Source organism: Cryobacterium levicorallinum (assembly GCF_004402405.1).
GTDB lineage: Bacteria > Actinomycetota > Actinomycetes > Actinomycetales > Microbacteriaceae > Cryobacterium > Cryobacterium levicorallinum.
The window spans coordinates 1-57,671 of sequence record NZ_SOFE01000004.1; the positions used below are offsets into that span (position 1 = coordinate 1).

The 57,671-nt window shown below is 65.6% G+C and carries 51 protein-coding genes, 2 tRNA genes and 1 pseudogene (1 of these 54 running past the window's edge); 26 read left to right on the plus strand and 28 right to left on the minus strand.

Annotated elements, in window-relative coordinates; genetic code table 11:
• Window positions 1-825 precede the first annotated feature (825 nt).
• The gene (locus E3O11_RS02205; RefSeq protein ID WP_092449811.1) at window positions 826-1,416 is read left to right on the plus strand and encodes an RNA polymerase sigma factor; all 591 of its coding nucleotides are present in this window, start codon (window positions 826-828) and stop codon (window positions 1,414-1,416) included.
• Window positions 1,413-2,501: a CU044_5270 family protein gene (locus tag E3O11_RS02210; protein ID WP_092449775.1), complete on the plus strand. Its 1,089-nt coding sequence runs from the start codon at window positions 1,413-1,415 to the stop codon at window positions 2,499-2,501. The genes E3O11_RS02205 and E3O11_RS02210 overlap by 4 nt, the downstream gene beginning before the upstream one ends.
• Window positions 2,502-2,740: 239 nt before the next feature.
• On the opposite strand, the gene E3O11_RS02215 is transcribed toward E3O11_RS02210, so the two are convergent.
• The 3 genes from E3O11_RS02215 to E3O11_RS02225 all read right to left on the minus strand — a co-directional run bounded on the left by E3O11_RS02215 (window position 2,741) and on the right by E3O11_RS02225 (window position 3,906).
• Window positions 2,741-3,061, minus strand: a complete 321-nt coding sequence (locus E3O11_RS02215) for a hypothetical protein (RefSeq protein ID WP_092449773.1) — start codon at window positions 3,059-3,061, stop codon at window positions 2,741-2,743.
• Window positions 3,058-3,297 carry an addiction module protein gene (locus E3O11_RS02220; protein WP_166787462.1) on the minus strand — a complete coding sequence of 80 codons (240 nt, stop codon included), beginning with the start codon at window positions 3,295-3,297 and terminating at the stop codon, window positions 3,058-3,060. Before E3O11_RS02220 ends, E3O11_RS02215 begins: the two co-directional genes overlap by 4 nt.
• 249 nt (window positions 3,298-3,546) lie before the next feature.
• Window positions 3,547-3,906: an integrase core domain-containing protein gene (locus E3O11_RS02225; protein WP_422386447.1), complete on the minus strand. Its 360-nt coding sequence runs from the start codon at window positions 3,904-3,906 to the stop codon at window positions 3,547-3,549.
• Between E3O11_RS02225 and E3O11_RS02230 the strand changes: the two genes are divergently transcribed.
• Window positions 3,791-4,228, plus strand: coding sequence for an integrase core domain-containing protein (locus E3O11_RS02230; protein ID WP_134495375.1), 438 nt, complete (start codon window positions 3,791-3,793; stop codon window positions 4,226-4,228). The two genes, E3O11_RS02225 and E3O11_RS02230, sit on opposite strands and share 116 nt — an antisense overlap.
• Before the next feature lie 133 nt (window positions 4,229-4,361).
• On the opposite strand, the gene E3O11_RS02235 is transcribed toward E3O11_RS02230, so the two are convergent.
• The 4 genes from E3O11_RS02235 to E3O11_RS02255 form a co-directional block, all read right to left on the minus strand.
• Window positions 4,362-4,437 (minus strand) — tRNA-Thr (locus E3O11_RS02235).
• A gap of 46 nt (window positions 4,438-4,483) precedes the next feature.
• Window positions 4,484-5,122: a TetR/AcrR family transcriptional regulator gene (locus tag E3O11_RS02240; RefSeq protein WP_092449768.1), complete on the minus strand. Its 639-nt coding sequence runs from the start codon at window positions 5,120-5,122 to the stop codon at window positions 4,484-4,486.
• A gap of 39 nt (window positions 5,123-5,161) precedes the next feature.
• On the minus strand, window positions 5,162-6,697 hold the full coding sequence (locus E3O11_RS02245) for an alpha/beta hydrolase (RefSeq protein ID WP_092449766.1): 1,536 nt from the start codon (window positions 6,695-6,697) through the stop codon (window positions 5,162-5,164).
• 157 nt (window positions 6,698-6,854) lie between these two features.
• Complete coding sequence (locus E3O11_RS02255) at window positions 6,855-8,030, minus strand: DNA polymerase III subunit delta' (protein WP_092449764.1); 1,176 nt, start codon at window positions 8,028-8,030, stop codon at window positions 6,855-6,857.
• Window positions 8,031-8,222: 192 nt separating this feature from the next.
• Between E3O11_RS02255 and E3O11_RS02260 the strand changes: the two genes are divergently transcribed.
• The 3 genes from E3O11_RS02260 (at window position 8,223) to E3O11_RS02270 (ending at window position 10,493) form a co-directional block, all read left to right on the plus strand.
• Window positions 8,223-8,684 carry a hypothetical protein gene (locus E3O11_RS02260; RefSeq protein ID WP_092449762.1) on the plus strand — a complete coding sequence of 154 codons (462 nt, stop codon included), beginning with the start codon at window positions 8,223-8,225 and terminating at the stop codon, window positions 8,682-8,684.
• The gene (locus E3O11_RS02265) at window positions 8,671-9,885 is read left to right on the plus strand and encodes a phosphotransferase family protein (protein WP_158251708.1); all 1,215 of its coding nucleotides are present in this window, start codon (window positions 8,671-8,673) and stop codon (window positions 9,883-9,885) included. Before E3O11_RS02260 ends, E3O11_RS02265 begins: the two co-directional genes overlap by 14 nt.
• 131 nt (window positions 9,886-10,016) lie before the next feature.
• Complete coding sequence (locus tag E3O11_RS02270; protein WP_092449758.1) at window positions 10,017-10,493, plus strand: hypothetical protein; 477 nt, start codon at window positions 10,017-10,019, stop codon at window positions 10,491-10,493.
• A gap of 82 nt (window positions 10,494-10,575) precedes the next feature.
• Here the strand turns inward: E3O11_RS02270 and E3O11_RS02275 are convergent, their stop codons facing one another.
• The 4 genes from E3O11_RS02275 to topA all read right to left on the minus strand — a co-directional run bounded on the left by E3O11_RS02275 (window position 10,576) and on the right by topA (window position 16,428).
• Window positions 10,576-11,232, minus strand: coding sequence for a response regulator transcription factor (locus E3O11_RS02275; RefSeq protein WP_092449756.1), 657 nt, complete (start codon window positions 11,230-11,232; stop codon window positions 10,576-10,578).
• Window positions 11,229-12,704, minus strand: coding sequence for a sensor histidine kinase (locus E3O11_RS02280; protein ID WP_092449754.1), 1,476 nt, complete (start codon window positions 12,702-12,704; stop codon window positions 11,229-11,231). The genes E3O11_RS02275 and E3O11_RS02280 overlap by 4 nt, the downstream gene beginning before the upstream one ends.
• Before the next feature lie 104 nt (window positions 12,705-12,808).
• Window positions 12,809-13,426, minus strand: coding sequence for a dTMP kinase (gene tmk, locus E3O11_RS02285; protein ID WP_092449752.1), 618 nt, complete (start codon window positions 13,424-13,426; stop codon window positions 12,809-12,811).
• Window positions 13,423-16,428 carry a type I DNA topoisomerase gene (gene topA, locus E3O11_RS02290; protein ID WP_092449750.1) on the minus strand — a complete coding sequence of 1,002 codons (3,006 nt, stop codon included), beginning with the start codon at window positions 16,426-16,428 and terminating at the stop codon, window positions 13,423-13,425. The genes tmk and topA overlap by 4 nt, the downstream gene beginning before the upstream one ends.
• A 207-nt stretch (window positions 16,429-16,635) precedes the next feature.
• Between topA and E3O11_RS02295 the strand changes: the two genes are divergently transcribed.
• Complete coding sequence (locus E3O11_RS02295) at window positions 16,636-16,869, plus strand: hypothetical protein (protein ID WP_092449748.1); 234 nt, start codon at window positions 16,636-16,638, stop codon at window positions 16,867-16,869.
• On the opposite strand, the gene E3O11_RS02300 is transcribed toward E3O11_RS02295, so the two are convergent.
• From E3O11_RS02300 to E3O11_RS02320, 5 genes are all read right to left on the minus strand, one after another.
• Window positions 16,866-17,279: an Rv3654c family TadE-like protein gene (locus E3O11_RS02300; RefSeq protein ID WP_092449746.1), complete on the minus strand. Its 414-nt coding sequence runs from the start codon at window positions 17,277-17,279 to the stop codon at window positions 16,866-16,868. The genes E3O11_RS02295 and E3O11_RS02300 overlap by 4 nt on opposite strands.
• The gene (locus E3O11_RS02305; protein ID WP_092449744.1) at window positions 17,276-17,611 is read right to left on the minus strand and encodes a TadE family type IV pilus minor pilin; all 336 of its coding nucleotides are present in this window, start codon (window positions 17,609-17,611) and stop codon (window positions 17,276-17,278) included. Before E3O11_RS02305 ends, E3O11_RS02300 begins: the two co-directional genes overlap by 4 nt.
• Window positions 17,612-17,693: 82 nt before the next feature.
• A complete protein-coding gene (locus E3O11_RS02310) occupies window positions 17,694-17,876 on the minus strand; it encodes a DUF4244 domain-containing protein (protein WP_092449807.1) in 183 nt (60 codons plus the stop codon).
• Window positions 17,877-18,092: 216 nt separating this feature from the next.
• The gene (locus tag E3O11_RS02315) at window positions 18,093-19,091 is read right to left on the minus strand and encodes a type II secretion system F family protein (RefSeq protein WP_241994618.1); all 999 of its coding nucleotides are present in this window, start codon (window positions 19,089-19,091) and stop codon (window positions 18,093-18,095) included.
• Window positions 19,092-19,160: 69 nt separating this feature from the next.
• Window positions 19,161-20,075, minus strand: coding sequence for a TadA family conjugal transfer-associated ATPase (locus E3O11_RS02320; RefSeq protein WP_233195471.1), 915 nt, complete (start codon window positions 20,073-20,075; stop codon window positions 19,161-19,163).
• An 817-nt stretch (window positions 20,076-20,892) separates the two neighbouring features.
• Between E3O11_RS02320 and acs the strand changes: the two genes are divergently transcribed.
• Window positions 20,893-22,866 carry an acetate--CoA ligase gene (acs, locus tag E3O11_RS02325; protein ID WP_092449740.1) on the plus strand — a complete coding sequence of 658 codons (1,974 nt, stop codon included), beginning with the start codon at window positions 20,893-20,895 and terminating at the stop codon, window positions 22,864-22,866.
• Between the two features lie 214 nt (window positions 22,867-23,080).
• Here acs and E3O11_RS02330 read toward each other — a convergent pair whose 3' ends face one another.
• Both E3O11_RS02330 and E3O11_RS02335 read right to left on the minus strand, forming a co-directional pair.
• A complete protein-coding gene (locus tag E3O11_RS02330; protein ID WP_092449738.1) occupies window positions 23,081-23,551 on the minus strand; it encodes a RidA family protein in 471 nt (156 codons plus the stop codon).
• 2 nt (window positions 23,552-23,553) lie between these two features.
• Window positions 23,554-23,721, minus strand: a complete 168-nt coding sequence (locus E3O11_RS02335; protein ID WP_134441105.1) for a Sp36 family protein — start codon at window positions 23,719-23,721, stop codon at window positions 23,554-23,556.
• A gap of 50 nt (window positions 23,722-23,771) precedes the next feature.
• Here E3O11_RS02335 and E3O11_RS02340 point away from each other — a divergent pair, with 50 nt between their 5' ends.
• From E3O11_RS02340 to E3O11_RS02355, 4 genes are all read left to right on the plus strand, one after another.
• Window positions 23,772-26,369: a transglycosylase domain-containing protein gene (locus E3O11_RS02340; protein ID WP_092449737.1), complete on the plus strand. Its 2,598-nt coding sequence runs from the start codon at window positions 23,772-23,774 to the stop codon at window positions 26,367-26,369.
• The gene (locus E3O11_RS02345; RefSeq protein WP_092449735.1) at window positions 26,366-27,358 is read left to right on the plus strand and encodes a metallophosphoesterase; all 993 of its coding nucleotides are present in this window, start codon (window positions 26,366-26,368) and stop codon (window positions 27,356-27,358) included. Before E3O11_RS02340 ends, E3O11_RS02345 begins: the two co-directional genes overlap by 4 nt.
• A gap of 77 nt (window positions 27,359-27,435) precedes the next feature.
• A tRNA-Pro gene (locus E3O11_RS02350) sits at window positions 27,436-27,509 on the plus strand.
• Window positions 27,510-27,580: 71 nt separating this feature from the next.
• Window positions 27,581-29,065 carry an MFS transporter gene (locus E3O11_RS02355; RefSeq protein WP_233195461.1) on the plus strand — a complete coding sequence of 495 codons (1,485 nt, stop codon included), beginning with the start codon at window positions 27,581-27,583 and terminating at the stop codon, window positions 29,063-29,065.
• Here the strand turns inward: E3O11_RS02355 and E3O11_RS02360 are convergent.
• On the minus strand, window positions 29,062-29,445 hold the full coding sequence (locus E3O11_RS02360; RefSeq protein ID WP_092449733.1) for a hypothetical protein: 384 nt from the start codon (window positions 29,443-29,445) through the stop codon (window positions 29,062-29,064). The two genes, E3O11_RS02355 and E3O11_RS02360, sit on opposite strands and share 4 nt — an antisense overlap.
• Window positions 29,446-29,713: 268 nt before the next feature.
• Between E3O11_RS02360 and E3O11_RS02365 the strand changes: the two genes are divergently transcribed.
• The 5 genes and pseudogenes from E3O11_RS02365 to E3O11_RS02380 all read left to right on the plus strand — a co-directional run bounded on the left by E3O11_RS02365 (window position 29,714) and on the right by E3O11_RS02380 (window position 32,816).
• A complete protein-coding gene (locus E3O11_RS02365; RefSeq protein WP_092449731.1) occupies window positions 29,714-30,202 on the plus strand; it encodes a VanZ family protein in 489 nt (162 codons plus the stop codon).
• Window positions 30,203-30,253: 51 nt separating this feature from the next.
• Window positions 30,254-30,328, plus strand: a pseudogene (locus tag E3O11_RS18640) (twin-arginine translocation signal domain-containing protein); the annotation flags it as partial.
• Window positions 30,329-30,385: 57 nt separating this feature from the next.
• Window positions 30,386-31,132, plus strand: a complete 747-nt coding sequence (locus tag E3O11_RS02370) for a hypothetical protein (protein ID WP_092449729.1) — start codon at window positions 30,386-30,388, stop codon at window positions 31,130-31,132.
• A gap of 14 nt (window positions 31,133-31,146) precedes the next feature.
• Window positions 31,147-32,256 carry an acyltransferase family protein gene (locus E3O11_RS02375; RefSeq protein WP_092449727.1) on the plus strand — a complete coding sequence of 370 codons (1,110 nt, stop codon included), beginning with the start codon at window positions 31,147-31,149 and terminating at the stop codon, window positions 32,254-32,256.
• On the plus strand, window positions 32,253-32,816 hold the full coding sequence (locus E3O11_RS02380) for a YdcF family protein (protein WP_092449725.1): 564 nt from the start codon (window positions 32,253-32,255) through the stop codon (window positions 32,814-32,816). The genes E3O11_RS02375 and E3O11_RS02380 overlap by 4 nt, the downstream gene beginning before the upstream one ends.
• 31 nt (window positions 32,817-32,847) lie before the next feature.
• Here the strand turns inward: E3O11_RS02380 and E3O11_RS18390 are convergent, their stop codons facing one another.
• Window positions 32,848-33,366: an acyltransferase gene (locus E3O11_RS18390; RefSeq protein WP_277871249.1), complete on the minus strand. Its 519-nt coding sequence runs from the start codon at window positions 33,364-33,366 to the stop codon at window positions 32,848-32,850.
• Window positions 33,367-33,601: 235 nt separating this feature from the next.
• On the opposite strand from E3O11_RS18390, the gene E3O11_RS17460 reads away from it, so the two are divergent.
• The 8 genes from E3O11_RS17460 to E3O11_RS02425 all read left to right on the plus strand — a co-directional run bounded on the left by E3O11_RS17460 (window position 33,602) and on the right by E3O11_RS02425 (window position 46,763).
• Complete coding sequence (locus E3O11_RS17460; RefSeq protein ID WP_146812647.1) at window positions 33,602-35,032, plus strand: O-antigen ligase family protein; 1,431 nt, start codon at window positions 33,602-33,604, stop codon at window positions 35,030-35,032.
• Window positions 35,033-35,162: 130 nt separating this feature from the next.
• Window positions 35,163-36,161 carry a glycosyltransferase family protein gene (locus tag E3O11_RS02395; RefSeq protein WP_198415530.1) on the plus strand — a complete coding sequence of 333 codons (999 nt, stop codon included), beginning with the start codon at window positions 35,163-35,165 and terminating at the stop codon, window positions 36,159-36,161.
• An 8-nt stretch (window positions 36,162-36,169) separates the two neighbouring features.
• The gene (locus E3O11_RS17465) at window positions 36,170-39,103 is read left to right on the plus strand and encodes an oligosaccharide flippase family protein (protein ID WP_134479226.1); all 2,934 of its coding nucleotides are present in this window, start codon (window positions 36,170-36,172) and stop codon (window positions 39,101-39,103) included.
• Window positions 39,100-40,362: a glycosyltransferase gene (locus tag E3O11_RS02405; RefSeq protein ID WP_092449716.1), complete on the plus strand. Its 1,263-nt coding sequence runs from the start codon at window positions 39,100-39,102 to the stop codon at window positions 40,360-40,362. The genes E3O11_RS17465 and E3O11_RS02405 overlap by 4 nt, the downstream gene beginning before the upstream one ends.
• The gene (locus E3O11_RS02410) at window positions 40,359-41,408 is read left to right on the plus strand and encodes a polysaccharide pyruvyl transferase family protein (RefSeq protein WP_134495379.1); all 1,050 of its coding nucleotides are present in this window, start codon (window positions 40,359-40,361) and stop codon (window positions 41,406-41,408) included. The genes E3O11_RS02405 and E3O11_RS02410 overlap by 4 nt, the downstream gene beginning before the upstream one ends.
• Complete coding sequence (locus E3O11_RS02415; protein WP_166787465.1) at window positions 41,405-42,409, plus strand: glycosyltransferase family 2 protein; 1,005 nt, start codon at window positions 41,405-41,407, stop codon at window positions 42,407-42,409. Before E3O11_RS02410 ends, E3O11_RS02415 begins: the two co-directional genes overlap by 4 nt.
• 394 nt (window positions 42,410-42,803) lie before the next feature.
• The gene (locus E3O11_RS02420; protein WP_134495383.1) at window positions 42,804-44,339 is read left to right on the plus strand and encodes a right-handed parallel beta-helix repeat-containing protein; all 1,536 of its coding nucleotides are present in this window, start codon (window positions 42,804-42,806) and stop codon (window positions 44,337-44,339) included.
• Between the two features lie 507 nt (window positions 44,340-44,846).
• Window positions 44,847-46,763, plus strand: a complete 1,917-nt coding sequence (locus E3O11_RS02425) for a right-handed parallel beta-helix repeat-containing protein (protein WP_092449710.1) — start codon at window positions 44,847-44,849, stop codon at window positions 46,761-46,763.
• Here E3O11_RS02425 and E3O11_RS02430 read toward each other — a convergent pair.
• From E3O11_RS02430 to E3O11_RS02460, 7 genes are all read right to left on the minus strand, one after another.
• Window positions 46,717-47,913 carry a glycosyltransferase family 4 protein gene (locus tag E3O11_RS02430; protein WP_092449708.1) on the minus strand — a complete coding sequence of 399 codons (1,197 nt, stop codon included), beginning with the start codon at window positions 47,911-47,913 and terminating at the stop codon, window positions 46,717-46,719. The genes E3O11_RS02425 and E3O11_RS02430 overlap by 47 nt on opposite strands.
• Entirely contained in the window at window positions 47,910-49,028 is a 1,119-nt protein-coding gene (locus E3O11_RS02435; RefSeq protein WP_134495385.1) for a glycosyltransferase family protein, read from the minus strand. The genes E3O11_RS02430 and E3O11_RS02435 overlap by 4 nt, the downstream gene beginning before the upstream one ends.
• Window positions 49,025-50,011 (minus strand): glycosyltransferase, encoded by a 987-nt coding sequence (locus E3O11_RS02440; RefSeq protein WP_198415531.1) that lies wholly within the window; start codon window positions 50,009-50,011, stop codon window positions 49,025-49,027. The genes E3O11_RS02435 and E3O11_RS02440 overlap by 4 nt, the downstream gene beginning before the upstream one ends.
• A gap of 128 nt (window positions 50,012-50,139) precedes the next feature.
• On the minus strand, window positions 50,140-51,630 hold the full coding sequence (locus E3O11_RS02445) for a tyrosine-protein kinase domain-containing protein (protein WP_092449704.1): 1,491 nt from the start codon (window positions 51,628-51,630) through the stop codon (window positions 50,140-50,142).
• Between the two features lie 105 nt (window positions 51,631-51,735).
• Complete coding sequence (locus E3O11_RS02450) at window positions 51,736-52,647, minus strand: alpha/beta hydrolase (protein WP_092449702.1); 912 nt, start codon at window positions 52,645-52,647, stop codon at window positions 51,736-51,738.
• Complete coding sequence (locus tag E3O11_RS02455) at window positions 52,644-53,702, minus strand: acyltransferase family protein (protein WP_166787466.1); 1,059 nt, start codon at window positions 53,700-53,702, stop codon at window positions 52,644-52,646. The genes E3O11_RS02450 and E3O11_RS02455 overlap by 4 nt, the downstream gene beginning before the upstream one ends.
• 279 nt (window positions 53,703-53,981) lie before the next feature.
• Entirely contained in the window at window positions 53,982-54,749 is a 768-nt protein-coding gene (locus E3O11_RS02460) for an HAD-IIB family hydrolase (protein ID WP_092449698.1), read from the minus strand.
• A 78-nt stretch (window positions 54,750-54,827) separates the two neighbouring features.
• Between E3O11_RS02460 and E3O11_RS02465 the strand changes: the two genes are divergently transcribed.
• On the plus strand, window positions 54,828-55,451 hold the full coding sequence (locus E3O11_RS02465) for a flavin reductase family protein (protein WP_092449696.1): 624 nt from the start codon (window positions 54,828-54,830) through the stop codon (window positions 55,449-55,451).
• A gap of 161 nt (window positions 55,452-55,612) precedes the next feature.
• On the opposite strand, the gene E3O11_RS02470 is transcribed toward E3O11_RS02465, so the two are convergent.
• A protein-coding gene (locus tag E3O11_RS02470; RefSeq protein WP_092449694.1) for an acyltransferase family protein crosses the window boundary here: on the minus strand, window positions 55,613-57,671 show its 3' portion. It continues 158 nt past the right edge of the window; only the last 2,059 of its 2,217 coding nucleotides appear in the window; the start codon falls outside the window, past its right edge; its stop codon occupies window positions 55,613-55,615.

Here is a 57,671-nt window from a genome sequence, read left to right on the forward strand (position 1 = left end):
CTCGATCGGGCACGTCACGCCTGTGGACTTCGAGCTGCAATACTCGTCACAGGCCGCAGAGATTCAACTCGCCGCTTAACCCGTGTCCACTCTCCGGGGTCAAGGCCAGATCGCTTTCGAGGAGTCTGGATAGCGCCGCGAGAGTTCTGGTTGATGTCATGTCCACCCACCAACCAGGCGGATATTTCAGTCAATGAATCGGCCGGCCGTCGCGCCCCACCAGTTCGACGCCACGCCGAATCCAGAAAAACAGGAATGTGGGCAAAGTGTGGGCAAAATCGTCAAGTTCGGTGAGACGTTTCGCCGAGATCGGTCGAAGAATCGACAGGGACAAGCATTTTTAATGGAGCCGCCTGTCAGAATCGAACTGACGACCTTCTCATTACGAGTGACCGATGGGTGCCCGGAAACACGCCTCACGGTGTCAAAATCGTTGATTTTACGGGCTTTTTGGGCTTCACGTGATCACCGAAAACAGCATCATTTCAGTTCAAATGTGGGCAAATTGTGGGCAAGAAAATGATCCATTCACTCGAAAAATTGTGACGTATCAGGACGCCTCTGACAGTTCACTTATCGGGACCCAACACCACATAAGGGTCAGAGAGCTGTTGAGTCATACGGGTCAGTGATGTCCTGACAGATCTCCTTGCGACCATACGCTGGCAGAATCCGCGACAATGGGGGCGTTGTCGTTGTCGACAACGATCCCTCTGCCGCAGGTGTCGGCAGCTCGCCACCCAGAGCGAGGGCGAGACGATTTCACCGCTCAGGACACTCCTCAATATGACCTCGAAATCTGAACCAGCGGACCTGCTCATTTCGATGCCGTCCCCAGCCGATGTCAGTAGCTGCGCCGTTTCTGATCTGGCGCATCTCACCCAGGTTCAGGGCGGTGATCGCAAGGCGTTTGTCGTGCTGTACAACTGCCACGTCCGGGCGGTGTATTGGTTCGCGCTCAAAATGGTTCGGTCTATCGCGGACGCGGAAGACATCACCCAGGACACGTTTGTCATCGCCTGGAGCAAACGGCATGCGATCAGGCCCGTGGACCAGTCCGTTTTGCCGTGGCTTCTCGTGACCGCCCGCTACCTCGGAAACAATCGCATCCGCAGCCGCGCTCGCGACGACCATCACCGCACTGACAGTGATCTCTCGAATTTTCCCGACCCCCAGCACCGTTCGGTCCACGACGAAGTGCAGAGCCGGATGTTGTTGGACGCGATCGACCACGCCGTCGGCCAACTCTCCGAGACGGACCAAACCCTCTACTACCTCTGCATTGACGAAGGCCTGAGCTATGAGCAGGCGGCACGCGCGCTGGGGACGTCCCATGGCGCCGTTCGAAACAGGCTCGCTCGGGTCCGCATCACTCTCCGAGGCAAACTCTCCGCACAGAAAGAAGCGCTCTCATGATCACGACAATTGGTCCATCGGAAACTCAAATCAAGCGGATGCGGGACGACATCGTCAGCAGAATGAGTGAATCGGTGCCGACTCTCGAACACGCAACAGCCCTGCGCCAGTTCATCGGGGCACCAGCACCTGAGCAACTCGTGCGTGCACCTCGAGAATTTCCACACAACGTGCGGCAGCTGCCTAAACGATCCGCCCGAACGCGTCGCGTCTCCGCACTATCGCTCGCCGCGGCAGCCCTGGTCGCCATAGCCATTCTGGGAAATGCCTTCGGATGGGGACCAAACGGGGGTGCATCCGCCGAAGCCTCCAACTTGCTTGAGCAAACGGCCGTCGCAACGATTCAGACGTCGGACCCGGTGGTCGCGCCCGGGCAGTTCCTCCAGATCAGCACTCAGGCGGTCTTCGTTACCTACGCTGTCGGGCCCAACGATGATCCCAAGAATCTGGCCAGCCGATCGGTCTTCTTGACCCCCTCCGCGAGCACTCTGTACATACCGGCGGATAGATCCGGCCAGTGGGTCTGGGAGCGCACCGCCCTCAAGCCCGACATCTTCTTCAGCGAGAAGGCCAGGGAGTACGCGCTTAACAGCTGGGCGCAGCTCAGCCCCGCCGAGCGCACAGAGATCGCCCGAGCCGCGGGCGGCAATTTCGATGGATCACCCTGGACCGCTGAGGACCTTGCAGCTATGCCCAGCGACCCCGCCGCTTTGCTGTCCTACTTTTATATGACCTCCGTAGGCGGGTCGAACTCACCCGAGGAAGACGCGCTGTCCCGAATCTCCGATGTCCTTCGATCCGGGCTGGCACCGGCCGAATTGCGCGCAGCGCTCTACCGGGCCATCGCAATGATTCCCGACGTCACAATCGTCGAACGCTCCGCCACGCTCAACGGACAGGTTGGCGTAGCCATCGGGCGGCAGGACCCGACGCGTGACTTCAGACAGGACCTCATCATCAACCCCGCCACCGGACTATTGATTGGCGAACGCCAAGTGCAGGTCACAGCCGACGCCAACGTGCCGGCGAACACCGTCATCGGCTGGACCTCGGTCACGACCACCGTCGTCGATTCCACGCCGTAGCCGTTCTAAACGACGCCTATCAGCTACTAGAGAGGCATGGAACATGCACTACGGCGCGTCGATGACAGGCCGTAGTGCATTTCTCAAGTTGGATGGTGCCTAACCCGTTGGGGTCAGAGGACTGAGAACCACCGGTCGTAGCTGCATGACCTCAGGGCCTGGATGGCGATTGCCATTGTGGGCACCCGCCTCGACACGACTGGAGACTGCCTTGGGTTCTTCGACCGACCCTCGCCCGGTCATTCGGCGAGTCGCTGCGTCCAGTAACCGGGGCGACGAGACTCGTGAGCATAGGCAAGCACGAATATCCCATCCCCTCCGACGACGTAGACCAGGTTGTACGGAAACTTGCCGAGATGCCATGAGCGCACAATGGGCTCGCGCTGCCGACCCCGGAATGGCGACGCCGCATCCGGCCATTGAAGGATCAATTCAGCAGCGGCCTCTGCTGCATCTGCGAACTCGTCGCCGAGTTTGCCGTGATCGATGGCCGAGTAGCGTTCGTGAGCATCCAGAAACTCGTCACGAGCGTCCGGATGCTCGCGCCAATCGAGAGTCACCGGCGCCGTAAGGCCGATCGTGCCCGCGCGATGGCGATGGTCTCCCGGCCGCTGACCGACTCGACCTTGCCGCTGATGAGTTCGTCAAGTCGGCGGTCGATCACCTCGCCCCAAGCGTCGTCAATCGCAGCCTGGTCTGCCTCATCGACCTGCTGAAGAGCGAGCGCGGCAATCTCGCGCTCGTCAGCATCGAGGGCCTTACCTGCCGCGATGTAAGCCGAAAGCTTCGGTGTCATCTGGCCAGTGTACGACGGCATGCTGACATCAGCCAGTGTCCGAATTTACCGCCCGTGTCGGCGCTGGGCCGCAGCCCGACGCGTCTCGTTAGGAAGAGTGGCGGACTCGTCAGGCAATCACTGGAGTCACTGGACGTTCCAGAGCCGACTCCGCCGCCCAAGTCTCCGACCACGGGATTCACCGAGCACGAGACGTCCGTAAGGGGATGCGCCCGTCAAGTTATTGAGACAATCTGATTGATTTTTCTTCTACGCTGCAGCCGTTTGGCGGGCGTCGCGGTGAGCGGCCAACGCGACCGCAGGTTGGAGCCCTCCGTTGCGTGAATGAGGGCGCCGCCGGTTGTACCAAGATTCGATAAATTCCATCACGGCGGTCCTCGCGGCGAGGTGGTTCTCGAACTCGTGCTGGTAATACATTTCGGTCTTCAAATGCGAGAAGAAACTTTCCGCCACCGCGTTGTCCCAACACAGACGGACGGCTCCCATCGACTGCGTGACCTGGTTCGCGGCGCACCACTTTTGGAACAGGCTCGACGTATATTGCGTGCCACGGTCGGAGTTAAGCCGAATTCGGCTTAACTCCGATGCGAGATCACAGTGTACGTCCATCAAATTCACAGAAACCGTCGTTCTTGAGGGACTCGTGGCCTCGATCGGGACGGTCGGAGACGCGTACGATAACGCGGCCGCAGAGACCGTCATGGGGCTCTACAAGAACGAGGCCGTCGCGAAGAATTCCCCCTTCCATACGGGCCCGCTGAAGACCCTCGCCGACGTCGAAGAACTCACCTTCGACTGGATCGATTGGTACAACAATCGGCGCCTCCACAGCTCCCTCGGGAAAATGCCGCCCGAGGAATATGAAAGCAACTACTGCGCTGAAACGAACGGCCCGATAAATATCGAAGCCGCCCACAGAATGGCGGCATGAAAACCGTTACGGTTCAGTTGCAGGCGCCCTCAATAACCGTGCACTTAAAACAAATGTGGGCAAATTGTGGGCAAATTCGGCAAAACGTACCGTTGAGAGGGTTTTAGAAACAAACTCTGACCAGGAGTTTTAGTGGAGCCGCCTGTCAGAATCGAACTGACGACCTTCTCATTACGAGTGAGATGCTCTACCAACTGAGCTAAGGCGGCGTTACCAGATCACCTCGAAAAGCAGTCGGTGACACAGCAGCCAAGCCTAGTCGTTTCTACGAGTGATTCTGTACACCTCGGCGAATGAGGCGTTCACGCACTCCGAAAGCGGGGCCACATCGTCGCCTTCCGCCCAGACCCGCCAGGCATGACGGATCGCCGCGACGGCTACGAGCGTGAACAACAGGGCCCGCTGATTCAGCTCGGCCGGGTCCTCGGCTCGCTCCGGGGCATCCGCTCTGAAACGGCGCTCGATAATCTGCTGCAGCTGGTCCTCGAAGTCGCGCAGGGTCGCCATGCGCATACCGAACAGGTAGGCGTTCTCCTTCATAATCGTGCGGCGCAGTTGGTGAATCTCCCGGTCGGCCTCGGTGCGCTGCAGACTCTTGGCGAGCAGCAGGGCCAGATCGGCGAGCACGTCGCTGCTCGGGCCAGCCGCGACAAAGATTTCTATATCTTCAGCGGATGCCATTCCGGGCGCGTCCCCAATTAGGGCGGCGTCTTTCGAAGGGAAATAGTTGAAAAAGGTGCGCGGCGAGATATTGGCGAGGCGGCTGATGTCCTCGACCGTGACGTGCTCAATGCCGCGCTCGCGGGACAGGGTCAGCACGGCGTGTTGGATGGCTCGCCGGGTGGCGAGGCGCTTGCGCTCACGCAGGCCCGGCTGTTCCGTTTCGATCGACATGCCCCAATTGTTCCACAGCGCTCGAACGCCCTTGAGTGGTTAGCACTGCGGGTCGGCGGCCGGCACGATTCCGTCGACGAGATAGGAGTCGACCGCATCATTCACGCAGGAATTCGACTTGTTGTAGGCGGTGTGACCTTCACCGGTGTAGGTCACCAGGGTGCCGCTGTCGAGCTGCTCGGCCAGCTGCTGCGCCCAAACGTAAGGGGTCGCCGGGTCGTTGGTGGTGCCGACGACCAGAATCGGCGCCGCGCCCGCCGCGTGGATCTCGTCGCGTTCGCCGGTGAACGTGTAGGGCCAGTTGGCGCACCCGATGTCGCCGAAGCTCATGTACGGGCCGATCACCGGGGCAGCTTCGGCGAGTTCGGCGGCCTGGGCGCGCATCGACGCCGGGTCGGCGTTGTAGGCGTAGTCGATGCAGTTGATGGCCATGAATGACTCGGTCGAGTTGTCGGAATAGTTACCGTCGGCATCCCGGCCGTTGTAGGCGTCGGCGAACTGAAAGGCGCCGTCGGCGCTGCCGTGCATGACGGTGTCGAACATGACACTGAGCTGCGGCCACGCCGTGGCCTGATAAAGCGGATAGATGATCGCCGTGAGCAGCGCGCTCGCGCCGAGCTGACGGCCATCCGTTGCCGTGATCGGGCTCGCGTCAACCGACGCCATGAGCGCCCCGATTGTCGTCAGAGCGTTGTCAACACTGCCCCGGAACGGGCAGTCCTCCCCCGTCACACAGTCGGCGAGGTAGGCGCGCAGCGCATTTTCAAAGCCCACCGCCTGCGTCTTGGTGACCTCGAAGTTGCTCGTCGACGGGTCGACGGCCCCGTCGAGCACGAAGCGCCCGACCTTCTCGGGAAAAAGCTCGGCATAGGTGGCGCCGAGAAAGGTGCCGTAGGAGTAGCCGAGAAAATTAAGCTCAGTATCGCCGAGGGCGGCGCGCAGTAGATCGAGGTCACGGGCGGCGCTCTGCGTGTCGACGGTGCCGAGGAGCGGACCGGTCTCGTCGGCGCAGGCCGCTGCGAAGGCGTCGGACGAAGCTGCAAGCTGCGCGATCCAGGCATCCGTGCCGCGTTTCGCCTCGGTCAGCCCATACAGGTACTCGTCCATCTCGGCGGAGTCGTAGCAGGACACCGCCGAAGAACGGCCCACCCCGCGCGGGTCGAATCCGACGATATCGAAGCTCGCCTGCAGTTTTTTGTCGGTGGCGTAGTCGAGGGAATCCGCGACAAAATCGTAGCCGGAACCGCCGGGTCCACCGGGGTTCACCAGCAGGGAACCAATGCGATCGTTCCCGGTGGCCACGTGGCGCACGAGGGCGAGCGAGATCTCCCCGGCGGCCGGATCGCCATAGGAGAGCGGGGCGGACGCCTCCGCACACTGCAGGCCGTCGCCACAGCCGTCCCACTGCAGCACCTGGCTGTAGAACGGGGCGAGGTCGCTGTCAACCTGTTCGCCGGTAGGCGTGGACTCGGCCGGGCCAGCATCCGTCGCAAACCAGGCGGAGCATCCGCTCAAAATAAGCGTGAGCGCCAGTGCGGCGGCCGTGGCGCTCAGTGCGCGGATACTGCGGTTCAACGGATTTCCTCTTTCCTGAAGCGGATGCTGCGGCTCACGCTACCGAAAGCGGCTGGGAGTCCCTGTGGGGGACGTCGCTGTGTCATTGGTTTCGACGTCATTGGTTTCGACGTCACTGGTTTCGACGTCACTGGTTTCGACGTCACTGGTTTCGACGTCACTGGGGGCGGCGGATCGCCGACACCAGCATCGCCTCGAGCGCGAGCGCGGGCGCGACGTTGCCCTGGATACGCTGGCGGGCCACGGCGATCGCGTCCATGGTGGCGACGGTGGCCGCCGGAGCGCTGGCCGCACTCGCGGTGCGCAGTTCGGCGAGCAGCTCGAGATTGATCACCGCTTGGTCCCGGCCCAGCTGCACCATCATCACGTCACGGTAGAGCGAGGCGAGGTCGACCAGGATGCGGTCGATGCCGTCGCGCAGGCTGCGCACGGCCCGACGCTTCTGGTCGTCTTCGAGGGCCTTGATCTGGCTGCGCAGCCCCGGCGGCACCGACTGGCCAGCCTCGACCCCGAGAGAGCGCAGCATGCCGTCGCGCTCGGCGGCATCCAGCTCGAGGGTGATGGCCTTGGCGTCGTCGCCGGCGATGGCAAGCAGCCGCGCGGCAGCGTTGACGGCCGATGACACCGAACGGATGCCGAGGGCCGTGCGCAGGGTTTCCTCGCGTCTGGCCCGGGCGTCGGCATTGGTGGCGAGCCGCTTGGCCATGCCGATGTGGCTCTGGGCGAGGCGGGCGCTGAGTTCGGCGATGACCGGGTCGACACCGTTGCGGCGCACCAGCAGGTCGGCCACGTCGGCGACGCTTGGCATGCGCAGGCGCACGGTGCGTACGCGTGAGCGGATGGTGGGGAGCAGGTCGGCCTCGCTGGGCGCGCACAGAATCCACACGGTGCGTTCGGGCGGCTCTTCGAGGGCTTTCAGCAGCACGTTGGAGGTGCGCTCGACCATGCGGTCGGCGTCTTCGACCACGACGACGCGGTAGCGGCCGACCGAGGGCGAGTACTGCGAGCGGGCGACGGCTTCCTTGACGGATTCCATTTTGATGATGACACCCTCGGTGGCGAGCACGCTGAGGTCTGGATGGGTGCGGGCCTCGACCTGGCGGGCCGCGGCGAGGTCTTCGGCGGGGGTGCCCGGGCTGAGCAGGGCTGCGGCGAAGGCGAATGCGAGGTTCGAGCGGCCAGACCCGGGTGGCCCGGTGATGAGCCAGGCGTGCGTCATCGAGTTGGACTCGGCGGAGCTGCTGCTGTCACTGGCGGAGGGCACCCGCTGCGCCGCCGCCCTGAAGATGGCGATTGCGTCGGCCTGTCCCGTTAGGTTGTCCCACACTGCCATGAGTCAAGGGTAACCCGCCCCACCGACACCGCCCGCGTGCGCGCGCTCGGGCCCGGGCCCGGGCCCGGAAGGTGGGCGACTGGTAGATCCTGGGCCCGGTTGCGGAAGCCACGAGGTCACGACCGACTCAAGATGAGAACCCTCTCATGCTGCTCTGCGTGAGAACCTTCGTCGAGGCCCCAGACTAGAACAATGCAGACTTTCTGGAAGGTGGCGCTCGGTGCCGCGATTGTGGCCGCCCTCGGCGCCGGATCGGCGGGTGCCGTCGCGATGACGTCCGCTCTCACTATCACCGACCAGCCCGGGCTGGTTCAGCGAATCGATCCCGTGGGAACCGACTCTGACTCGAGCACGACCGATGCGGATACCACGCCCAAAATCGCACCGACGCCCACGCCCACTTCGACCGCCACCGCTGATGTTCCGGTCGCCCCGCCCGTCGCTGTTCCCCCGGCCGGATCACAGACCATCGACGACGACGTTGACGAAATTGACGTCGTAGACAACGTGGACGACGTAGACAACGCAGACAACGTTGACAACGTTGACGACGACGTTGACGACGACGTTGACGACGACGTTGACGTTGACGTTGACGTTGACGTTGACGTTGACGTTGACGTTGACGTTGACGTTGACGTTGACGACGACTGAACCCGGCGGGTCGCGTCCGCTGGAACAGGCGCCGGAGATTCTCGAGGCCGTCGCAGAGTCGCTCGGAATGACCCTGGTACGGCTGCACCGGTTCAGCATCGAAACGACCGCTCGCGGCTTCACTGCCGGGTACACGATCGAGCTGGATCCCGGCACCCAGACGACCGAGTCCCACACCGTCTACCTCGAATCGAATCCGACCAAACGTGACCGGCCCGGCGTGCTCGCCTTCCGTGACGAGCAAACCGGCGAAACCGTGGCCGCTTGGCTGTACCCGAACGATCCCGAGCTGCCGGCCCTGGCCGCGGCGGTCTACCCGGACGCCGCACAGGTTCTGCTCGCCCGGCTCGGCCTGCACGCGAGCAGCCTCGTCGTCACCATCGCGGCCTATCGGCCAGGAAAACGCGCCGTTGTGCGTATGGTCGCTCCCGAGTTCACGGTGTATTTCAAAGTCGTTCGCCCGGCCGCCGCAGGGCCGCTTCATGCTCGCCACGTGTTCTGGGGAGCCGCCGGCGTTCCGGTACCGCGCAGCCGCGGCTGGAGCGCCGACGGATTCATCGCCCTGGAGTCCGTTCACGGTGTCGAAGCGAGCCAGGTGGTCGCGCAATTCTCGCCCGAACCTTTCCTCGACGAGCTCGATCGGATCACAACAGAAATCGGCCTGATCGAGAGTTCCGGCCCAGCACGAGTGTCGCTGTCAGCACGCCTGCCCTGGTACGTGCAGCGGACCGGTTCTCTGCTGCCGGCCGAATCGCCCAGGATCACCGCCCTCGGCGCTGCCATAGAACGGATGCGCGCGGCCGCGATTCCCGCCGCCCCCGTCACCGTGCACGGCGACCTGCACCTGGGGCAGATCTTTCTGGACCCCGACACTCTCGACTCCCCACGCATCTCCGGCGTGCTCGACATCGACACGGCCGGGCTCGGCGACCCGGCCGACGATGCCGCTGCGCTCTACGCGCACCTGGTCGTGAGCGCCCTGCACCACGACGACCACTCCAATCCCGAATCCGCCGAAGGCTGCCGCGTCCTGGCTGCCCGCGCCCGCAGCCGGTGGCCTCGCCGCGGCGAGCAGTTTCTCAACCGGGCGCGGTACATCGCGGCAACCCACCTGCTTGGGCACGTGTTGACCCCGGGTGCACACAGCGCGACATTGCTCGGCGCGGCCACCGAACTCGTCGTCGACCCCGCCTCAGCCTGAGACCAGCGGATGCCTTCGACCAAGATGAGAGTCCTCTCACGCCGGACTCCGAGGCTTCTCATACTGGGGCAGGAATCTTGAAGTAACAGCAGACGAGCACAGGCTCGACCCGCCAACGACAAGGAGACACCATGAACCCCAAGATGACAGCCAAGAAGCGTTGGATTGCTATGGGCGCCGGATCCGCACTCGGTATCGGACTGCTCGCCGGCGGTGCCGTGACCGCAGCGAACGCCTTCGAGATTGAGGACAGTTCGGGAAGCTCGATCGGTGTGCAGCCGGTGAGCTCCATCTCGACGAGCACGGCGATTCCATTCAGCACGGCGAGTGTCTCGACATTCGACGACTCGGTGTCCCTCTCGAGCGATGACTCCTCCAACACCTCGTCCAACTCATCCGACAACTCAAGCAACGACACAAGCAACGACTCGTCGAGCGGCTCGAGCACCGTGAGTGTCGTGTCGGCGGTCTCAGCCGTTTCGGTGGTTTCAGTCGTCTCGGTCGTGACCCCGGTGTCCGCACCGTCCGTCGCGAGCCCGGTGTCTGCCGCCTCGGTTGCCTCGCCGGCCAGCCCGGCATCGGTGCAGAGCCCCGCGTCCGTCGACTAAGCAGAGCGTCGCGGCTCAGATCGAACAACGAGCAGCAGAAAGCCCGGGCCCGCGCCCGGGCTTTCTGCTTCCCCGAGCGGGATTACTTGAGCCGATATCCCATGCCGCGCACCGTCTCAATGCGTTCCGGCCCGAACTTCGCCCGAAGATATCGCACGTACACGTCAACGACGTTGGAACCTGGATCGAAGTCGTAACCCCATACCCGGCTCAACAGCTGCTCACGGCTGAGTACCTGGTCGGGGTGCCGCAGAAACTCTTCAGCGAGGGCAAACTCCCGGGCCGACAGTTCCACGGTGCGCTCCCCCACCGTTGCACGGCGGGTGCGCAGGTCGAGGGCGAGCTCCCCATAGGCCAGCCTCGTCGGCGAGCTCTGTTCGGCATCTCGCAGTCTTAAGCGGATGCGCGCCAGCAGCTCATCAAATTTGAACGGTTTCGCGAGATAGTCATCGGCACCACCATCGAGGCCGGCGACCATGTCGCTGGTCGTCGACCGAGCGGTCAACATGATGATCGGCAGCGGCAGCCGTTCGGCCCTGATCCGTTTCATCACCTCGAAGCCATCTATGCTCGGCAGTCCAACGTCAAGCAGTAGCAGGTCGAAGGTGCCGGACTGGGCATAGCTCACGGCGTCGAGCCCGTCATCGACCACGGTCGAGGAATAGCCGGCGGCCCTCAGGCCCTTGCTCACGAACAGAGCGATTCGAGCCTCGTCCTCCGCGATGAGGATGCTGGTCATGTCGCGGCCACCACATCAACGGCGCGGCGCGGCACCAGGATGCCGAACCGGGATCCGTCGGGCGACGTCACCAGGTCGACATAGCCGCCGTGCGCCCGCGCGATAGCGTCGACGATCGGCAGCCCGAGGCCGGAACCTTCGACACCACGCCCGGAATCGACACGGCCGAACCGTTCAAAAATGCGGGCCTTGGCCTCCGTCGGAATGCCGGGGCCGCTGTCGCGGATCCAGAATTCCACCGCTTCCGCGTGTTCGGTGCTGCCTATCTCGATGGTCGTGCCGGAAGCTGAGTGTTTGGCGGCATTGTTCGCCAGCTGCAGGAACGCCTGAGTGAGCCGGGCCGGATCGACCGGCACGACAACGTGCGCGCGCTCGGCCAGAATCCAGACGTGGTCGGGCAGCGCACTAACCTTGAGGAAGAACTGCTCGGTGAGGTCGCCGGCATCCGTTGGCACCCGCTGCAGATTGCCGCGCTGGGCGTTGGCGAGCGACTCGATGTCGTCGATGAGTCCGGTCATCCGGTCGAGTTCGTCAAGGGCAATTTCCCGAGCGGATGCGACATCGTCGGGATTGCGCGGATCCAGCAGCTCAAGATGGCCGCGCACGATGGTGATCGGAGTCTTGAGCTCGTGGCGCACATCCTCGAGCAGCTGTCGCTGCGCGGTCAGCGACTCGTCAAGACGCTCGAGCATGTCATTGACCGTTCCGGTGAGCTCAGAGATGTCGTCATGGCCGATCACCGGGATGCGCTCGTGCAGGTCGGTTGCGGTGATCCGCGACGCGGCGGCCTGCAGCTGGCGCACCGGTCGCAGCAGGCGGCCGGCGACGAACCATCCGACCAGCCCGACCGCCACGAGCGCCGCAGCCGCGACGGCCGCATAGATGCGAAAAGCGCTCGTCAACTCTCCGAGCTCGGCGTCCAAATCAAAAGCGGTGACGAAAATTCCCGCTTCCCCGCTAGCCTCCACCGTCACCGGCGCGGCGATATACCGCAGGTTGCCGAGTTCGGAGACGGCAGTGCCGCGCACGACATTGACACCGGCCACTTCATCGAGAATGCGCAGGATGAACCCGGCATCATCCTCCAGGTGGAAGGACAACTCGGTGCCGGGGATCAGTGCCGGGACGCCATCGATGATTCCGAGGGTGCTCTCGTTGGGACTCGGAACGAGTCGGGCCATGACCGCTTGCAATGCCTCCCGGGTAGACGGGTAGCTCGCGCCGGACGCCTCCGGCAATGCCTCGATCTCGTTGAGGTTGGTAGTCGGCACGCCGGTGACGATGAAGCGCACGCTCTCGACGCTCGTCGCGAGGCGAGCGTCGATGTCGCGCAGGGCGCGGTCGCGTTGCACGAGATAGGCCGTGCCGCCCGCGACGGCCAGGCCGAGGCCGGCTACGACGAGAATGGCGGCGAGGATGCGCACCCGCACCGACCAGCCGGATCGCACAGCGGACGAGGCAGTCGAGGTCATAGCTTCAGTATCCCTTAGAGAGTTGCCACCCCGCCCACGTTTGGGGCCCGGGCGCCGACCGTGGGCCCAGTTATAAACCGGGCCCGGGTTCCGGGCCCGGAACGCTAGAGGAGGGTGGAAACTCGAGCTCGGATGATGGCGGCGACCTCGGCGGCGGGGGCCGAAGCATCCACTACCAGAAACCGGGCGGGCTCGGCAGCGGCCAGCTCGAGAAAAGCGGCGCGCACGCGGGCGTGAAAGTCGTTCTTCTCGGCCTCGAGCCGGTCGAAGACCTTGTCGTCGGCTTCGAGGCGGGCCCGGGCGGCGCGCGAGTCGAGGTCGAGCAGCACGGTCAGATCGGGCAGAAGCCCCTCGGCGGCCCAAAGCGACAGGTCCCGCACCTCGGTGGCGCCGAGCACCCGGCCCGCTCCCTGGTAGGCGACCGAGGAGTCGAGGTAGCGGTCCTGCACGATGACATCGCCGCGGGCGAGCGCCGGCCGCAGCTTCGTACCGACGTGCTGGGCCCGGTCTGCGGCGTAGAGCAGGGCTTCGGCGCGCGGATCCACCTCGCCGCGGTGGTGCAGTACGATCTCGCGAATCGCGACCCCGACATCCGTTCCGCCGGGCTCGCGGGTGCGCACGACGGTGCGCCCCCGCTCCTCAAGCCAGTTGGTGAGCAGGAGCGCCTGCGTGGTCTTGCCTGATCCATCGCCGCCTTCCAGGGTGATGAAGAGGCCGGTCACGGCGCAATCGTGGTGGTCGAGACCGCGTCAGCGGCAGAGCTGGCCGACTTCTTCACTGGCGCTTTCCTGGCGGCGGGCTTCTTGACCGCGGCCTTCTTGACCGGAGCCACTGGTGTGCCGGCCAACGCTGCTTTGGCCGCCGCGTTCGCGGCACGGGTCGCAGCAGCCTTCTTGGCGGTGGCAGCCTTCGCTGCTGCCGTCGGCGCCTTCTTCACGGCCGGCTTCTTGACGGCGGCCTTCTTGGCCGGCGCCTTCTTGCGAGGAGCCGCCGGCCCCTTGGCCCGCTTGTCAGCGAGCAGCTGCACGGCCCGCTCGAAGTCGATCTCCTCGATGTCCTCCGACTTGGGAATCGTCGCGTTGGTGACCCCGTCGGTCACATACGCGCCGAACCGCCCGTCCTTGATCTTGATCGCCTTGCCACTTTCGGGGTCGGGCGCTTCGAATTCCTTCAGGGCGCTCGAGGCACGGCGGGCGCCATACTTCGGCTGGGCGTACAGCTCGATCGCACCGGGCAGGTCGATGTCGAAGATCTGGTCTTCGCTCGTGAGCGACCGGGTGTCGATGCCCTTCTTCAGGTACGGCCCGAACTTGCCGTTCTGGGCCAGAATCTCGGTGCCGGTCTCCGGGTCGAGCCCCACCATGCGCGGCAGGGCGAGCAGGCGCAGCGCGGTTTCCAGGTCGACGGTGGCCAGATCCATCGATTTGAAAATGGATGCTGTGCGCGGCTTGTCAGCAGCGGCCACCTTCTTGACGGCCGGCTTGCGCTTCGGCTTAGTCACCGTGACCTCGCCGGTTGCGGGGTCGATCGTTTCCACGGGAACAGCCACGACGACCGGAACAACCGGCTCGTCCGGAGCTGGCGCGAGCTCGGTGACATACGGGCCGAAGCGGCCGTCCTTGGCGACGATCTCCTTGCCGTTCTCCGGGTTGAGTCCGATCACACGGTCGGTGACGACCGGGGCGTCGATGAGTTCGCGGGCCTTCGCCGCGGTCAACTCGTCGGGAGCGAGTTCCGGCGGAATGTTCACCCGGCGGGGCGGGGCATCCGCTTCAGCATCGGGGTCGATGACCTCGAGGTAGGGGCCGTACTTGCCGATGCGCAGGGTGATGTCATCGCTGATGGTGACCGAGTTGATCACCCGCGGGTCGATCTCACCGAGGTTGTCGATGACCTGGCGCAGGCCGCGATGCTTATCGCTGCCGAAGTAGAAGCTGTTGAGCCAGTCCAGACGGTTGGCTTCGCCGCCGGCGATGCGGTCGAGGTCGTCCTCCATCTCGGCGGTGAAGTCGTATTCGACCAAGTCTCCGAAGAATTCTTCGAGAAGGCGCACGACCGAGAAGGCGATCCAGTTCGGAACTAGCGACTGACCGCGCGGCGTGACGTAGCCACGCTCCGTAATGGTCGAGATGATGGACGCGAAAGTCGAGGGGCGGCCAATGCCGAGCTCTTCGAGCTTCTTGACCAGGCTGGCCTCGGTGTAGCGGGCGGCCGGGGTGGTCTCGTGGCCCTTGGCCTCGAGGTCGAGCAGCGCCAAGGTCTGGCCCTCTTCGAGTGGCGGCAGCTTGGAATCGGTCGCATCCGTCGACGCGTTGCGCTCTTCGTCCTTGGACTCTTCGTAGGCGAGCATGAAGCCGCGGAAGGTGATGACGGTTCCGCTGGCCGAGAACTCGGCGAGCGCGCCCGAGGCTGCGGGGTGCTCCGACGTGCCGGTCGGGCCGGCGGCGATGGTCACCGAGGCGGTCAAACCGGTGGCGTCCTTCATCTGCGAGGCGACGGTGCGCTTCCAGATGAGGTCATAGAGCTTGAAGTCGTTGCCACGCAGGCTCGACGCGAGCGAGGTCGGGGTGCGGAAGGTGTCGCCGGAGGGGCGAATTGCCTCGTGCGCTTCCTGCGCATTCTTGCTCTTGCCCTTGTAGGCGCGCGGGGCATCCGGAACCGTTTCAGCGCCGTAGAGCGCGGCCGCCTGGGTGCGGGCAGCGGTGAGAGCCTGCTGCCCGAGCGACGGCGAGTCGGTACGCATATAGGTGATGTACCCGTTTTCGTACAGCGACTGCGCGACGCTCATGGTCTGCCGGGCGGTGAAGCGCAGCTTTCGCGCAGCTTCCTGCTGCAGGGTCGAGGTCGTGAATGGTGCGGCGGGGCTGCGACGGTACGGCTTGGAAGTGACCTTGGTGACCTCGAGCTTGACGTCCGGGCTCTTCAGAGCGATCGTCAGTGCCTGAGCAGCGGACGCGTCGAGGGTGATGGCCTTCACGGTCGGCTTGAGCGCACCCGAATCGTCGAAATCGCCACCGGTGGCGATGCGCTCACCGTTCAGACGCACGAGCTTCGCGTCAAAGGCTTGGTCTGTTTCTGAAGCGGATGCCGCCAGTCGCGCCAGCAGATCCCAGTAGCCGGCGGAGACGAACGCGAGGCGCTCCTTCTCCCGGTCGACGACGAGGCGGGTCGCGGCGCTCTGCACGCGGCCAGCGGAGAGGCCCGGGCCGACCTTGCGCCAGAGCACCGGGGAGATCTCGTAGCCGTAGATGCGGTCGAGGATGCGCCGGGTTTCCTGCGCGTCGACGAGGGCGGTATCGAGGTCGCGAGTATTGTCCTTGGCAGCGAGGATGGCGTCCTTGGTGATCTCGTGGAACACCATGCGCTTGACCGGAACCTTGGGCTGCAGCACCTGCAGCAGGTGCCAGGCGATGGCCTCGCCTTCGCGGTCCTCATCAGTTGCGAGCAAGAGTTCGTTCGCATTCTTGAGGGCACGCTTGAGTTCGCTGACGGTCTTCTTCTTGGCGTCGGAGACCACGTAGTACGGTTCGAAACCGTTTTCCACATCGACCGAGAATCGGCCGAGCGCACCCTTCTTAAGTTCCGGCGGCAGGTTTTTCGGCTCGATCAAGTCGCGAATATGACCGACCGAAGACAAAACTTCATAGCCGTCGCCGAGATACGCGGCGATCGACTTCATCTTGGTCGGTGATTCAACAATGACCAGCTTCTTAGTGCCTGGCACCAGACTCCTCTTTATAGGTAGTGGCCAAATGATGGGCCAAGGCACACCATACACACTGGAATGGAGTGCCCGCCTAATCGACGGGTGCCGGTCGGCGCGTCCCGCTGGCATACACGCCACTCCCAGCGACCATCCAGTTCGCTCTGGGCGTGCCGCGTGTCGGCTCGATACCCTTGCCGTTTGTAAACCAGAGTGCAGAATAGACCCATGGGTACAATGACGGCCACATACACCGCGATGTTGACGGATGGCCCCCTCCAGGGCAAGACAATCACGACGACCTTTCTCGATTCGGGCGATCCGCAACCGCGCATTGAGATTCCGGCCGACGCTGGCAAACGATATCTCTATGCGCGTGGTGCCGGCCGGGAGTTCGAGGGCTCCGACTCCGGTCGTCCTACGGCGGTCGAGTACCGGTACCTCGAGGTTCTGCTCTCTTAGGTGGTGTCGCCTTCGGGGGGCTGAGTTTCAGGCGGTGCAGCCTCCGGCAGTGCAGACTCCGGCGGCGGCCCGGCCCGGGCGCTCGCCGAGAGCTCGATGCCCAGAACCGTGCGACTCACCGAAACGGATGCGAGCAGCCCGGTCACCGCGCAGCGGGTTACGGCCACCTCGTTGAGTGCCGCGACGGCATCCGCCGCTGGGCAGGGGTAGCCCGCGATTGCCCCGGATGCGGTGTCGGCCGCAGCGAGCGCGGCCGCGTCAGCGGCATTCGCGACGGACCGGCCGACCGCGAGCAGCGCGAGGGTGGACACAACGAGGGTCGTCAGCAGCACGGTGGCACCGAGCACCGCGATCGCGAGGATCGAGCCTGCCCCCCGCTCGGCCCCGTCCCGCCGCCCGCCCGCGCTCACTGGCCACCGGCGAGGGCGCAGGAACGCGCTTCGAGGGTGAGCTCCGCGAACAGACCAGAGCCGGTCGCGGTGACTCGGGCGCAGACGAATTCGCCGCGTCGTTCCGCCGCCAGGCCGGCTCCCGACACTGCACCGGCGACGAGCGCCGCTGCGCGGGCCACACTGTCGCCGCGGGACAGGACCCGCGCCGCGGTGGCGGCGGCATCTGTCAGCCGCACCTGCACCCCGACGACCTGCACTGCGCCCAGGCAGCAGGCCAGCACGAGCACAACGGCCGGCAGCGCGGTGGCGAACTCGGCCGTGATACTGCCCCGATTCGCCTGACCGCTCATCCTTGACCGGCTGGCCCAATTTTCCCGACTCGCCCGGCTGGGCCTGCTCGGCCAGGCCTGCCTCCGATGCGCGCGCCCTCGACTACCCGATGCTGAGTGCACGGCGCACCAGGTCGGTGAGCATCCCACGCACCTCGTCGCTGCGCAGAATGACGATGAGCAATCCGGCGAAGCCAACCGCGGCCATCGTGGCGACCACGTATTCGGCGGTGGCAGCTCCGGCCTCGTCGGTCAGCCGTCGCAGGGCACTTCGTGCAGGCAGCACAGTGTTAGCCGCTGATTCCTCCGGCACGGTTTCGGCCAGCACCACGTCGGCAGACACCACCGCGACAGGCACCGCTTTTTCCACTAACCCGATCTTTGTATACACAGGCTCGTCTCCTTCTGGCGTCTGTCGACGCGGGTTGGGCGGCACGAGCACATTCACTCTGCTCCGATCTGGAAGTGGCGGCCGCACGCATCCCCTGATCTGTGCACAGCCTCAGAACGTGGCGAGGGTGGAGGAGAGCACGCTGATCAGCAGTGGCACGACGCCGACGAGCATGAAGGCGGGCAGAACGCACAGGCCGAGCGGCAGCATGAGCGTCACCGAGAGGGTCCCGGCTCGACGCTGTCCCGCACTTCGGGCATCCCGTCGCACTTGTTCGGCTTCGCTGCGCAACAATTCCGCTGCCGGAACCCCCGCCCGGGTCGACAGGTCAAGCACCCGCTCGATTGGATCATCCCCCGACTCCGTTCCAGACCCGATCGCATAGCGCTCAGCCGCAGCGTGCACGAACGCCCGGGAACGATCGATCGACCCGCCCCCGGACATGGCAATGGCCATGAGTTCGAGTCGCAAACCGGGAGTCAGCTCGGTCGGCGCCGCTCGGTGTACCAGCGCGCGGCTCCAACCCGCAGCGGCGGCCATGAGCACACCGCCGCCGGCCAAGCAGAGCAGCCCGGGCACGGTCGCGAACAGCGTGTGCACCGAGTCGAAGCCCATCAGGCTGCCAAAGAGGATGCCGATCACCGGCAGCACCATGACCAATCGTGCCGTCGCGCGCGGGGTGGCCAGCGCGACCTCGAGGTCGCGCTGCACCTGCGCCAGGTCACGCAGTGATGCGGCGAGTTCCCGCAGGCAACCGGCCAGTGGTGCCCCGGCCTGGGTGGCGACCTGCCAGGCCGCAGCGAGTCCCCGCCAGGCGGATTCGGTCTCGCCGCATGCCTGCCCGGCGATCGCATCGGCCACGCTGTCGCCACGGGCCGCAGCCCGAGCGGCAGCCCGCAGAATGCCCGTGGTCGCGATTTCCGCGCCGCCCGCCGCGGGCGATCCGGCGCGTCGCACGGTACGACTCGTTGCCGCCGGCAGGCCATCCGAAGTTGGTAACAAGTAGCCCCATGCCGAGACCGGAGAAACGCCAGCCGAGAGCAGCACGGCCAGCCGTTGAGTGACCGCCGCGACCTCCTCGATCGGCGGTACCGATTCACCGTGCCGCAAGAGCGGATCCTCCCCTCGCGACCGTGTGCAGAGGCACATCGCACCACGCGATCGCTACCCTTGGCCGCATCACAGGGCCTCGATCGCCAGGCGGTCTCGACCATTGAGCGTGAACCGGCCGACCGCCTCCAGCCGCCGCACCCCCTCGGTACGTTCCAGGTGCAGCACAAGCCCGATCGCGCTCACCGTTTGGCGGGCTACGGCCGCCGCACTCATTCCGGCGAGCGCCCCAAGGGCTTCCAGACGGGCCGGTACGTCGTCGAGGGAATTCGCGTGCAGGGTGCCAGCTCCCCCATCGTGCCCGGTGTTCAGCGCCGCGAGCAGCTCGCGAATCTCGGATCCGCGGCACTCGCCCAGAACGAGCCGATCCGGCCGCATGCGCAGAGCTTCACGCAGCAGGGCCTCGAGGCCGATGCGTCCGGCGCCCTCCAGGTTGGCTTGCCTGGCCTCGAGCGCGACCACGTGCGGATGCAGGATGCGCAGCTCGGCCACGTCTTCGATCGCGACGATGCGCTCGTCGGCCGGTGCCTCGCCGAGCAGCGCGGCCAGCAGGGTGGTCTTTCCGCTGCCGGCCGCGCCGGTGATGAGCAGGTTCTGCCGACCGCGCACCGCCGCACGCAGTCGGTTCAGCCGGGCAGCGGATGCCTCTCCCACGCCGAACAAACCGGCGTCCGCGAGCGCACCGAGGCTGCGATGCGCGGCGTGCGGAAGCCGAATCGACAGGAGCGTTCCCGTGCTGGATACCGGAGGCAGTACCGCGTGCACCCGAATGCCGTCGGCCAGCCGAACGTCAACGCAGGGACTGGCCTCGTCGATGTGTCGCCCGCCGAGGGCGATCAGCCGCACGGCCAGAGCACGTACCTCCGCCTCACCGAGCTGCCAGGCCGGTGCGAAGGCGAGGCCGTGGCCGGCATCAATCCACAGCCCGGATTCCCCGTTGACGAACAGGTCGGTGGTCTCAGGGTCTTCGGCGTAGCCGGCCAGCGGGCCGAGCGCCCGAAGGTCGGAACGGTTGGTCTCGGAGCGAGTCGGGCTGTAAGCCGGTTCGGCGCCGATCCTGCCGGGGATCCCGCCAGCGGCGACCGCCGGCTGAACGGCGCTGTCCTGCGGCACGGTACCTACGGCATCCGTGGGCACCGTGCGATGCCGGGGAGTCGGCGCTCGCTGCGGCGCAGCGAGCGGTCGAGTGCCCGACGCGGTGCTCGGATTCGCAGGCGACGCCGCAACCGCGCCGGCGCAAGACGAACCGGCGACACCCGGAACGGCGTAAGACGGAACGGCGACGAAGGGCTGGACCATGCTCCGACCGTAGAGCGGGTCCGGGCGCGCCGCCGGGCCGCCGCCGGGATCGGTAAGAAACGGCTGCTGGTCGCGCTTGGGGAGGATCGGCACCAGCCCCACGCAGCGCGCCTGGCAAGCCCGACCTGCCCTGAAATGAGCTGCCACGCAAGCAACCCGCGCCAGACGACCTGCGCATTTAAACAGAAGGGGCGGCACCTATTGGGGGGAACAGGTGCCGCCTAGCAACACGCAGATTGGGGGGAACCATACGTCTTGCTGGTCAGAACTTTCGTCCAGACGTGGTTCAGTTTACGCGGCCCGAGACAAATTGCAAGTCCAATGTCCTCCAAAGGGAGGACACTCGCTTGGGGGCGTACAGAATTGCCATTTCGAATCTATTTTCTGGGTTCCTGTTGCTCAAAAAGTCCCTCTGTATACAGAGATCGGCCCGGAACCGGTAGGGTTCAGTTGAGCTGGCAATGTCCTGCATGCACGTACCGCAAAGGAGCGAATTACAAATATGACGGTCAACATCGATACCCTCCTCCACGAATCGCGCCGATTCCCACCCACTCCGGAATTTGCAGCGGAGACCGCAGCTACATCGGAACTGTACACCGAAGCACAGAAGGACCCGGCCGCATTTTGGGCCGATCAGGCACGCAATCTGCTGCACTGGCACAAGCCGTTCACCAAGTCCCTCGACTGGTCCAACCCGCCGTTTGCCAAGTGGTTTGAAGACGGTGAACTCAACGTCGCGTACAACTGCCTGGACCGTCACGTTCTCGCCGGTAACGGCGACCGCGTCGCCCTCTACTTCGAGGGCGAGCCCGGCGATTCCCGCAGCTACACCTACGCCGAGCTCACCATCGAGGTCAAAAAAGCCGCCAACGTGCTGCTCGGCCTCGGCGTCAAGGCCGGCGAACGCGTGGCCATCTACCTCCCGATGATTCCGGAGGCGGTGATTTCGATGCTTGCCGTGGCCCGCATCGGCGCCGTGCACTCGGTCATCTTCGGTGGTTTCAGTGCCGAAAGCCTGCGCTCGCGCATCGACGATGCCAACGCCGTGCTCGTCATCACGGCCGACGGCGGCTACCGCAAGGGCAAGATCAGCGCCCTGAAGCCGGCCGTCGACGCTGCCCTCCAGACCAACGACTCCTCGGTGAAGAACGTTCTCGTGGTCAAGCGCACCGGCCAGGACGTGCAGTGGAACGACCGCGACATCTGGTGGTCCGATGCCATGGAGACCGCCTCTCCCGAGCATGAGGCTGAGGCCTTCCCGGCCGAGAACCCGCTGTTCATTCTGTATACATCGGGTACGACCGGCGCCCCCAAGGGCATCCTGCACACCAGCGGCGGCTACCTCACGCAGAACGCGTTCACCCACCAGAATGTGTTCGATCTCAAGCCCGAAACGGATGTTTACTGGTGCACCGCCGACGTCGGCTGGATCACCGGACACAGCTACGTCGTCTACGGCCCCCTCGCCAACGGCGCCACCCAGGTGCTGTACGAAGGCACCCCCGATTCTCCGCACACCGGTCGCTGGTGGGAAATTATCGAGAAGTACAAGGTCTCGATTCTGTATACAGCGCCCACGGCCATCCGTACCTTCATGAAGCTCGGCCGCCAGATTCCGCAGAAGTTCGACCTGTCGAGCCTGCGTGTGCTCGGCTCGGTCGGTGAGCCAATCAACCCCGAAGCCTGGATGTGGTACCGCGAGGTCATCGGCAGCAACATCACGCCCATCGTTGACACCTGGTGGCAGACCGAGACCGGATCGATCATGGTCTCGGCCCTCGCTGGTCTCACCGAGACGAAGCCGGGCGCGGCCCAGGTTCCGGTTCCGGGCATCACCATCGACGTGCTCGACGATGACGGCCTGCACGTTGGCCACGGCAACGGCGGACTCCTCGTGGTCACCCAGCCCTGGCCCGCCATGCTCCGCGGCATCTGGGGCGACCCGGAGCGTTTCAAGGAGACCTACTGGGACAAGTTCGAGGGAACCACCGGCGCGAAGGACGGCCCGCTGTACTTTGCCGGCGATGGTGCCCGCCTCGACCACGACGGTGACATCTGGCTGCTCGGGCGCGTCGACGACGTGATGAACGTCTCGGGGCACCGCCTGTCGACCGCCGAGATCGAGTCCTCGCTCGTGGCGCACTCGCTCACCGCTGAAGCGGCCGTGGTCGGCGCCGCCGACGAAACGACCGGTCAGGCCGTCGTCGCGTTCGTGGTGATCAAGTTCAGTCAGGCCGAAATCGCCTCGCACGAAGACATCGTGGGCATTCTGCGCAAGCACGTCGCCCAGCAAATCGGTGCGATCGCCCGCCCGCGCGACATCTACATCGTCGACGAGTTGCCGAAAACCCGCTCCGGCAAAATCATGCGCCGTCTGCTGCGCGACGCGGCCGAGGGGCGCGACGTCGGTGATGTCACGACCCTCGCCGACACGATGGTGATGAACACCATAACCTCGCAGATGAAGAAGTAGCCGCGCCAAACTCGCGTTTAACCACTGAGGCCGCCCCACCAGGGAGCGGCCTCAGTTCTTTGCGGTGGCTAATTCAGGAAAACCGGGTCAGCCGTGTGCCAGCACCCCGCGATTGCGGGCCGCGCTGGACGCCGCCGTCGCATTTTTCCTGAATTCGCCACCGCGGGACGGGCATCCGTTTCGAAAGCGGATGCCCGGCGCGCCGGACACGGACTTATGCGAAGGCGACGACGAACTCGATCTCGACCGGAGCATCGAGCGGCAGCACCGCAACACCCACGGCGGAGCGGGCGTGACGCCCGATGTCGCCGAAGATCTCGACCAGAACGTTCGAGGCACCGTTGACCACGGCCGGTTGGCCGGTGAATGCGGGATCGGAGGCGACGAAGCCGGTGACCTTGACCACCTGGGTGATGCGGTCAAGTGAACCGATCACGCTCTTGATGGCGGCGAGGCCGTTGAGTGCGCAGGTGCGGGCATACTCCTGAGCATCAGCCGCTGGGATCAGGCCGTGGCCGTCGCCGACCTTGCCGGCAGCGGGCAGCGCGCCAGAAACCATCGGCAGCTGGCCGGCGGTGTAGACGAAACCGTTGCTGATCACGGCGGGTACGTAGGCGGCGACCGGCGGCACGACGCTGGGCAGTTCAAGGCCCAGTTCGGCCAGGCGTGCTTCGATCTTCGACACGACTATGCCCCTTCCTTGGCGGCGAGGGGGCGTTTCAGGTAGGCAACGAGGCCACCTTCTGGACCGGGTACGACCTGCACGAGTTCCCACCCGTCAGAGCCCCAGTTGTTCAGAATGGCGGCCGTGTTGTGGATCATCAACGGCGTTGTGAGGTACTCCCAGGCGGGCATGTGACTCCTATTGAGGCGGGCTTTCAGATTTGTCGCTTACGCTCAAGTCTATGTCTGCCAAAAATCGAACCGTGAGCGGGGCTCTGGGGGGTCTCCTGGGTCTCGTCGGGATGAGTGCCGTCGCCGGCATTCTCGTGACCGCCGCCGTCGCCCCAGCCGTTGCCCTGTCCGGCATGGCCGCCACGAACACCATCAACGTGTTCGACAGCCTGCCCGAGTACCTCTCCATAGATCGGCTCTCCCAGAAGAGCAACATCTACGCGTCGACCGACGCCGCGGACCCGGTGGGTAGCCGCGTACTCCTCGCCTCGTTCTACGAGCAGAACCGAGTCGATGTGGCCTCCGACGCGATCAGCCAGTTCGCCAAGGATGCCGCCATCGCCGGTGAAGACCCGCGCTTCATGGAGCACGGCGGCGTCGACATTCAGTCCAGCTTCAACGGTGCCGTGCAGACCTTCGCCGGCGGTGAAACCCGCGGTGGCTCGTCGATCACGCAGCAGTACGTGAAGAACGTGCTCATTCAAAAGTGCGAGGTGATGCCCGACGCCGACGAGGCCGACGCCTGCTATTCCGATGCCACCAAGCCGACCGCTGACCGCAAGCTGCGCGAAATGCGTTTGGCCATCGGCATCGAGAAGAAGTACGAAAAAGAAGACATTCTTCGCGGCTATCTCAACATTGCCGGGTATGGCGGATCGGTCTACGGCATCGAAGCCGCTGCCAACTACTATTTCAACACCACCGCGGCCCTGCTCACCCTTCCGCAGGCGGCCAGTCTGGTGGCGATCGTGAACAACCCGGTCAAGTTTCAGCTCGACCGCCCCGACAGCGAAACCAACGGGGCGGCAAACGGCTACGCCGACAATAAGTTTCGTCGCGACTACATCCTGGGCGAGATGCTCAAATACGACAAGATCGCCCAGGCCGACTACGACGCCGCTGTGGCAGCACCGGTCGAGCCTGTCATCACCGTTCCGAGCACCGGATGCCAGACGGCCGGAGGCAGCGCCTACTTCTGTGATTACGTCACCAAGATTCTGAAGTCCGATCCCACCTTCGGAGCGGATGCTGAAACGCGCCTCGAGAACTTCAAGCGCGGCGGATTCGACGTGTACACCACGCTCGACCTCGAACTGCAGGTTACCGCCGAAAATTCGCTAAATAAGTACGTCCCCAAGTCGTATCCCGGCTGGGACGTTGGCGGGGTCGTTTCGAGCGTCAGGGTTGGTACCGGTGAGGTGCTCGCCATGGCGCAAAACAAGGACTACAGCCAGGCTGAGCAGCCTGCCGGCAGCAACTTCACCAGCATCAACTACAACACGGACTACGCCACGGGCGGTTCCGGAGGCTTTCAGCCCGGTTCAACCTACAAGGTCTTCACGCTGGCCGAGTGGCTGAAGGAGGGGCACGCCCTCACCGAACGGGTTGACTCACGAGTCAAGTCGGACTGGGGCACGTTCCAGGACAGCTGCCTCGGCCCGCAGAGTTACGGCACGAAGTTCAGCCCGCGCAATGACGGTGGCGAGGGTGGCCCGAATGAATCGGCGCTGCACTCGACCACCCGGTCGATCAACACCGGCTTCATCGGTATGGCCAAGGAGCTGGACCTGTGCGGCATCAAGAACACGGCTGAGGCTTTCGACGTGCACGCAGCCGACGGCGGCCTTCTCGGTCAGAACGCGTCTTCGGTGATCGGCACGAACTACGTCGCCCCGCTCACGATGGCTGTCGCGTTCGCTGGCATTGCCAACAACGGCATGACCTGCACCCCGATCGTCATCTCCAAGATGGTCAGCTCCGACGGTACCGAGCTGCCGATCCCCCAGACGAAGTGCACGCAGTCCGTTGAACCCGCGGTCGCTGCTGGAATGCAATACGCCATGGCGACCACGACAATCGGCGGAGGAACAGCGGCCGCCTCTGGATCGCGCACGTCACCCCGGGTTCCGATCATCGGTAAGACCGGAACCACCGACTCCGCCAAGGACACCTGGATGAGCGGTGCCAGCAGTAAGGTTGCCACCGTCGTCGGGGTGGTCAACGTGAGCGGCGATTACAAGAATCAGCGCTTTACCACGCTCAACGGCCTCAGTGCGCAATATATCCGCCACTACGTATGGCCCGAAGTCATGAGTGTCGCCAACGCCAGGTACGGCGGAGATGCCTTTCCGGAGGCCTCGTCCAGCGTGATCAACGCGGTGTCTGTTCCGGTACCCGACGTGCGCGGCAAGTCGATGTCCGACGCCAAATCCGCCATCGAAGCCTCCGGCTTCCTGTTCGTCGACGGCGGCGTGACCAGCTCCGAGATGCCGGCCGGCACCGTGGCCAACACCGACCCGGCCGGCGGGTCCTCCTCGAGTCGAGGTTCCAGCATCACGGCTTACTCGAGTGATGGCACCGGCGTCACCATTCCGTCCGTCATCGGCAAGAGTGAAGCGGATGCCCGCAGCACGCTCACCGCCGCTCCCTACGGTTTCACGGTGGCCAAGCTCGAACAGGCCACGACGGACAAGGCCCAGGACGGCAAGGTTGTCGCCGTGCAGCCCGGCGAAGGAACGGCCAGTCGCCCCGGCGACGCCGTGACGATTGTCATCGGAAAATACACGGCCCCTAAAGCGGACGCCAGCACCGACAAGAAGAACGAATGACCGCGGCTCGTGGCCTCGGCGGTGGTGGCCGTCTCGTCGGCACTTCCCTCGTCGCTGCTGGCGCGGTCGGCCTCGCCGCCTTCGCCTGGGGGGCATTGGTCGAGCGCACCCGGTTCACGCTGCGTGAGGTGAGCGTTCCGGTGCTCGCACCGGGGTCAGCGCCCATTCGGGTGCTGCATCTCTCCGACCTGCACATGGCCCCGTGGCAGAAAAACAAGCAGGAGTGGGTGCGCAGCCTCGCCACACTAAAGCCTGATCTTGTCGTCGACACCGGCGACAACCTCGGGCATGAAAACGGTGTCACCGGCATCGAATATGCCCTGGCACCGTTCCGAGGCATCCCCGGGGTGTTCGTCAACGGTTCCAACGACTATGTCGGGCCACAGCTGAAAAACCCGTTCACCTATTTCGGCGGCCCCTCCAGCCGCCGCACCGTGCGGCGCGAGGAACTCGACACCGATGCCCTACGCCGAGTGTTTGCCGATCTCGGCTGGACCGACATCAACAATGCCGCCGAATCGCTCGACCTGAACGGCACGCACGTAGAGTTCTTCGGCGTCGACGACCCGCACATCGGGCGCGACCGGCTCGACCTGATCACCCGTGCGATCGATGACCTGCGGGCCAACGATCCCCTCGGTGACGACGTCTGGCCCGATCCGGAGGAAGCCGCGGCTCCGCGCTCCACGCTGACCATCGGCGTCGCCCACGCGCCGTACCAGCGGGTGTTGAACTCGTTCGTGAATCACGGCGCCCAGCTGATTCTGGCCGGGCACACCCACGGCGGGCAGGTCTGCGTGCCCGGTTTCGGCGCGCTGGTAACCAACTGTGACATTCCCCGCCGCCAGGTGAAGGGCCTGAGCACCTGGAACCACGGACTGCGCACCGCCTTTCTGAATGTCTCGGCCGGCCTCGGCACCTCGATCTACGCTCCAGTTCGATTCGCTTGCCCGCCCGAGGCAACCCTGCTGACCCTTTGCGCTGGATAAGGCCTACCGCCCACCTGCTCGCTCAATTCGTCAGGACGGCCTCGGAGCGCCTATACTGATCTAGGCTCAAGGGCCATCGGGGTATGGCGCAGCTTGGTAGCGCGCGTCGTTCGGGACGACGAGGTCGCAGGTTCAAATCCTGTTACCCCGACAGTAGTAAAGCACAACGACGCAACAGAACCCCCACTCCAGGCGAGTGGGGGTTCTGTTGTAGGGTCTTCTGTGACGTCTACGCCCGCTCCCCCCACAGCTCCGATCGTTTCCCGCCGGGCCTGGCAATCCCTGATCGTGCTGCTGGCGGGCATGTTCATGGCGCTGCTCGACACGACCATAGTGAACGTGGCGCTGCCGAGCATTCGCACGAGCCTCGATGCGTCGGAAGCGACGCTGTCGTGGATAATCTCCGGCTACGCCCTCGCCTTCGGCCTCGCGCTCATCCCGGCCGGTCGCGTCGGCGACCGTTACGGCCACAAATGGGTGTTCTTCAGCGGACTCGCGCTGTTCACGGTCGCGAGCCTCGCCTGCGGCCTCGCCCAGAATGACCTGCAGCTGATCATCGCCCGCGTGATTCAGGGACTGGCCGGCGGTATGTTCGTGCCGGCCGTGACCGCCGTCATCCAGCTGATGTTCCCGGCCAGCGCGCGCGGCAAGGCCTACGCCATCATGGGATCGGTCATTGGCGTCTCCACCGCGCTCGGCCCGATCGTCGGCGGTATCATCATCGAGGCCTTCGGCGTAGAGAACGGTTGGCGCCTGGTGTTCTGGGTGAATCTGCCGATCGGTATTCTCGCGCTCGGAGCCACCGTGTTTTTGCTGCCCGGCGGTGCAGCGCTGCCCAAGGCCGCACCGACGTTGCGGGCCGGTATCGATTGGCTCGGCCTTGTGCTCGTCTCGGCGGGCCTCGTTGCCCTGCTGGTGCCGTTGATCGAGGGCGAAGATCAGGGTTGGCCGCTCTGGACCTTTGGCACCCTCGCGGTCGGGGTGCTGCTCGTCGTCGCGTTCGGCGTCTGGGAAGTCGTCGTCGCCAAGCGAAACGGCAGCCCGCTCGTGCCGCCGCACCTGTTCTCCCACCCGGCATTCACCGGCGGTGTCATTCTCGCGCTCGTTTATTTCGCAGCTTTCACGAGCATCTTCTTCACCATCTCGATTCTGTGGCAGGCCGGCCTCGGGCACAGCGCGCTCGAGTCAGGGCTCGTCTCCATTCCGTTCGCGATCGGAACCATTCTGGGGGCGTCGCAGAGTGACCGCCTGGCCAAGCGTCTCGGGCGTACCGTGCTCGTGGTGGGCGTCGCCTTCGTCACGATCGGCCTGATCTGGATCTGGCTGGTCATGCTCGTGGTGACACCGGGCGAGCTGACCAACTGGCACCTGCTGCCGCCCCTGTTCATCGCGGGCCTCGGCAGCGGATTCTTCATCGCCCCGAATGTGTCCTTCATCGTCGCAACCGTCGACCGTTCCGAAGCCGGCGGCGCGAGCGGTGTGGTCGGCGTCATGCAGCGCGTCGGAAGCGCGGTCGGTATCGCCGTCATCGGCAGCGTGTTCTTCGGCACCCTCACCGTGACCGGCCCGGGAGCGGATGCCGTGGCCAGCGCCTTCACGCACAGCGCCACCATGGCGATGGCGGTCAGTGCCGGGTTCGCCATTCTCGCGCTCGTGCTCGTCTTCGCGCTGCCGAAACGCCTGGCCGCTGGTGCTCCGGCCAGCTAGCCGATGCGGGTGAGTGCGGTGAACGTCATGGTGGCACTCGAACCGTTCCGACAGGTCTGATAAAGCAGGTCGAACCCGCGCGGCACGTTGTCGGCGGTGTCGGTAGCGACATTCAGCACGGCGGTGACCGGCCCGACGCGAAAGGCGCCGCTGGCCGCCCCGGTCAGGGTGATCGTGCTGCCCTCCCTCGGAAACTGTGACCCTCCACACGACCAGTGCTCGGCAATCACCGGCACGCCGTAGTGCGCGCTGATGTCGACGGCACCCTGGCAGGCGTCGATCTCGTTCTGCCAGCCGGCGTCGGCATCCGTGCGGTTGGCGACGACACTGCCAGGGCTCGCGGCGAGCCGCCGGCGAGAAGGTCGGGTATTGTCGCGCACCCGGTGAGGCTCACGGCGAGCGTGATGAGCACCAGTCGGTGCAGCGGAACACGCCTGGCTTTAACCACAACAGTCCTCTTCGGGAGGGTCGGCTTGCGGAACGGGGCAGCAGCGCAACGGGAGGTGCGCGGTGGGGTGCCATTCAACATCCACTTCGCCGACTTCCACAGGCCCCAGCCGGACTAGACCGGGCGTTCACGGCCTGAAATGTAGGGCATAGTGACTAGTCGGCGTGCCGGCTCAAACGGGCCGGCAACTTGGAGGTGTCATGACCGCAAACCGACGACGTCGGCACACCATGTTGCGCCGCGCCGCGGGATGGCTGGCACTCGCCTACCTCGCTGCACTGGCCTTGATCGCGTTCTGGCCGACCCCGGTGGACCGCGGCTTGCACGGGTCGATTTCATCGGTCGTGCTGTGGCTTCGCGCGCACGGGGTACCGGCCTGGCTCGACTACCAGAGCATTGAATTCAGCGCCAATATCGCTTTGTTCGTTCCGGTCGGCCTGCTCGTCGTGCTGCTCGCCGGTACCAGGCGCTACTGGATCGGAACACTTATCGGCACGCTGATCGGCACGCTGATCAGCTGCACTATCGAGCTCGGCCAGCTCGTCTTTCTGCCGGAACGATTTGCCACCGTCAACGACGTGATCGCCAACAGTCTCGGCGCCCTGCTTGGAACCCTGATCGCTGCCGTCGTGCTGCGGGTGGCTCTCGGCCCGGCCCATCCGCCGGCCGCGGTGGCACAAACAACTTGATCCCGAAATTTGAGGTGGACCTCAGAGAGTCTCTCTGCTAGCTTCGGCAGAATGGATCGTCGAGAGTTTCTCACATTATCGTCCGCTGGCGCTGCAACGCTGGGTTTCAGTGCGCTGGGCGCACCCGGAGCCTTAGCCGCGACCGCCCCGATACTGCCAGGGGAGGTATCCCGCCTCTCCAATGTGCTCACCCAAAAGGGAAAAAAGCTCTACGACAATATTGAAGTGGACATCGGCGGCGACCGCGCCCGCCTGTTCATTCCCCAGACCGTGTCGCGCAATTCGACGGCCTCGATCGGAGCCGTCTGGTTCTACCACGCAGCCTCGAGTTCGCACAACGCGCTGAACGGCGGCTTCAAGTACCCCGGCGAACTCGTGGTCGACCAGAACGCCATCGCCATCTGCATCAATGCCGGCGGTACCCAGTACACCAACTCCGTTGCCACCAACGCGCAGAAGAATGCGTGGACCTACCTGAACGCGCTGTACACCGTGCGCCGCAACTTCTTACGCGCGACCTCGTTTGGCGGATCCCTGGCCTGCTACACCTACGGCAAGAAGCTCATTCCGTACATTCGCGGCCTGTACATGGTCAACGGACTCTACGACAACGAATGGCTGTACGCCTACGACACCAAGAACCAGGCCCACGTCGGCGATGCGTACAACAACGACCTCACCCTGATCAAGGGCACCAACCCGGCCCGGATCAGCGCCACCCCGTGGACAAACAGCCGGGTCAAGGTGCTGGTCTCCGACGACGCTCACCCCGACAATGTCGTCATTCCGAGCAGGAACGGCCTCGCCCTAATCAATAAAATCGCGCCCGTCGCCACTGCCGCCGAGGTGATGTACCACACGCTCGCGCACGACACCCCCGGGTTCGCCCACACGGACATGATCAAAACATTCGCGCAGTGGTCGATCTAGCAGGGAGGTAGTTCGTGGCGGAACGCACGCGGGTCGACTGGGTTGACGGGGCCAAGGGCATCGCGATTCTGCTTGTGGCCCTCGCGCACGCGGTGCAGTGGACGGTACTCTCCGGCCTCGCGCCGGAGTTTTGGAACAAGATCAACCTGGTCTTCATCGTGTTTCGCATGCCGTTGTTTTTTCTCGCCTCCGGCCTGTTTGCCGCCTCGATCATCAAACGCAGCTGGCCAACGCTGTGGCGAACCCGGCTGAGCCTGCTGGTCTGGGCCCTTCTCCTGTGGACCCTCATTCGTTTCGGCTATTTCTCGCTCCTGACCAACCCGGCCGGCTTCGACGAGACCAACCCGTTCGATCTGCTGCTCGCGCCGGTGCGCCCGAGCAACGGCCTGTGGTTTCTCTACGCCCTCGCCCTGTTTTTCATGGCCGCCAAACTCATGCGCAACCGCATCGACTGGCGGGTGCAGCTCGGCGGCGCCGTCGTGCTGTCGGTGCTGTTCTTCGCCCGCGCGGACACCGGCAACATCGCCTGGAACGGCATCGGCCGCTACTTCGTGTTCTTTCTGCTCGGCTGTCACCTGCGCGAGTGGATCCTCGCCTTCGTCAACCGCCCCAGCCGCCTCGGCGCGCTCGGTCTCGGCCTCGGCTTCGCCGCTGCCTTTCTGGTGTTGGCCGGGCTCATTCTCACCGTGGATTCACGCCTGCCGTTCATCACAGGAACGCTCGTCGTGGTGAGCCTGTTCGCCCTCGGCGCTGGCCTGCTCGTCGCCCGATTCCTGGTCGGCTTTCGCGCCATGGCCTGGCTCGCCTATGTCGGCCGCAATACTCTGCCGATCTACGTCGTGCATGTACTCCTGGTGTCGCTGATCACGAGCCTGCTGCTGCTCTACCGCGTCCAGGCCTGGCTCGATCGCCTCGGCCCGGCACTCCCCCCGCTGGTCGCTGGCCTCGCGGTCGCCGCGTCGCTGTTGCTCTGGCGACTGGTGCGCGACCTGCCGGTGCTGCGCTACGCGTTTGCGGTACCGATCTGGTTTGCCGGACGGGCACCGGCGGCGGGTGAAGCAGCGGCATCCCCTTCAGGAGAAACAGCAGACCCGGCAGAGCGGATGCTGCCGCGCAGCGAGTGAGATCGCCGCACCAGCGCGCCCTCGTACTCCTCACCGGGCTCGTCCTGCTGACCGTTGGCCTGGTAGCCGTCACCACGCGAACGGTCATGTTTCCGCGTGAAGACGCTCCGAGCAGCGCCGACGCCATCGTCGTGCTCGGCGGGCTCGGGAGTGCGGCCGTCGTGCAGAAGGCCCTCGATCTGGCCAGGGCCGGGTACAGCGATCATGTGCTCATTTCGGATGCCTTCGGCGGGGACACCCGCCCGGCCAACCTGTGCGGGCGCGACCCGGCCGTGCCGGGCACGGCGATCGAGGTGGAGTGTTTCGACCCGCACCCCACGAGCACGCGCGGGGAGGCCGAAGCCATCGCCGCCTTCACGAGCGCTCAGGGCTGGAACCGCGTGATCGTGGTCACCTCGAGCTATCACGTGAGTCGGGCCCGCCTGCAGATCTCCCGCTGTTACCCAGGGGTACTCGCGGTGATCGGCGCCGCGCAGCCGATGGATCCGCCCAAATGGGTGTACCAGTTCGGGTACCAGAGCGCGGGATTCATCAAGGCCTGGCTGACGCCGGCCTGTTGAACGCGCCGACTCAACGCGCCGGCTGAAGCCGTCAACGCCGGGCCATCAGCCCCTCGGCGATCGAATCGACCCGCTCCCGGTAGCTCTGGCCCACCATGTCGGACTCGGCCGGCCACCCGCGCAGCGCCGCGTGAAACTCGGGCCAGGCCTTGATCGGGCGGGCCGGAACGCCGGCCACGATGGTGCCGTCCGGCACCGATGCCGTCACGACCGACCCAGCACCCACCACGCAACGGTCGCCGATGCTCACTCCGGGCAGCACTGTCACGCCGGCGCCGATAAAGACATCCGAGCCCACCCGAATCGGCGCGAAGCGATAGCGGCGGCCACGCTCATCGCGGTAGAGCCAGCCCGATCCGTCGTGGGTGATGAAGGTTACCCCGGAGCTGATCGTCACGCGGTCACCGACCGAGATGAGCCACGGCTCGGTGGTGGCGATATCAGAGAGGATGCGACATCCACTGCCGATCTGCACACCCAGCGCCCGAATCGCGTAGACCCTCCCGCGGGCACGCCGCAGAATCTTGTAGGTCAGTCGGGATAATTTCACCGTAAGACTCCATTTCGTCGGCTGTGCGGTGCTGGAGCAGCTGGAATTTTGCGGCCTGTGCAGCCCAACCCGCCTAAAGTATCGGTTTTCCGGCCGTCTTACTGGCGCTGAGGAAAATTCACGTGTTATCGTTGCGCCTAATCGCATCAACAGCGCTGCGGCTCTATCCCGTCCATTCCCTGCGCGATCAACAGTTTCTGCGCCACCACTCTGCGCTACCACCCGAAGGCGGCCGATGTTCGATTTCACCATGTTGCGAGTGCGCCGCACGCCGATCATTATCAGCGCGCTCGCCGCCCTGTTCGTCATTGTGGCGAGCCTGGTGCTGCCGCGCTTCGTGGCCAGTCTCGGCTTTATCGTGATTTTGCTGGCCCTGCTCGCCTTCGTCGCCATGGTGACCCTGTTCCTGCTGCCCGTGCACGTTCTGCCGGCCGTGGCACTGGTCACCTTTGCGCTCATTCCGGCCCGCGTGCTGCCCCAGGACGGCCCGATCGGTGCCTTACCGCTGACCACCATGATCATCGTCGTCTGGGCGCTGCGCCGGCTGATCACCACCACGGCGAACGTTCCGCTCACGACGGCACCGGCCCCGTTCAAGTCGGCTACCCGCTTCTTCGCGGTGCTCTTTCTGGTCTGGTCACTGTTCACGCTGCTGCGCAGCCCCGACCTGCAGGCGAGCCTCGGCTGGACTATCAGTTTCAGCGCCGGCGCGTTGCTTCCGCTTTTCATCGGCACCGCGAGCCGGGAGTCCTTCTGGATTCGGCGGGCCTGGCTTCTGCTCGGCGCCTGGCTCGGAGCGTACGCCCTGATCGAGGGGGCGCTGCGCGCCAATCCGATCTGGGGCACGCTGTACACGGTGCTCGGCCTGAGCGACAGCCAGCACTGGTCGGTGTATCGCGCGACCGCATCGTTTGGGCATCCGCTGTTCGCCGGCCTATTTTTTGCCGTCGCGTGCGCCCTGGGGATCGGCGTCTGGCTGCGCGAGGACTCGAAACCGGCCCTCGTCACCGCGATCCTGAGCGGCCTCGGCCTCGTCGCCACCGTCTCGCGCGGTGCCATCCTGTCGGCGGCGATCGCCATCGGTTTCGCCTACTTCGTGTCGCTGGTGCTGCGCGGCGAAAAACACTGGGGCAAATTCGCGCTGCTCGCGGTGCTCGTGGCTGCGGGCATCGTCGCACTCTTCCAGTTCGATGCCTTTACCGCCCGCAACAACTCGGTCGAGGCCGAACTGTCGTCGCAGGCCCGCGACCTCGGCGTCTGGGTGTCCCTGCAGGCCGCGAATCTGACCGGTTGGATCGGGTCGGGGCCTGGCACTTCCGGCATCACCGGGCGCCTGTTCAACGAGGTCACGATCGAGAATTCGCTGCTGCAGCTACTGATCAGCATCGGCCTGCCCGGAGTGCTCCTGTTTCTGCTCGTGATCGGCTCGGCCGTGGCGCACGCGCTGTCCCAACGTGCCGTCGGCGCCGCGGCCGCTCTCGTCGCCTACACCGTCTGTATCGCCGGATTCAACGCGATCGACGCACTGCGCCCGATGCACCTGTTGCTTGGTTGTCTGTTGATTCTCACGCTGAATCCGGGCAAAACGGATGCCGCCGCCGGGCTTGTCACGGCGCCGGCACGACGATCACTCGCTCGCCCCAAACGGGGGTATGCGCGCATCTAACGTGCCGCCGGCTGGCACGCTACTCTAAACCGACAGATTATCAGTTACCGCCGGCATTCCCTGCCGGCCCGTAAGGGGTATGGGCGTGACGACGATAGGTTCGACAGGCACGGGCTCGACAAGAATCACCGTGTTGCAATCGCTGAGTGCACCCGATGGCACCACTCGCTACGTCAACCAGGTCGTCGAGGGCGCTCCGGACGCCGTGACCATGCGGTTCTTCACCTGGCGCACCGCGCTACTGGGCCGGTACGACGTCTTGCACGTGCACTGGCCGGAGCTGCTCATTCGCGCTCCCCGGCCGCTCAAGGCGAAGCTTCGTCGCGCCGCTCTCTACGCACTGCTGCTGCGCGCGCGGCTGCAGCGCATTCCGATCGTGCGCACCATGCACAACCTCACCCCGCACGAGGCCGGACAGAACGCGGAAACCCGCGCCCTCGAGGCACTCGATTCCCGTACGGCGCTCGTTATTCGACTGAATCCAACCACCCCGGTCGAACCGGAGTCCAAGGCCGTCACCATTCTGCACGGCCACTATCGGGACCGCTTCGCCGGCATGCCGATGTCGGACTCCTTGCCCGGGCGCATCCTCTATTTTGGACTGATTCGACCCTATAAGGGGGTCGAAACCCTGCTGCAGGTGTTTCGCGCGGTGCCGGGCGCGGATCTGACGCTGCGCATCGTCGGCCGCCCGTCCAGCGGCCTCGGTGCGGTCATAACCGCCGAACAGGCCGAGGACGAACGCATCAGCTCGGTACTGCGTTTCGTCTCCGACGAGGAACTCGTGGTGGAGGTCGGCGAAGCTGAACTGGTTGTGTTGCCCTACCGCGAAATGCACAATTCGGGCGTTCTGCTCGTCACCCTCTCCCTGGATCGGCCGGTGCTCGTGCCATCGACACCGTCCAATCTGGCTCTGGCCGAGGAGGTCGGCCCCGGCTGGATCTATCTGTACGAGGGCGAGCTCACGCCGTTGATCCTGCGCCACACCCTGGAGCGGATGCGCGCCGCCGGCTCCCGGCCGCGCCCCCACCTTGACGGGCGCGACTGGAAAACCCTGGGTCTGCAGAGTTATGGCACCTACCTGCGGGCCTTGCAGTTGACCGGTCGGCCCCGCCGGAGCATCCTTTGACCGCGACGATGCCACCTTCGACCCCCTCAGCCCCGCTTCCCCGTTCCACCGCCGGACTCGGGCACACAGCGGGCCGGGGCGCATCGACGACCCTGGTCGGCCAGCTCATTCGCATCGGCGTGCAGCTCGGCGGCATCGTCGTGCTGGGCCGGCTGCTCGACCCGAGCGATTACGGGCTCGTCGCCTCGGTCGCCGCCATCATCGGTGTCGGCGAGGTGCTGCGCAACTTCGGGCTGTCGTCGGCGGCGATTCAGGTGCGCGAGCTCAGCCGGCAGCAGAAGGACAATCTGTTCTGGATCAACAGCCTGATCGGGCTCGCCCTCATGCTGCTGGCTGTGCTGTTCAGCCCCTTGATCGCGACACTGTACGGCGACGACCGGCTCGTGCTGCTCACCCAGGTACTCGCCGGCACGTTTCTGCTGAACGGCCTCGCCACCCAGTTTCGGGCCGATCTCAACCGCAACTTTCATTTCAAGGCACTGGCCGGCTCAGAGATCGGCGCGCAGGTCGGCGGGCTGGCCATTGGCATCGTCATGGCGCTCAATGGTTTCGGCTATTGGGCCCTCGCCGGGCAGCAGATCAGCCAGGGCATTCTCACCATCATCATTCTCGTTCCCATCACCAACTGGTTTCCGGGCTGGTTTCACCGCAAGACGCCGATGCGACACCTGATCGCGTTCGGCTCCAACCTGGCCGGCACCCAGCTGCTCGGCTACGCCAGTCGCAACACCGACACCATCGTGATCGGCGCAACCCTCGGCGCGGGCCCGCTCGGCCTGTACAACCGCGCTTTTCAGCTGCTGCTGCTGCCGCTCAACCAGATCAACGGCCCGTCCACCCGGGTGGCGCTGCCGGTACTGGCGCGGCTGCAGGACGACCCCCCCAAATACGACCGGTTCATTCTGCTCGGGCAAACCATCATGCTGCACGCCGTCACCATCGTGCTCGCGTTATCCTGCGCTCAGGCGCTGCCGATCATCAGCATCGCGCTCGGCAGCAATTGGCTCGGCTCCGCGCCAATCTTTCAGATTCTGGCCATCGCCGGGTTCTTCGAGGCTGCGGCCTACGCGACCTACTGGGTGTTTCTGTCGAAGGGCGTCACCAAGCAGAACCTGTACTTCGCCCTCTGCACCCGGCCGCTACTGGTCGCGTTCGTGCTGCTCGGCTCCTTCTGGGGCGTCTACGGCGTCGCCGCCGGATATTCACTCGGCGTCGCCCTGATCTGGCCGATCGGCCTGTGGTGGATCAGCCGGGTAACCGATGCCCCGGCGCGCGCCATGTTTTTCGCCGGCGTTCGCGCCATCCTCGGATACGGCTTCGCCACCGGGGCGTCCTGGGCTGCCGTGCAGTGGATTCCGATCGAACTGCCCCTCGCCCGGGTGGCGCTCGGCGGTGTTGCGCTGCTCGTCGCGATTGGCATCGTCATGCTGGTCTGGCCCCGGTTTCGGCGCGATGTTCGCTCGATCGCGCAGGCCCGCAGCTTTCTGCGGTCGGCAAAGGTCTCACCCGCTGTTGCCGGTGGGTCCGCGACGGCGACCGATCAGCTCACTCCGGCGCCCCCCGCCGCCGCGCGCAGCACCCGCCGCGGTGGGCGCACCCGGCTGCGCATCGTGCGCAAACTGGACCGGATTTTGCACGGCCTGGCCGCGGCATCCGCTCTGCCGTATCTGTGTGATCGGGCCGCACTGCACCGGGCGATCGGGCAACTGGGGCCGGCCCCGGCGGGCACCGAGCGCTGGCACGTGCTCGTCGCGCCTCCCGGCGAGGGAAACATTGGCGATCAGGCCATGATCGAGGCGTACCTCGAGAACGTCACAGGGCCGGTGCGGGTACTCGTGCGGGGCCCCAATGATGTGCGCATTCCGGCGGAATATTCCGCCCGGGCACGGCTCGAGCCGATCGCGCACCTGATCTATGGCAACGACCGCGCCCACCGACAGTCCATGGTGCAGCTCGCGGCCGTGCTGCGCGGGGCCCTGTCACTGACCGTGGTCGGCGCCGACATCATGGACGGCGCTTACAGCGTGCGTGCCTCGTCACGGCGAGCGGATGTCGCGAGCCTGGCCCGCAGCGTCGGGGTTGAAGCGCGCATTCTCGGCTTCAGCTGGAACGGCCACGCCAATCTGGGGGTACGCCGTTCACTCGGCCGCGCCGGTCGGTTGGGAACCCGGCTGCAGCTGCGCGACCCGGTCTCATCCGCGCGAGCTCGCGCCGACCGATTCAAGAACGTGATCGACGTCGCCGACGCCGTGTTCGCGGTGCGCACGAGCTCGCCCACCGCCGCCACGGAATACCTCGGCACCGCGCCGACGCCCTACGCCGTGGTGAACGCGAGCGCGCTGGTCGGGCGCAGCTTCGACCAGATCTCGGAGTACGCCGTGATCATCACCACCCTGCTCGAGGCCGGGCTGCTAGTGGTGCTGCTGCCGCATGTCGTGCGGCACAGCGGCGACGATGCCGCCGCCTGCCGCGCGGTGTTCGACCGGTTCGCCCAGGGGGCCGGCGCTGAAGATCGGGTTGTTCTGGTGAACCGGCTGCTCACGCCGGCCGAGGTGCGCGGACTCTGTGCTGGGGCGTCAATCGTGCTGACCGGTCGCATGCACCTCGCCGTGCAGGCGCTGTATCACCGGGTTCCCGCCGTCGCGCTGTCCACCCAGGGCAAGGTCGCGGGCATGATGAGCCTGTTCGGAACGCAGGACCTGTGCGTAGAACCGGGCGTCGGCCTGGCCGAGCGTATGGTTCCCGTCGTGCGCGCGGTCCTCGCCCAGCGAGGCGAGTACCGCGCCCGCCTGGCCGCCCAGCTGCCCGAGGTACAGCGCCTCGCCGCCCTCAATTTTGCCGGGCTTGCGAGCGGCGCCCGAGCCGATCCACCCCGATCTAACCAGCCCCGATCCCGCCCCACATTCTCGCGACCACGCGACGACAGAGAAGGCCGAGCATGACCCAGCCCACATCGCCCGACACCACCCATCCCCCGATGAACCCGAAGCCGACGCACCCACTGCTGCGCCGCATCCTCTTTGTCATTCCGTCGCTGCACGGCGGGGGCGCGGAATTCGTCGCGCGCACCTGGATGGGCTGGCTCGCCGACCAGGGCTACGAGGTACGTGTTGTGCTCACCGCCGGCGATGTGGAGCCGGGATACCTTCCCGAGGGGGTCGAGGGGCGATCTCTCGCCGGACAGCACGGGCATGTCGCCAAGGCCGCGGCCCTGCGGCGCAGCCTGATCGACTGGCAGCCCGATGTCGCCGTGGCCCTGCAGGTGTATCCCAACCTCGTGCTGCTGACCGCGGCCCGGCTGCTGCCGGCGCGCGTGCGACCCCGGGTACTCGTGAGCGAACGGAATCTGGTCTCGCTCGGCCTGCCCGGATCGAATCTCGCCCACCGGATCAAGATCGGCATCGCCAAGCGGATATATCGGTGGGCTGACCATGTCATCGCCATCTCGCATCCGGTCGCCGCTGAGCTGGTCTCGGCGTTCGGCGTGCGCGGAGACCGCATCACCGTCGTCGCCAACCCGGCCACTGCGAAGCTGCGCGGAACACCGCGCGGGCCGGGCCGGACGAGTGTGCACGCCCGCGTTGCCGGCGTCGGAGCCGGAGCCGTGACCGAGAGCGGAGCCGACCAGACCGGTACCGCTACGATCGTGGCGCCCGGGGCTCGGCGGCCCGGGACGGCCAACGGAATTCAGATCGTGCTGGCCTGCCGGCTGGTCGAACAGAAGCGACCGCTGCTGGCCATTGCGGCGGCGGCCGAACTGGCCAGGCGGGGCGTCGCTGTCGAGGTCGTGTCGTTCGGCGGTGGTCCGCTGCTTGGCGATGTGCAGGCCGCAGCCCGACAGGCCGACGTGATCTTTCACCACCGCGGCTGGGTCGAGACCTGGTTCGACGAGTTCGGCGACAACGCCGTGGCCCTGCTCACCTCGAGCCGGGAGGGCTTCGGCAATGTACTGGTCGAGGCCGCCGCGGCCGGGTATCCCTCGGTGGCCGTATCGGGGGCGCTCGGCGTAGCGGATGCAATTGTGCCCGGTATCACGGGCGAGCTCGCGTTGTCTGCGCGGCCCGCGGACCTCGCAGACGCCATTCTGCGCGCAGCCGAGCTCCCGCTCGACCACATCGGGCCGTGGCTGGCCCGCTTCTCCGAGCAATCGAGCGGCGCCGACCTGGAGCGAGTGCTCATTTCGACGCTGGAGCGCGCATGAGAATCTTTGCCTCGGCCATGGGCCAGATCGACAATGTCGGCGACACCGTGCTGCGCCGGGCCTTCCTCGACGCCCTGCGGGAGGCCGGCGAGCTGCAGGTGTTCGTCGGATCCCGAGCTGACTCCTACCTGAGCGGACTCGGTCTGCACGACGCCGATCGGCTGTTTCGCACGAGCACCGACTGGCGACGCGAGATTTCACGGTCGACGCTGCGGGAAGCATCCGTTTATGCCTTCAATGCCGGGGAAATGGAGCTGCAACGCGCCTACGCGCTGCGCTATCTGCGCCTTGCGCCGCACCTCGCGCTCAATCGGCTGCGCGGCGGGCACGCCGTGCACACCGGGTTCGGCGTGCGGCAGAACACGAAGTGGCGCATTCCGGTGGCCGCGACCCTGCGCCTCTGCGACCTCGTGGCCTGGCGCGACGACTATAGCCTGGCAGCGATGGGGCTCGGCCGCATCGCTCCCGACTGGGCTTTTGCCACCGGGGCAGCGGATGTCGACCTGCTCGCGTCGACGCCCGACCGGCCACTGCTCGCCGTGTCGGTGCGCTACAACGGGCGGCGCCCGGACTCCGCGTGGATTCAGGCCATGCGCGGCCTCGCCGGCGCCTTCGGGCTGCAGATCGTCGCGGTCTCCCAGATCGAACGCGACGGACCACTGGCCGAGGAACTCGCCGTCAAGCTCGGCGGAACCGCGCTGGTTTGGGATGGACCGGACCATGCCCAGCAGGAAGTGAAGCTGCGGGCGGTCTACCAGCGGTCGCTGCTCGTGGTGACCGACCGGCTGCACGCGGCGGTGATCGGACTGACCGAGGGCGCCCTGCCGCTCGTGATCGCCGAGGGCGGACACTCCAAGGCGGCGCGCACGCTCGATGCGGTCGGCATCAAGGGCGCCACGATCGGCTGGACCCTGCCAGACGCCGCGGCGCTCGAACGTCGCGCCCGCGATGTGATCAGCCGTCGGGAACCGATTCTGCGGCACGTGGTCGAGGCCCGGGCTTCGCTTTCGGAGTTGACCCGCGCAATTCGGAAGCTGACCGAGTGAGCGAGGGCGACGCGACCGAGTGGCCGGTCGTGAGCGTCATCGTTCCGGCCTACAACGCCGCCGAGTTTCTGGAAGGTGCCATCGACCGGCTGCTCCACCAGACTCTGTCCAACATCGAGATCATCGTGGTCGACGACGGCTCAACGGATGCGACGGCCGCGATCGGTGCGCGGGTGGCCGGCGCGCACGCATCCGTTCATTTCTTTCAGCAGGAACGCAATGGTGGAGTCGCGCTCGCCCGGAGCCGGGCGGTCGCCGAAAGCCGGGGTGAGTTTCTCTGGTTCGTCGATTGTGACGATGATTGGGCCGAGTCCGCGCTGGACAAGCTCGTGACTGCGGCCCGGTCGACCGGCGCCGACGTGGTGATCTGCGGCGCGGAGTACGTCTATCCCGGCCAGCGGCGCGGCCTGGCCGCGCCCGCCCTGCCGCAGCCGATCACCGGTGCGGCGGCATTTGGGCTGCTGCTCGACGGCGACATCACCGGGCATCTCTGGAACAAGCTGTTCCGACGTGCTCTCGCCAGCGAGATCGAGTTCACGCCGGCCCGGGTGCACTCCGATCTGGCCATGGTCGCGCAGCTGATCGCCGCGTCCGATCGGGTCGCCGCGATCAGCGACACGCTCTACTCCTATGTCGTGCGCGACGGGTCGATCATCCGCTCCGGGTCGCGCCGGGCTGAATCGCTGCTGTTGGTTGAGCAGGCCGTCACCACTGCCGCGATCACCCTCGACACCCGCATCATCGGCTCCAACTCGTACGGCTACTTTCGACTGCGCTACGTGCTGCTGTCCGGGCTGAAAGACGCCCTGAGCGGTCCATACGACGCCGAGGAGCGCGACGAGATCGTCGCCGAACTGCGCTCGCGGCTGACCTGGCGGCTCGTGCTGCTCGCCGCGCGCCGCCGCGATTGGAAGCGCCTCGCGCTGGCCGCCACCGCCAAGGTGAGCGTTGGGCTGCACCGTCGTGTGCTGCGCCTCGCGGCCGAGCAGGGCGCCGCCTGAGTTGCCTCCGCCCGCCGGGATATTTCGTCACGCGAGACAGCGGCATTCGTGGCACTTTCACAGGAAAGTGAAACGGATTCGACTTTGATGATCGATAGGCTCGGACCCATAGTTCAATCCGAGTAGTCCCTACGCTGTCGGTCATCGAACGCCGAATACGCACCCTGCACCCACCGGGCCAGCATCCGCCACCAGGCACCTGTCAGAACGACACGCTGCTTCAGATAACGCGGAATCACGACACTCCTGCCCGGATCGCCAAGGTCGACGAACCGACCCTCGCCCGCGCAGCCGGCGACCGCTGCATCAGCTCGTTCGAACCGTACCTAGCGCTTCGAACGCGTACAGCACCCGCTGTCCATTCGTGAACCCGATTCTCCGGAGGACGTCCACCGTGCCCCTTTTTCGCCAGCCCACTGACAGTAAACCGCACGCTCACCGGCCCACGACGTCCGCCCGCCACGCCGTGATCGCTGTCGCCACCTTCTTCGCTGTCACGATTGCGGCGCTCGCTCCCCTCACCATTCCTGTTCCAGGCGGTGAAGTGGCGGCCGCCGCGACCGTACGCACCGTGATCGACAGCAAGTCGTCAAAGATCAACTATTCCGGAACCTGGCGCACCACCCGCAATGCCGCCGACCGCGGCGGATCGGTGCGGTTTCAGTTCAGCCCGGGCAGCGCCTCGATGACCTTTGAGGGATCCAGTGTCGCCTACGTGACACGCACCACCACGAGCTCCGGAAAGAGCACGGTTTCCATCGACGGCAAGGTCGTCGCAACCGTCAACGGTTACTCCGCGACCACTAAACACAAGCAGACCGCGTTCAGCACGACGGGCCTCGGCAGCGGCAGCCACACCATCACAATCACCCGCACCGGCAAGAAGGACCCCCGCTCCACCGGTACCAACAGCATTATTGACGCGTTCGTCGTCAATCCCCAAGCCGCTTCCGCTCCAGCACCGGCGCCGATCGCCGCCCCAGCTCTCCCGTTCATGCAGACGCCGTCCGGCGTGCACCGCTACGCCGACTGCCCGTCCGCGACCGAGGCGGTGAGCAACGCCGACGAGCTCATATCCGCCGTCGACCGTGCCCGACCCGGGACCGTCATCCACCTGGCGCCCGGCACCTACCGGGACCAGATCAACATGCACGCGAACGGCACGAAAGCCGACCCGATCTGGGTCTGCGGCCCGCGTGACGCCGTCATCGATGTCGGCAGCGTTCAGGACAACCACGGCATCCAGATCAAGAATTCCTCGAACCTCGTGATCGCCGGTATGACCGTCACCAACAGCCTCAAGGGCATCAGCGTGGTTCACAGCACCAACGTCACGATTGCCGACACGCGCGTCGAGAACATCGGCTACGAGGGCATCCACTTGCGTGATTTCACGACCGACAGCACCGTCGTCGGCAACACGATTTCACGCACCGGCCAGCGCGATGCGCAGTTCGGCGAGGGCATTTACATCGGTACCTCGGAGAACAACTGGTGCGCGCAGACCGACTGCAGGCCGGATCGTACCGATCGCATCCGGGTGCTGAGCAACACGATCAGCAGCACCAGCGCCCAGCCGATCGAGGTGAAAGAAGGCACGTCAAACGGCGTCATTCGCGACAACGTCATCGACGGCGCCAACGGCATGCGGGACGCTCAGGAATGGGTCAAGGTCAAGGGCAACGACTGGACCATCGTCGGAAACACGGGCAGCAACAGCCCCCTGCACGGCTTCGCGGTCAACGGCAGTGTCGCGGGCTGGGGCCTGCGCAATACCTTCACCGACAACTCCAGTGCGGTCAATGCCGAGGGATACGCCTTCTTCATCCACGAGAAGGGCCGCAAGGGCTCGAGCGACACCGAGGTCTCGTGCTCGAACTCGGTCACCCGCGCGGCCGAGGGCTTCTCTAACCTCCCCTGCACCGGGTAGCGGCTGCGGCGCGCGGCCGAACGCTGCACGCGCTGAGCTGAGTGGCTCGCGCCAGCAGCAACCCCGCGCGGCCGAGCAGTGCGACAGAAGTCCGGGAGACAGAAACTCAAGGGTTCAAAAACCACTCTAGGCACTTTCACAGGAATGACGGGTGCCGCACGTCGGACAGCCCGCTGCCTCTTTTCCGTCGAGTCGGTGACTTAGCCCACAATGGGCATTAGCACTGGTCAGGGCCAAATCAAGAGGCTCGCTCAGTTTCGCAGCGGCCGACCGCCGAGACGGGCGCTGAAGCGCACGCGCACGCACGCGCGAGGAAAGGCGTTCGCATCCTCTTAATTCGTGCCCACAAACCCATTTGCACACGGGTAACGTGCAGCAGTTCAGACGCTAATTGTCGAAGTGAGCACGGCGATCACCGCCGAGCATCACGAAGATCATGTGCGTCGAAAACCCCCGGGTTCACGGACGTAACCACCAAGTCCATGAACATCCGGAAGGTCCACTACGTTGTTCCCCCGCTTCACCCGACGTGCCACCATCGCCGCCGTCGCCATCGCCGCGCTGGTTCCGCTCAGCGCCATGATCCCCGCCGCAGCGGCCTCCGCCGCGACAGCGCCCGTCGGCACCACGGTGATCGACAGCGCCTCCACACAGGTCAAGTACGCCGGCACCTGGCGCACCACGGGCTCACCCTCCGACAGCGGAGGATCGGTGCAGTTCGCCTCCACAACGGCAACGAGCGCCTCACTGACCTTCACGGGCTCGACCGTGGCCTTCATCACCCGAATGACCAGCAGCTCCGGCAAGAGCGATATCTCGATCGACGGCAAGGTCGTCGCCACGGTCAACGGCTACTCCGCCACGACGAAGTACCAGCAGAGCCTGTTCAGCACCACGAACCTCTCCAGCGGGACCCACACCATCAAGGTCAGCCGCACCGGCCAGAAGGATTCCCGATCCACCGGAACCAGCAGCATCGTCGACGCGTTCCTCACCAAGTCCCCCGCAACCGCAACCGCGCCAGCGCCAGCACCCAACCCGATCGCCACCGCGGTCCCGGTGACCACGACGGCCACGATGGATGCCCCGGTCGGCTCGACCACCGTCGACAGCGAATCGGCGCAGGTCAAGTACGCCGGCACCTGGCGCACCTCCGGCTCCAGCAGCGACTCCGGCGGATCGGTCAGGTTCTCGACCACCTCGGGTAACGCGTCCTTCACCTTCCAGGGCACCAGCGTCGCGTTCATCACCCGTCTGACCAGCGCCTCCGGCACGAGCGACATCGCCATCGACGGCCAAGTCGTCGCTACGGTCAACGGCTACTCCGCGAGCACGGCCTATAAGCAGGTTGCTTACAGCACGACGAGCCTCTCCGCCGGTACCCACACCATCACGGTATCCCGCACCGGCCAGAAGGATGCCCGCTCCACCGGCACCAGCAGCATCGTCGACGCATTCGTCGTGTCGGCCGTACCGAGCACCGCGCCCACCCCGGCACCGATCAGCACCCACCGCTACGCCGACTGCCCGGCCGCAACCGTCACGGTGACGACCGCCAAAGAGCTCATGACCGCTGCAGCCCAGGCACAGCCCGGCACCGTCATCAAGATGGCCCCCGGCACCTACAACGCCCAGATCAACATGACCGTCAACGGAACAGCCACCAACCCGATCTGGGTCTGTGGACCGCGCACCGCCGTGGTCAACGTCGGCAGCATCCAGAACAACCACGGTATCCAGATCTCCAACTCCTCGAACGTCGTAGTCGCCGGAATGACCGTCACCAACAGCCTCAAGGGCATCAGCGTGATCCGCAGCAAGAACGTCACCATCGCCGACACCCTGGTTGACAACATCGGCTATGAAGGCATCCACCTGCGGGCTTTCACCACCGACAGCAAAGTCGTCGGCAACACCATTCGCAATACCGGCAAGCGCGACCCGTTCTACGGTGAGGGCATCTACATCGGAACCTCAGACGCCAACTGGTGCGCCCAGACCGACTGCCTGCCCGACCGCACCGACCGCACCCTCCTGATGGGCAACACCATCAGCCTGACCGGCGCCCAGCCGATCGAGGTCAAGGAAGGCACCTCGTACGGCATCATCCGCGACAACGTCATTGACGGCACCAACGCCATGCCGCGCGCCGAGGAATGGGTCAAGGTCAAGGGTAACGACTGGCAGATCTACCAAAACAAGGGTACCAACAGCACCATGCACGGCTTCGCGGTCAACGGAAGCGTTGCAGGCTGGGGCCTGCGCAACGTGTTCTTCGATAACACCGTTCCGGTCAACGCCGCAGGCTTCGGCTTCTTCATCCACGAACAGGGCAGCAAGGGTGCCAGCGGCACCAAGGTCTACTGCTCCAACACCGTCACGGCTGCTGGGTCCGGTTTCTCGAACCTGGCCTGTACCTCTTAGCCACCCGGTCGCTTCGTCGTTCGAGTGCAGTGGTCCAGCTGCGCTCGATACGCGGAAAGACCGCGGCAGCCGAATAGGTAGTCTCAAAGGCGGATCTGGCCAGATCCGCCTTTTTGGCGCGCCAGGGGGCATCCGTCATCGCCCGGTGCAGGGCCGCCTCGAGGGCGTCGACGTCGCCGGGCTCCATGAGCATGCCGACCCCACCGGCCAGGACGGCCGGCACCCCACCGACGCTGGTCGCCACGACACAATTGGTGCGCGCCATCGCCTCGAGAATGAACATAGGCATCGCCTCGTCGCGGGAGGGCAACACCGCGATCGCGGAGCGCTCGAGCATCTCCATTAGGGCAGCATGGCTGAGCGGGCCGACAAATTCCGCCCCAGTCAGCGGCTGCGCAGGCTGGTCGCCGATCGGCCCGGCAATGACCAATTTCCAGAGCGGATGCTGCGGCGCGAGCCGTTCCCACGCCGCCACGAGTACGTCGACGCCCTTGCGCTTGCTGACCGCACCGCCGAACACGACGAGGTTCTCGATCTGCCGCACGGCACCAGCGGCGACGGCGTTCGGCACGAGTACGACCCGCTCCCCCGGCACGAACTCCGCCGCAGCAGCGTGCGATTCAACCGACAGGGTCAGCACCACGTCGGCGGAGCGCAGCACGCTCCCCACCAGACCGGGGCGCTTGCGGGCGAAGTCGGCAAACGAACTACCGTGCAGCTGTGCCACGGTCGCGAAACCACGCGCGTGGGCCAGGGCGAGCAGCGCGCCTTCCCGCGCGAAGGATCCGCCCTGGGACAGGTGCGCAACGACGACGGTGCGCTCCGGGTTGGCCAGCCGCAGCAGCTTCCAGAAAGCGGATGCTGCAACCCCGGCCGCGCGCAGCCCGCCGCTGCCGTCCCGCGAGGACACCATACGCAGCTCGAAGTCGACAAAGGAATGCGCCAAATAGCCATTGACCACCTGACTCATGCCGCCGGCGACCTCACCACTGCGTCCAACGTGCACGGCAATGAAACGTTCGGCCGTGCGCCGGGATACGTGCCGCTGGGCGGCGACCGGGGTGGTATTGAGCGGGTCAGCGTTTTGCGGGTTGATCGTGAGCGCCGCTATGTTGATCGGCTCGGTATTGGCCGCCTCGCCGATGCTCACCGCACACTTTCGATGCTCAGCACCTGGTCGAGCAGGCGACGCACGGTCTGTAATTCGGCCTGCGCTTCGGCCAGGCCGGCCAAAATGGGCTCGCGCCGGCCGAGCAGGTTCTGCAGCCGATCCCGGATTTGGGCGCTACTGAGTCCTGCGCTGTCAATGCTCACGTCGTGCAGGCCGGCCGCGGCAAAATGCCGGGCGATCTTGTCCGCCCGACCACCTTTGGGCTGTCCGCTGACCAGGAGCGCGGCCGGAACTGCTCCCTCGGTGAGCGCGCCGACGAGCACGTGCAGCCGGTCGCTCACGGCGAGCGCCGCCAGTCGGTAGAGGTCGCGCAGGCGCTGCTCCTGCTCGTCGTGGCCGGTGCCGTTCCAGCGCAGGGCATGCCCGTCGAGGTCGGCGGCGAGTTGGCCGCATTTGTCGTCGTCGCGCAGAACCTGGGTCACGCACCAGATAGTGAGGCCATTGTCGGCCGCCACGGCTCGCACCCCGGCGAGCCACTCATCGCTCGGATAGTCCAGATCGGAGCGCATGGATACGACCAGCACGTCGCGAACCTCGTCGGCCAGATCACGCTTTTCTGCCCGACCGTCGCTCGCAAAGGCGAGGTCGGGCATGATGCGGCCCTGCCCGAGATATCCGGCGGTGGCGGCATCGCGCCAGAGCGACAGATTGGACAGTGCAATGGACGGGCCCATCAGGGCGCGCGGCAGCGGTGCAAAATTGCGGCTGCCCACGCCCACCCGGGCCACCCGGCCATGTCGAGCGCGCACGAGCGCGAGCACCGGCAGCATAGCGAGGTGCTCCTTCATGCCGATCAGGGTCAGCTGAATTTCTCCCGGCTTGAACACGTACGATGCCCGGCCGCGGGCGGCGCTGCGTAGTGCCGCCGCGTACCAGGCACGAAACGACCGGTACTGCACATCGTCCGGCGCCAGGCCGAGTCCTTCCGCGTAGCCATCGGGGGCTTCGCCGACATAGATGTGCAGCGGGCCGTTGGGCCGCAACCAGTCGAGCAGCTGCCGGCGAAGCAGAATGTCACCAATGTTGTCGTACTGTCCGCGGGCCGGCACGAAAATTTCGCGCAGCATCCGCTCGCCTGGTGCGGTGGCGCTCATCGGTCGGTGGTCAGCGAAACGCTGACGCCGGTGTCGATCACGCGGCCGGCAGCGAAGCGGATAACCTCAGCCGTCAGGTCGGGCGCATCAACGGCCCGAGCGACTCCGAGGCATTCGGCGAGCTCGGCGATCTGCATCTGGTGGTCGTCGACGTGTTCGCCGCGGTGCTTGCGGCGGGTCACGATCACCGGAAAGACCCCCAGCTCAAGCAGGCCCATGAAGGTGCCAACGCCGGCGTGGGTGATCACGACGTCGGCCGTGAGGGCAGCATCGACGAACATCGCGGTCGGCATCATCTGGTGTACCTGACCGGGCAGGTCGGTCCGGTCGGTGGTGAAACCGAGCTGCCAGACGGTGCGTTCGTCGGCGAGGCCGCTCGCCAGCACGGCATCGACGAGGGAGTCGAACCGATACCCCTCGATGGTGCCGAGGGTGACGAACAGGCTGGGGCGGTCCGGCGCGTGTTTGACCAGCGCATGGTACGTGGAGAGCACACTCGGGTATGTTCTCCACCGCCCCGTCGCCCAGGCCAGGTGCTGGGTGCACACGCTGACCAGCCGGCTGGCGGCGAGCACCCGCCCGCTGAGTGAGGGGCCTTCCACTCGCGAGACGCTCTCGATGTACAGGCTGGGCACGCCGCTGATCGCAGCCTGGGGCAGCGCGGCCACGGCCAGGCCGGCCCCCGTGCTCACAGCACCGTCGAAGGATTCGTGCTTGAGCACCCGCCGGACGATTCCGGCCGCGCGCATCATGCCGAGGTAGTCGCGCGGGCGTACATAGGGCACGTGGATGCGGCGCTGACCGGCCAGCAGGGATCTGCTTTGCATGGAGTCAAAGGTGACCCAGAGCGAGCTCGGCGAGGCGCCAAGTCCGGGGGCGAGGCGAACGAGCTGAGCGAGATGGCCGCCGGTTGAGGCGACGAGCAGAAGCTTCCGTTGCGTGGGCGGCAGCGGATCGAGCGGGTAGGACGAGTGCACGGACACTGAGGCTCCCTTCGGGTAAAGCCTGGGTGGGACGGTTTCGAACGTGCGTCATCGAACGTGCGCTATTCGGGCGGTGGAGTTGTCGATCGGCGAAGCTGAACTGGTACGGCTGAGCAGGTGTCGCTGAATTACCAGGTGACGCGGGTGTGGGTCGGGTTGTCTGTCGAGGAAGTGTCGCTATCGACCGGCGTTGGGCCGCGATCGATCGCGGCCGCGGCGGTGGATCGACTCGGCCGCAGGGACGGGCGCAGGGGCGGACGAGGCGAGACCGCGAATCCGCCGTCACGCACGAGCGCGTCGGGGCCGCGGGTGGGGACCATGGCAAGCACGACGCCGAGCGGCGTCGTGCCGACGGCTTCGAGGGCGTCGAACGCGGCGAGCAACTCGGCCTCACTCACCCGGTTGGCGCCAACCACCAAAACCGTGCCACCGGTCCAGCGGCTGAGCACAGCAGCGTCGGTGACCGCGAGTACCGGCGGGGCGTCGATGAGCACGTAGTCGTAGCTGCTGCTGAGCACATCGAGCACGGTGCCCATGGCCGTCGAACCGAGCAGTTCGCTCGGGTTGGTGGGGATCTTGCCGGAGGAGAGCACGGTGAGCGGATGCAGCGTGCCCCACGATTGCAAGGAATCCTTGAGCGGCACATCCCCGACCAGCACGTCGGTCAGGCCGCGGTCTGGGTCAAGGCCGAGGTAGTCGGCCAGCCGGGGCGTGCGCAGATCGGCGTCGATCACGGCGACGGTCGCGCCGCTCTCGGCGAGTACGATGGCAAGGTTGACCAGGGTGGTGGTCTTGCCCTCACCCGTGACGGACGACGTCACGACCAGGCTGCGCCGGCTGGTATCGGCGTCGGCGAACTCGAGGTTCGTGCGCAGCACCCGGAATGCCTCGGCGCGTGCGGTGGCCGGACCGTCGGGGGTGATGATCGGGTTGGCGTGCGCTTCAAGGGGGATGCCGCCGAGCACTGGAACCACCGTGAGGCGCTCGATGTCGTCACGGTTGTAGATGCGACGATCGAGCAGTCCGATCAGGAACGCGGTCACCAGGCCGACCAACAGTCCAATGAGCAGACCGACAGCGAGGTTAAGATAGAGCTGGGGCAGCGCCGGGTTGTCCGGCACCACCGCGGGGTCGAGGACACCAACCGTGACCGGGCTGGCTCCGCCGTCCGCTGGGGTTTCCAGCTGGTTGATGACCACGTCGGTGAAGCTTTCCGACACGGCCTCGGCGAGCTGCTGCGCGGCATCCGCTGTCGAAGCGAGGGCGGTGATTTCGATGACGGCCGAACCGGGCTGGGTGGTGGCGGTGACCCGCTCGGCCAGGTTGGCGGCGGTCTCGTTGAGGCCCAGGCTCGTGATCACCGGGTCGAGCACGCGGGGGCTGGTCGCCACGTCGAGGTAGTAGGGCAGCTTCTGCACGACAAAGTTGTTGCCCTGCACCAGGTCACCGGGGGTGGATCCGATCTGAATCTGCGCGGCTACGAAGACCCGGGTCGAGGCCTGGTATTGCACGGGGGTGAGCAACGCGGCTGCGGCCCCACCGACGACGCCCAACAAGGTGAAAGCCACGATGAGAATCCATCGCTTTCGTAGAATTCGAGCCAGACGCTTCAGTTCCATGCGCGCTTCTCTCCGAGTGATTAATGCGTCGTACTTCGGGTGTACGACGACAGAAACCTATGTTGGCATAAAAATCCTCACTTTTGGACCGTCAGTATTGAAGATTTAATCCGTCCGTGTTGAGGAGTTCACGAGATTGTCGATCAGAAACTGACGAATATTCGCTCGGGTTGCCTCGTCGAGCAGCTCCAAAGCGTGTCGTTCACCGGGTTTCACGTCGAGGGTGACGGGAACGCCGACGGCCGTGAGTGCGTCCGCCATCGCCTCGGCTTGCTGCACCGGAACAAATTCATTTTTCGAGATGGCGACGTAAAACGGTGGATCGGTCTTGTCGACGGCGTACAGCGGCGAGGCTGTACGCGAGTTGGGACAATCGGTGAAGTCGTCGCAACCGAGGTATTGCAGGATCGACCCGACGGCCAGCCTCGAGGGACGACCACGCCTGAGGCCCGTCTCGGTGAGGTCAACCGCCGGCGACAGCGCTACGACCGCGGCAACCCGGTCGCCCCCGGTGAGGCTGCCGGAGCCGTTGGTGCCGATCGACGAGGCGATGATCGCCCCGGCCGAGCTGCCGAGCAGTCCTATGCGCTCGGGGTCGATGTTGAATTCCCTGACCTGCTGCGGATCGCGCAGCCACTCGAGCGCGTCGGTGACATCGTTCACCTGCGCCGGAAAGGCGAATTTCGGGGCGAGCCGGTAATCCACCGCGAACGCCGCCACGCCGCTGCCGGCCAGCTCCTCACACAGGGCGGTCATGCCGCCGAAATCTTTGCTGCCGCTGTCGAATCCGCCGCCGTGGATGAGAATAACGGCCGGGGCGCGCTGAGTCTTCTCCTCGGGCAGACAGGCGTTCAGCATCAGGTCCTGCCCCTTGGACGTGCCGTACTGCAGGTCGTGCTCCACCACGACCGGGCCGGGCGGCGCAGACCGGTCGGGCGTGGTCGGCGTGGCGGAGCATCCGCTCAAGAGCAGACCAACGGCCAGCAGGCCAACGGATGCCGCGCGGGCGGGCTTCACAGCGGGTCTCCGTTCAACCGTGCGCGATGCGAGACCGATTTGGCCTGCCGCTTGCGGAACGGGCTGACCCAGAGGAAGGAGAACCGGCGCAGGAGCTTGGCGAGGTAGACCGAGCCGACGAGCGCGATTGCGGCGAGCAGAAACGGCAGGGCGTTGGCCGCGCGTTCCAGCCAGGCTGCCTCGGCGATCGGGGCGAGCAGGGCAAGGGCTGTGGCCACGAGAAACAGGTGCAGCAAGTAGATCTGAAAGCTGTACTGGCCGAGCGTGTTCATGAAGTTCAGCCATTTCACGCGCACCAGCAGGGTGGCCAGGGCGATACCCATAGCCACGGCGACGGCGCTTTCGAGCAGGATCAGGCCGGGCAGACGGGTGAGGTGGAACGGCACGAGAAGCACGGCCAGGCCCAAGTAGGCGACTACCAACACGATGGCGTGCCAGACCCGCACCCGCGCGGCCAGCCGATACACGGTGTGCGGAAAATAGACCGCGACGATGAAGAAGATGAAGTTGGCGGCGACTCGGTCCCAGCCGACATTGTCGAGGTCGAGCAGGTTTGGTGTCGTGGACGCTGCGGCGACCAGTGCGGCGAGGGTGATCTGCACGCTGATCGGGAATTTGCGTAGCAGCCAGGCGAGCAGGGTGAAAACGGCGAGGGCCCAGATGAACCAGTAGCTGCTGGTCGGCCAGACCGGCAGGAGAATGATATTGAGCAGGTCGGTGGGGGAACGTTCGGTTCCCCGCAGGTGCGGCACGACGAGGTAGAACAGCACGCGAATAACCGACCAGAGCAGGTACAGGTAGACCAAGGTGAGCAGCCGACGCCGCCACAGGTCGTGCAGGTTCCAGGTGAGCATGCGCCGGGCAGTGAGACCCGCGATGAAAAAGAACACCGGCATGGGAAAGTAGCTGAGCACCAGGCGCAGCCGCGGGGTACTGCCGGCCAGTCCGAGATCATTGAGAAACAGCGATGAATGGTAGAGCACGACGAGGATGATCGCCGCTCCCTTGGCGAAGTTGATCCACTCACGGTTCTCGGGGGCCTGTATCTCTTTCACAGACGAAATGTACACGAGAAAAACTCAGGATGGAATCTTGGGCCGGTTGCAGGGGTGGTCAGAGGCTGCCAAAACGAGCCGCTGCAGCAAAAGAGGCCGTGAACTGGGGGTCAAGCTACTGCACTGCAGACCTCGTGACCGCGGTCGATGAGTTGCCCCCGTGGCTAAATCAGGAGATCTGCCGGGACCGAGGTGGCGCCCCGCGTATTTCTGCATCTGCCTGCAGCAGGCTTCCGGAATTAGCGGCGGCGCGCCGGCGTACTGGGGGCTGCCGGGCAGTCAGACGGCGACGTAGCGCGGAATCAGATCTTCGAGCAGGGCGACGGTGTCGGGCCAGCCTTCGACGGCGATGCACTCGACGCCGAGAACCTTGACCGGGTAGTCATTGCCATTCTCGTCGAGGCGATCGCCGACGAACAGCATGTCGTCGAGGTCGACCCCGGTAAGGGTGGCCAGCCGCTTCATGCCATAGGCCTTGTCGATGCCCTGCCGGGTGATATCAACGGATGTCGACCCCCCCGAACGCACTTCAAGGTCGGGCAGCAGTGCCTGCACGGCCTCCCGCAGAGTGTTCTTCTTCTCCCCGGTCGGGTCCCAGGCGATCTTGGCGGCGACCGGGGCGGCCTGGCCGAGTGCGGAGAAGGTGATCTGCGAGCCGCGGTCTTCAAGGATGGGGCCCCAGGTGTCGTTCTCCCAGTAGCCGAGGCTGCGCGCGGTCTGCTCGACGGCATCGAGAGCCCGGGTCTTTTGCTCGTCGCTCAAGTTTTCGGCGTAGACCTGCGTCCAACCCTGGGCTTCGCTGCGGTAGTACTGGGTACCGCAGGTGGGCAGGAGGTGCAGCCGGGCAAGCAGATCGGGGGGAATCGAGGGCAGGTTGTCGATGATCTGCGCCTGGAACTGGCCGAACTGACCTCCGGAGATGACGCAAACCTCGGTGACGCCGAGCAGCTGCACCAGCAGGTCGATCATGGTCGGGTCGAGCGCGGACTTGGACGGCGCGAGCGTATCGTCAAGGTCGAAGGCCACCAGGCGGGGAAGGATAGGCATCAGACCACTCTATCGATCGTGGCAGGCCGGCCGGGGTGAGCGGCGCCGGGGATGGGGGCGAGTTGTTAGCCTGAGCGAGTGCGTACTGACTTCGATCCCCGAGACCTTGCCCGCCGCGACTTCTACCGCCTGCTGAACTCCCTCGTGGTTCCGCGGCCGATTGCCTGGGTGACCAGCCGCTCGGCGGCCGGGGTCGACAACCTGGCGCCGCATTCATTCTTCACCGTGGCATCCGTTTCGCCGCCGATCGTGCAATTCACCTCGGTGGGTGTCAAGGACACCGTGCGCAATATCCTTGAGACCGGGGACTTCGTGGTGAATTTCACGCCGGAATCGTTGTTCGAGGAAGTGAATGCCACCGGGACCGACTTCGGGCCGGAGGAGAGCGAGTTTGACCGCGCCGGGCTCACCCGCGAACCGAGCCTGACCGTTTCATCGATGCGGGTGGCCGAGTCCCCCGCGGCGATCGAGTGCCGCCTGCACTCCACGCTCGAACTGGGCGATTGCACGCTAGTGTTCGGCGAGGTGACGCACGTCGCGGTGTCGTCTGCGGTGTTGGACGGCGGGCATCCACTCATTGAGAAGTTGCGACCGTTGTCGCGGCTCGGCCTCGACGAGTGGGGAACCACCGGCGTGGTCAAGGAGATCAAGCGCATTCGCGCGAGCGATTGGCCGCGCGAGTTTCGGCCGCGCGAACACTGAGGCGAGTCTGCAGCGAGCGGATGCCCGCGCCCCATTTGGGTGCGCGCTACGGCGATTACCGTAGCGGCTGCCGAAATCGGGGGCGGTCGCGCGCCACGAGACCACGGCGAGCGGATGCGGCGGCCAGGCCGGCAGCATCCACTCGCGAGCGCCTTGGGCGGCTACGCGGCCGGCGGGAACAGAGCCTCGGCGAGCAGCGGGCCGAGCTGGGTGCTCGCCTCACGCACGAAGTGCTGGCCGTCGAAGAACACCGGGGTGTTGTCGATGAAGGCCGGGCAGCGCTCGTCGACGCAGAGCCACGGCACGACGTTCACATACTGGGCGAAATCGCCCAGCTGCTCGACCGCGGCCTGCTCGGCCGTCACCACCTTCTGGTACAGGTTCGACGGGCTGTAGATGCAGTCCGTCGGCACGCTCGTGAGGGTCTTGCACTCGGCGAACGGGGTGCTGGCCGGCGGCGGTGAGAGCACAGCGACGTGGTCGGTGGACTCCTGCAGCGCGGTAATCGTGGCGGCCGTGGCGGTCTGCCACTCCGTGAGGGCATCGGCACCCTCGTTGCCGCTGGCGAGGCGCACGATGGATCCGGCCAGGCTCGACATGAGCACGAGGTCGGGCGACAGGCGAGCGACCTCGTCGTAGACCCAGGCGTGGTGGGCGTCGCACTTGGCGGCGGACGCATCGGTGGCGCTCTTGGCCGCGACCGAAATGTTGACGGCCGGGCAGGAGAACATGGTGAGCGAACGCAGGTTGTAGCCAAGCGGTTCGAGCGCGGCGCGGATGGCCGGCATGTAGCTGATCGCCATGGAATCGCCGAGCAGAACCGCGGTCTTGGCCGCGGCCGGGTCGCCATAGACACAGCCGGCGGCGTTCTTCTCGCTCACCGAGAGACAGTTGTCGTCGACCCATTCCGGTGCGCCCGAGTTGTCGCTGAGGGCGTCGAACGCCGGCGTCGCCTCGGGCCAGGCCGTGTTCGCCAGGGTCGCGGTAATGGCGGCCTGCCGGGTGGCCAGCAGGGTGGCGGGTTCGGCGGGAGCTTCCACACCCAGGTTGGCCTCGGCACCGATCGGCGCGGCATCGGCAGACGGGTCCGACGACGTGCGGGACTTCAGCGCAACAAAGGAGACCGAGACGATGACCAGGGTGACGACGACAAGGGCGCCGATCCAGGCCTTGGCCGGGGTGAGGCCGGAGCGGTGCTGGGTGGCGGGGCGGCGCATCCGTTCTCGCTGACGGGTTTGCGAACTTTCGAGCCAGAGCGAGTGCCGAATGGGATCTTCGACGAAGTGGAAGGAGAACATCGAGAGGGCGACCATGAGGACGAGGGCAAGCGGCAGGTAGAGCGGCGAGTTGGTCGCGAAGACGGTGGCGAGCAGGATGACCACCGGAAAGTGCCAGAGGTAGAGGGAGTACGAGATCTTGCCGATGTAGCGGCTGAGCGGGTTGGTGAGGGGAAAGAGCAGGCGCTGTTCGGAGGATCCGATGCCGGCGGCGATGACGAGGGCGCTTCCGGCTACCGGCAGCAGGCCCCACGGGGCGGGGAACGGCGAGTCTCGGCTGATCAACACGAGGCTGGCCACGATCAGGACGAGGCCGAGCCAAGCCAGCACCGGACGGAGGGCCGCCGGCAGGTTGGCGATGCCGGGGGCGGCGGCGGCGAGGAGGGCGCCGATGCCGAGTTCCCAGGCGCGAGCGCCGGTGGAGAAGTAGGCGATGGCGCTGCTTGTGGAGGTTTCGAAGACGCTCCAGGCCAGAAAGCCGAGGGTGATAACACCGGTGCTGACGGCGACGGTCGTGATCAGGGCGCGGGCGCTCAGTGTGCGGCGGCCGGCCAGGGCGAAGATGACGATGAGCAGAAACGGCCAGACGAAGTAGAACTGTTCCTCAACGGCGAGCGACCAGTAGTGCTGCAGCGGAGAGATGGCGTTGGTCGCCTGCAGGTAATCGGTTCCGACGAGGGCAAAGTGCCAGTTGGCCACGAACATTGCCGAATAGACACCGTCCCAGAGGGTGCTGAGGGCGCGGGCACTCGGCAGGAGCAGGTAGCCGATCGCCGCGGTGACGACGAGCACGAGCAGTGATACCGGCAGGATGCGGCGGATGCGTCGGCGGTAGAAGTCGACGAGCGAGATGCGGCCGGTGTGGGCGTGTTCCTTGAGGAGCAGGCTCGTGATGAGAAAGCCCGAGATGACAAAGAAGATGTCGACGCCGATGAATCCGCCG

Coding starts and splice junctions, on each gene's coding strand:
- E3O11_RS02445 (WP_092449704.1), bottom strand. CDS start 51,630: ATGGAACTGAAGCGTCTGGCTCGAATTCTACGAAAGCGATGGATTCTC.
- E3O11_RS02275 (WP_092449756.1), bottom strand. CDS start 11,232: ATGACCAGCATCCTCATCGCGGAGGACGAGGCTCGAATCGCTCTGTTC.
- E3O11_RS02305 (WP_092449744.1), bottom strand. CDS start 17,611: ATGAGCGGTCAGGCGAATCGGGGCAGTATCACGGCCGAGTTCGCCACC.
- E3O11_RS02340 (WP_092449737.1), top strand. CDS start 23,772: ATGTCTGCCAAAAATCGAACCGTGAGCGGGGCTCTGGGGGGTCTCCTG.
- E3O11_RS02405 (WP_092449716.1), top strand. CDS start 39,100: ATGACCCAGCCCACATCGCCCGACACCACCCATCCCCCGATGAACCCG.
- E3O11_RS02240 (WP_092449768.1), bottom strand. CDS start 5,122: ATGTCGATCGAAACGGAACAGCCGGGCCTGCGTGAGCGCAAGCGCCTC.
- E3O11_RS02205 (WP_092449811.1), top strand. CDS start 826: ATGCCGTCCCCAGCCGATGTCAGTAGCTGCGCCGTTTCTGATCTGGCG.
- E3O11_RS02280 (WP_092449754.1), bottom strand. CDS start 12,704: ATGACCTCGACTGCCTCGTCCGCTGTGCGATCCGGCTGGTCGGTGCGG.
- E3O11_RS02435 (WP_134495385.1), bottom strand. CDS start 49,028: ATGAGCGCCACCGCACCAGGCGAGCGGATGCTGCGCGAAATTTTCGTG.
- E3O11_RS02365 (WP_092449731.1), top strand. CDS start 29,714: ATGACCGCAAACCGACGACGTCGGCACACCATGTTGCGCCGCGCCGCG.
- E3O11_RS17465 (WP_134479226.1), top strand. CDS start 36,170: ATGCCACCTTCGACCCCCTCAGCCCCGCTTCCCCGTTCCACCGCCGGA.
- E3O11_RS02260 (WP_092449762.1), top strand. CDS start 8,223: ATGCAGACTTTCTGGAAGGTGGCGCTCGGTGCCGCGATTGTGGCCGCC.
- E3O11_RS02335 (WP_134441105.1), bottom strand. CDS start 23,721: ATGCCCGCCTGGGAGTACCTCACAACGCCGTTGATGATCCACAACACG.
- E3O11_RS02410 (WP_134495379.1), top strand. CDS start 40,359: ATGAGAATCTTTGCCTCGGCCATGGGCCAGATCGACAATGTCGGCGAC.
- E3O11_RS02460 (WP_092449698.1), bottom strand. CDS start 54,749: ATGCCTATCCTTCCCCGCCTGGTGGCCTTCGACCTTGACGATACGCTC.
- E3O11_RS02345 (WP_092449735.1), top strand. CDS start 26,366: ATGACCGCGGCTCGTGGCCTCGGCGGTGGTGGCCGTCTCGTCGGCACT.
- acs (WP_092449740.1), top strand. CDS start 20,893: ATGACGGTCAACATCGATACCCTCCTCCACGAATCGCGCCGATTCCCA.
- E3O11_RS02270 (WP_092449758.1), top strand. CDS start 10,017: ATGAACCCCAAGATGACAGCCAAGAAGCGTTGGATTGCTATGGGCGCC.
- E3O11_RS02210 (WP_092449775.1), top strand. CDS start 1,413: ATGATCACGACAATTGGTCCATCGGAAACTCAAATCAAGCGGATGCGG.
- E3O11_RS02255 (WP_092449764.1), bottom strand. CDS start 8,030: ATGGCAGTGTGGGACAACCTAACGGGACAGGCCGACGCAATCGCCATC.
- E3O11_RS02225 (WP_422386447.1), bottom strand. CDS start 3,906: ATGGACGTACACTGTGATCTCGCATCGGAGTTAAGCCGAATTCGGCTT.
- E3O11_RS02220 (WP_166787462.1), bottom strand. CDS start 3,297: ATGACACCGAAGCTTTCGGCTTACATCGCGGCAGGTAAGGCCCTCGAT.
- E3O11_RS02295 (WP_092449748.1), top strand. CDS start 16,636: ATGGGTACAATGACGGCCACATACACCGCGATGTTGACGGATGGCCCC.
- E3O11_RS17460 (WP_146812647.1), top strand. CDS start 33,602: ATGTTCGATTTCACCATGTTGCGAGTGCGCCGCACGCCGATCATTATC.